Source organism: Clostridium perfringens (genome assembly GCF_016027375.1).
Classification (GTDB): domain Bacteria; phylum Bacillota; class Clostridia; order Clostridiales; family Clostridiaceae; genus Sarcina; species Sarcina perfringens.
Genome location: NZ_CP065681.1, coordinates 2219975 through 2277645, shown reverse-complemented (window position 1 = coordinate 2277645; position 57671 = coordinate 2219975). Strand labels below are relative to the sequence as shown.

The window sequence follows — 57671 nt, the reverse complement described above, 5'->3', positions numbered from 1 at the left end:
GGAAATAGCTCAGGATGGATAGTTATAACTACTGGATGGGCTTTAGCAGTTGCTATACCAGCAGCTATTTTTACTAGTGTAAGTGGAGCATTATTTAATCCAGCATTAACAATAGCATTAGCTATAGTTGGCCAATTTACATGGTCTCAAGTTATTCCTTATATAATTGCACAACTTTTAGGAGCTTTTTTAGGAGCAGTTGTTGTTTATATAACTTACTATAATCATTTTGAAGAAACAGAAGATCAAAATTCAAAATTAGGAGTATTTTGTACTATTCCAGAAATAGAAGATCATAAAATAAACTTCTTAACAGAGTTTATAGGAACTTTTGTTTTAACTTTTGCTGTATTAGGAATAGGAGCACAAAATATAGATTATGGTGTTAAAGTAATTATAATAGGATGCTTAATATGGGCTATAGGATTAAGCTTAGGTGGTCCAACAGGATATGCAATAAATCCAGCTAGAGATTTTGGTCCAAGATTAGCACACTTCTTACTTCCGATTCCTAGAAAAGGAAGTTCTAAATGGGAATATGCTTGGATTCCTATAGTTGCACCAATAATAGGAGCAATATGTGGAGCCTTAGTTTATGTAAATATATTTTAATAAACCAAGGTAAATAAGTTTAAAATTATTATCTATAGATCAATATAGATAATAATTTTTTTTAATTATAAATGATAAATTTCTTATAACTTTAAAAATACGTTATTTAATATTATGTTTTTAAGTATTATTTTTTTATAGTAAAATATAGTGTGTATATTATTAAAGCTCTTAAGAGGAGGAAATATGGCAAATTTATTAGATATTAGAGAGATTTTAGATGTTAATTCCTTTCAAAAAATACAAGATGATATAGCTAAAGCAACTGAGTTTGCTATGATTACAGTAGATTACAAAGGAATACCAGTTACTAAGCATAGTAGATGTAGTGAGTTTTGTAGATTAATAAGAGAACAAAAAGAGTTCTCGAAATTATGTGAAAAATGTGATTCAAGAGGTGGATTAGAAGCTGCTAGAGAGGGAAGTTTTTACATATATAAATGTCATAGAGGGCTTGTGGATGTGGCTGTTCCAATAATAATTGATGGACAATATCTAGGGGCAGTTATGGTAGGACAAGTTTTATTGATGGATGCAGATGACCATGAATTAGAAGCTGTTTTGACTAAGGAGTTAGAATATGATTCAGAAATAAAAGATAAAATTATTGATGCATATGAAAAAATACCAGTTCTTAGTTTTGATAAAATAAAAGCTGTTTCAGAGATGATGTCTCATGTAAGCAATTACATTGTTGAGGAAGCCTTACTTAAAAGAACTCAAAATGAGATTTATACAAAAAATATAGAAATTGCAAGAGCAGAGAGAAGTAAGTTAGAACTTGAAGAGGAATACAAAGCTTGCCAGCTAAAAGCTCTTCAATCTCAAATAAATCCACATTTTTTATTTAATGTATTAAATAGCATAGCATCTTTAGCAATTATAGAGGATGCCCCTAAAACTCAAGAAGTAATTTATAATTTGTCGTATATTTTAAGGTACACTTTAAAGAAAGCTAATAAAATTGTAAGACTTAGTGAAGAAATAAATCATGTTAAGGCATATTTAGAAATTCAAAAGGTTCGTTTTGGTGAAAGAATACAATATAATATAGATTTTGATGAAGAGGATTCAAATGTACAAATTCCATTTATGGCACTTCAAGTTTTTGTTGAGAATGCAGTTTTGCATGGAATTGAGGAAAAAGAACAGGGAGGAGTCATAAACCTATCAATTAAGAGTAGAGGAGAGGATATGATTATTACTATTTCTGATGATGGTGTTGGAATACCAGTTGAAAAACTCTGTGAAATTAGAAATGAAATAAAAAGTAGAGATAAACTAGACTTAGATAAAGTTGGAATAAATAATGTAAATAAGAGAATGTTTCATTATTATGGTGAAGAATATAGTATAAATATAGATAGTAAAGTTAAAAAAGGTACTAAAGTAGAAATTATAATACCTAGAAAACTTTAAATAAAGGAAGTGTATTTTTGTGTTTAGCATAATGGTTGCTGATGATGAACAATTAGAAAGAAGAGTTTTAACCTCTATATTAAAAAAGAATGTAAGAGTTAAAGAAATTATTGAAGCAAAAAATGGAAAAGAAGCTTTAGAATTAAATAGAGAATTTAATCCAGATATAATAATAATGGATATAAAGATGCCAGGAATAAATGGTATTAAAGCCTTGGAGCTTATAAAAAACGAAAATCCTAATAAGGAAATAATAATGCTTACGGCATATGATGATTTTGAGTTTATACACAAAGTTTTAGTGTTAGGAGGATCAGACTACATAATAAAACCAATAAAACCAGATAAATTAATGGAAATTGTTGATAATATTATGGATAAGATTGAAAATAAGAATATAGAATTAGGAGTAAAAAATCATAGTGATGAAAAGACTCTAGATAGAAACTTAACAAATGAAGAGAAAATAGTAGATAAGGTTTCTAAGTATATTGATGATAATATGGATAAAATGCTGAAGTTAGAAGAATTAGCTTCAATCTGTAATTTAAGCCCAGGGTATTTTAGTAGGGTTTTTAAAAAGGAAACTGGCAAAACTGTAATAACATATATAAATGAGAAAAAGGTAGAAAGAGCAAAGAAACTTTTAAAAGAAAGTAAAGACCCTATAATCAATATATCCTTAGACTTAGGTTTTGATGATTGTGGGTATTTTATAAGGGTATTCAAAAAGATAACAGGCTTAACTCCTAAGGCTTTTAGAGAAGAATAATTAATTATTAAATTAACAAACATGATATTTTTGTGAGAAATGTTACAGAAGAAAAAAATAATATAAGATAATATATTGTTATAAATAAAGCAACTTTTATAGGAAAATATAGTTATAAATCAATAAATATATTAAAAAAATGACATACAAATAGGATTATTTTAATTTTTACGTAAGTGAAGATAAAATAATCCTATTTTTTTATTTAAAATACGACAAAAATTTAACATAACACATGAAGATTTTCCAATGGAATTTGATTAAAATTATATTAAAATCTAGACATAGACAAAAAATTAACAAACGAATTTGAATTTGAAAGTGAGGAGACGTTAAAGTGAAATCTAAAAGATTCCAAGTATTATCAGAACGTCCTGTAAACCAAGATGGACTTATAGGAGAGTGGGCTGATGAAGGCTTAATAGCTTTAGATAGTCCAAATGATCCAAAATCATCAATAAAAATAGAAAATGGAATAATTACTGAATTAGACGGCAGATCAAGAGATGAGTTTGATATGATAGATAAATTTATAGCAGAGTACGCTATAAATATAGAAGACGCAGAAGCATCTATGAAACTTTCATCTAAAGAAATAGCAAGAAGATTAGTTGATATAAATGTTAGTAGAGATGAAATAGTAAAAATCACTACTTCAATAACACCAATGAAGGCTGTAGAAGTTATTCAAGAAATGAACGTTGTTGAAATGATGATGGCTCTTCAAAAAATGAGAGCAAGAAGAACACCTGCTAACCAATGTCACGTTACTAACGTAAAAGACAACCCAGTTCAAATAGCAGCAGATGCTGCAGAGGCTGCTTTAAGAGGATTTGCAGAGCAAGAAACTACAGTAGGTATAGTTAGATATGCACCTTTTAATGCATTAGCTATCTTAGTAGGTTCACAAGTAGGTAGAGGAGGAGTTTTAACTCAATGTGCAGTTGAGGAAGCTACTGAACTTGACCTAGGAATGAGAGGACTTACAAGTTATGCAGAAACAGTTTCAGTTTATGGAACAGAATCAGTATTTACAGATGGAGATGATACTCCATGGTCAAAAGCATTCTTAGCATCAGCTTATGCTTCAAGAGGACTTAAGATGAGATTTACATCAGGTTCAGGTTCAGAAGCATTAATGGGATACTCAGAAGGTAGATCAATGCTTTACTTAGAATCAAGATGTATATATATAACTAAGGGAGCTGGAGTTCAAGGCTTACAAAATGGTGCAGTTAGTTGTATAGGTATGACAGGAGCAGTTCCATCAGGAATAAGAGCAGTTCTTGGAGAAAACTTAATAGCTGCAATGCTTGATATAGAGGTTGCATCAGCAAATGACCAAACATTCTCACATTCAGACATAAGAAGAACAGCAAGAATGTTAATGCAAATGCTTCCAGGAACAGACTTCATATTCTCAGGATATAGTGCAGTTCCAAACTACGATAACATGTTTGCTGGATCAAACTTTGATGCAGAAGACTTTGATGATTACAACATACTTCAAAGAGACTTAAAAGTTGACGGTGGATTAAGACCAGTTACAGAAGAAGAAACTATAAAGGTTAGAAATAAAGCAGCTAAATGCATACAAATAATCTTTAGAGAATTAGGATTCCCAGAAGTTACTGATGAAGAAGTAGAAGCTGCAACTTACTGTCATGGAAGTAAGGAAATGCCAAACAGAAATGTAGTTGAAGACTTAAAAGCTGCAGAAGAAATGTTAGAAAGAAGAATAACAGGATTAGATATAATAAAAGCTTTAAGCAAAAATGGTATGGAAGATATAGCAAACAACTTATTAAACATGCTTAAGCAAAGAGTTACTGGAGATTATCTTCAAACTTCAGCAATTTTAGATAAAGATTTCAATGTTATAAGTGCTGTTAATGATGTAAATGACTATATGGGACCTGGAACAGGATATAGACTAGATGGTCAAAGATGGGAAGAAATCAAAAAAGTTCCTACAGTAATGAGACCAGAGGATATAGAGTAGGGGGAGAATGACAATGGAAGAAAGAACTTTTATACCAGAAATAACAGTTGAAGAAGTTGGAGAAGCTAAGGTTGGTTTAAGATCAGATGAAGTTGTTATAGGATTAGCACCTGCATTTTTAAAATATCAAAATAAAACAATAGTAGATGTTCCTCATACTGAAACTTTACTTGAAATCATAGCAGGTATCGAAGAAGAAGGATTACATGCAAGAGTAGTTAGAATTTTAAGAACATCTGATGTATCTTTTATAGCTCATGATGCAGCTTGTTTAAGTGGATCAGGAATAGGTATAGGAATACAATCAAAAGGTACTACAGTAATACATCAAAAAGATTTATTACCATTAAATAACTTAGAATTATTCTCACAAGCTCCGCTTTTAACTCCAGAAACATATAGATTAATCGGAAAAAATGCTGCTAAATATGCTAAAGGTGAGTCACCAACACCAGTACCAGTAAAAAATGACCAAATGGTTAGACCTAAATTCATGGCAAAGGCAGCTTTACTACACATAAAAGAAACTAAACACGTTGAACCAGGTAAAAAGCCAGTTCAATTAGAAGTTAAGTTTTAATTTAGAAAGGATTGAAATCATGGAAAATAAGAGAATGACTGCTGCAGATTATCCTTTAACTTCTAAGAGAAAAGGAGATATAAAAACTCCTACAGGAAAAGCTTTAGAAGATATAACTTTAGAAAAAGTTTTAAGTGGAGAAATCAATGCAGATGATATAAGAATTTCACCAGAAACTTTAGAAATGCAAGCTCAAATAGCTGAAAGCATGAACAGAGATGCTATAGCTAGAAACTTTAGAAGAGCTGCGGAGCTTATAAGAGTTCCAGACGATAGAATATTAGAGATGTACAATGCTTTAAGACCATATCGTTCAACAAAAGAAGATTTATTCAAAATAGCTGATGAACTTGAAACAAAATATGATGCTAAAGTTAATGCTGATTTTGTTAGAGAAGCAGCTGAAGTATATGAAACTAGAAATAAATTAAGAATAGAAGAGTAAAATCAGAGGTGAAAAGATGAAAATCATAGCAGGAATTGATATAGGAAACTCTTCTACAGAAACTGCTTTAGGTAAGGTTTATGAAAATAATGTTGAATTTCTGTCTAGTGGGATAATTCCCACTACAGGAATCAAAGGAACGGAAGAAAATATAAGTGGGGTAATAGCTTCTTTAAACCAAGCTTTAAAGAAAGCTAACTTAACTTTAGAAGATTTAGATTTAGTTAGAATTAACGAAGCAGCACCTGTTATAGGGGATGTTGCTATGGAAACAATAACTGAAACAATAATAACTGAATCAACAATGATAGGACATAACCCGTCTACTCCAGGAGGATTAGGTGTAGGAATAGGTAAAACTATAAGATTAGAAACTTTAGAAACTTTAAATATTAATGAAATCAAAGAGGAAGATAATGCTTTTATTCCATTGGTTTTAGGAAATATAAGTTTTTTAGAGGCTGTATTTAGAATAAATCAAGCAACTAGAAGAGGTATTAATATAACTGCTGCCATTGTTCAAAAGGATGATGGAGTATTAATCAATAACAGATTAGATAAAAAAATACCTATAGTTGATGAAGTTTCTCTTTTAGAAAAGGTTCCTGTAGATATGAAAGCAGCTGTTGAAGTAGCACCACAAGGTTCAGTAATAAGACAGCTATCAAATCCATATGGAATAGCTACTGTTTTTGACTTAAGTCCAGAAGAGACAAAAATGATTGTTCCTGTATCAAGAGCCTTAATAGGAAATAGATCAGCTGTTGTAATAAAAACTCCTCAAGGGGATGTTAAGGAAAAGAAAATACCAGCTGGTAAGATTAATATAACAGGAATGAGAAGAAAAGAGTCTGTGGATGTTGAAGAGGGAGCAGATAAAATAATGGAGGCTGTTAGCCTTTGTTCTCCAATAGAAGATTTAAGAGGAGATGCTGGTTCTAATGTTGGAGGAATGCTTGAAAAAGTTAGACAAGTTATGGCTGATTTAACTAATCAAAGCATTTCAGATATAAAGATTCAGGATTTATTAGCAGTAGATACTTTTATCCCTCAAAAGGTTAAGGGTGGACTTGCAAAAGAGTTTTCAATGGAGAATGCTGTTGGAATAGCAGCAATGGTTAAAGCTCATAAACTTCAAATGCAAATAATAGCTAATAAACTTGAAGAAAAGTTAGGTGTTCCAGTAGAAGTTGGTGGAGTAGAAGCTGACATGGCAATAAGAGGAGCCTTAACAACTCCAGGTACAAATACTCCTTTAGCTATTTTAGATATGGGAGCTGGATCTACAGATGCTTCTATTATAAATAAAGAAGGTAAAATAACATCAATACATTTAGCTGGTGCAGGAAACATGGTAACTATGCTTATTAAATCAGAATTAGGTATAGAAGACTTTGGACTTGCAGAGGATATAAAGAAATATCCTTTAGCTAAGGTTGAGAGTTTGTTCCATATAAGACATGAAGATGGAACTGTAGAGTTCTTTGAAAAACCTTTAGATTCTTCAGTTTTTGCTAAGATTGTAATTATTAAAGAGGGAATGCTTATTCCGGTAGATGGACAGAATTCTTTAGAAAAGATTAAAAATATTAGAAAAACTGCTAAGGAAAGAGTTTTTGTAATTAACTGTTTAAGAGCATTAAAAAGTGTTTCACCTACAGGAAATATAAGAGATATAGAATTCGTTGTTTTAGTTGGAGGATCATCATTAGACTTTGAGGTTCCTGAATTAGTAACAGATGCTTTATCTCATTATGGAGTAGTTGCAGGAAGAGGAAATATAAGAGGATGTGAAGGTCCAAGAAATGCAGTTGCAACTGGATTAGTATTAGCCTTTGACAGAAAGGGTGTCAAGGAAAATGATTAAGGATTATAATCATCCAAGCATATTTGTATATTGTTCTTTAGGAATAAATGAAGTGGATATAGAAGAAATTCTATGGGGAATAGAAGAAGAAGGAATCCCTTTCATATTAAAAAATAAAGATTTAAATGATGCTAAGGAACTTGCTAATTTAGCTGCCAATGATTCCAAACTTTCAGTTGGAATAGGAGTTAATAGTAAAGGTGATGTAAGTTTAACTATTAATAAGTTAAAGGAAGAAGAACCTTTATTCTTTATAAACTTAGAAAAAGGAAATACCTGTTTAAGAAGTTTAGGAGCTAATGGAGCAAGATTAGTTAAGGGGATGCCTTTAAAAAATATTTAAATTGAAGAGGTGTTTAACATGAATATTTACACTAAAACTGGTGATAAAGGAACAACTTCTCTTTTCGGAGGAAGTAGAGTAGATAAATGTGATTTAAGAGTAGATGCTTATGGAACAATAGATGAATTAATATCTTTCATAGGTCTTGCTTATGCTGAATTAACTGATGAAGAAGAGAAGGAAATACTTAATAAAATACAAAAGGAATTGTTCATGTTAGGAGCCGAGCTTGCTAGTGATGAAAAAGGACTTGAGCTTTTAAAAGATAAAATCCAATTAGAGCATATAGAGTATTTAGAAAAATTAATAGATAAATACATGGGCATAGCAGGGCCTTTAACTGCCTTTGTTATACCAGGTAAAAATAAACCTTCAGCAACTCTTCATGTAGCTAGAACTGTAGCTAGAAGAGGAGAAAGAATAATGACTGCTTTAAACGAAGTACAGCCATTAAGAGAAGAAATTAAAAAATATATAAATAGATTATCAGATACTTTATTTGCATTAGCAAGATATTATGAAGAAAAATAATTAACCTAAAGGAGGAGAAAAATATGAAAAAATTAAATGATGTAAAAGAATTAAGCTTAGAAATAGTTAAAGAAATGGCTAAAGCTGCTGAAGCTAAAGCTTGTGAAATGAATGTTCCAGTTATATTTGCAGCAGTTGATGCTGGTGCTAATTTAATGCTTATGCACAGAATGGAAGATGCATTTTTAACAAGTATTGATATAGCTATAAACAAAGCTTATACAGCTGCATGTTTAAAGCAAGGAAGTCATGAAATTGCAGAATGCGTTCAACCAGGACAAAGCCTTTATGGTCTTCAATTAACAAACAATTGTAGAATAGTACCATTTGGTGGTGGATTCCCAATTATAGTTGATGGAAAAGTTGTAGGAGCTGTTGGTGTAAGTGGTGGAACAGTTGAAGAAGATATGGCTATAGCACAAGCAGCAGTAGATTGCTTTAACAATAAGTAATAAAAAGCTAATAGTATTTAACCTATATAATAGATTAAATATTTAAAATATATTTTAATAGATATAAAATGTTTGAAAATGGAGGAAAATGAAATGAGAATGTACGATTATTTAGTACCAAGTGTAAACTTTATGGGAGCTAACTCAATATCAGTAGTTGGTGAAAGATGTAAAATATTAGGTGGAAAGAAAGCTTTAATAGTTACAGATAAATTCTTAAGAGGATTAAAAGGTGGAGCAGTTGAATTAACTGAAAAATACCTAAAAGAAGCAGGAATCGAAGTTGCTTATTATGATGGAGTTGAACCAAACCCAAAAGATACAAACGTTAAAGATGGTTTAAAAATATTCCAAGACGAAAACTGTGATATGATCGTTACAGTTGGTGGAGGAAGCTCACATGATTGTGGTAAAGGAATAGGTATAGCTGCAACTCACGAAGGAGATCTTTATGACTATGCTGGAATAGAAACTTTAACAAATCCACTTCCTCCAATAGTAGCAGTAAATACTACAGCTGGAACTGCAAGTGAAGTAACTAGACACTGTGTTATAACAAACACTAAAACTAAAGTTAAATTCGTTATAGTAAGCTGGAGAAACTTACCTTTAGTTTCAATCAATGACCCAATGTTAATGGTTGGAAAACCAGCAGGATTAACAGCTGCAACAGGAATGGACGCTTTAACTCATGCTGTAGAAGCATACGTATCAAAAGATGCTAACCCTGTAACAGATGCTGCTGCAATACAAGCTATAAAATTAATATCAAGCAACTTAAGACAAGCTGTTGCTTTAGGAGAAAACTTAGTAGCTAGAGAAAACATGGCTTATGGATCATTATTAGCTGGTATGGCATTCAACAATGCTAACTTAGGATATGTACATGCTATGGCTCACCAATTAGGTGGATTATATGACATGCCTCACGGAGTAGCTAACGCTATGTTATTACCACACGTATGTAAATACAACTTAATATCTAACCCACAAAAATTCGCTGATATAGCTGAATTCATGGGAGAAAACATAGAAGGATTATCAGTAATGGACGCTGCTCAAAAAGCTATAGATGCAATGTTCAGATTATCAACTGATATCGGAATACCAGCAAAATTAAGAGACATGGGAGTAAAAGAAGAAGACTTCGGATACATGGCTGAAATGGCTCTTAAAGATGGTAATGCATTCAGTAACCCAAGAAAAGGTAACGAAAGAGACATCGTTGAAATATTCAAAGCTGCATTCTAATAAAAGATTAGCTTTATAGTAAAAAAATAATTAAAAATATAATAAGTGCTAGCTCTAATAATTAGAGCTAGCAAATAATAAAAGGCATAAATACAATAGACTTTTTATATAAACTTAATAAACAAACAACAGTAAAAATTAATATATGTAAATCGGATAAATGAAATAATTAAGTTATAAATACCCAATAACTTAAATTAAAAGATTAGTTTAAAATAATTTTTTATATACCCAATTAAATTATTTTAAAAAGGAATTTTTCATAATATATTTAAAAGACTCTTTCAATATTGAAAGAGTCTTTTAAATATATTTATTATTATTTTCCACTTTAAAATTATGCAGTATTTTGTATAAATTGTGCATGAAGAAAAATCTATTATATATGAAAATCCTTAATATACTAAGTATTCGAATCTAAAATAACGATTTCATAAATAAATATGCATAGTTTATGCATTTTTATTCAAAAAATATATTGTATATTTATTATGTTAGTAGTATAATTTTAACATATTAAATATGAATAATAAATTAACAAATATTAAATTAAATTTAAAAATGTAAGCTAAGGAGAGTTTAAAATGGGAAAGGATAAAAAAATAAAGTTATGGGCATTGGTAATGCTTATTTTCGTACCAACATTTGGGTTTGGTAATATAGCAAGTAATGCTGTGTATTTAGGGCAAGCAGCTATTCCATCGTGGGTAATAGTATCTATTCTTTATTTCTTACCTTTATGTGGAATAATAGCAGAAATGGCTTCAGCAAATAGAGATAAAGAGGGTGGAATATATTCATGGATAAATAAATCTTTAGGAGAGAAATGGGCTTTTGTAGGGACTTGGACTTATTTCATAGGAATATTATTTTACTTACAAATGGTTTTTTCAAGAATACCAGTAGCTGCATCATGGGCAATACTTGGAAGAAATGTATTTACTGATTCTAATGCATATTTATTACCTATTTTATCAATTGTAATATGTATAGCAATGACATATATAGCCACCATAGGGGTAAGTAAGTTTTCAAAACTTGCTGACTTTGGAGGACAATTTACTTTAGGGGCAACTGTTATCTTTATATTAATGGCAATAGTGGGATATTTCATGGGAACACCTTCTGCAACAGAATTTACAGTTCAAAATGTAATTCCTGATTTTAATGTGAGTTATTTTTCTACATTCTCATGGTTATTATTTGCAGTGTCAGGATCAGAAGTTGCAGGTACTTATATAATGCAAACTGAAAATCCTAAAAAGACATTTCCAAAGGCTATGATAATTGCAACAGCTTTAATAGCATTCTCATACATTTTAGGTTCTGTAGCTATACAGTTTATAGCATCACCAGAAGTTTTACAAAAGGCAGGAATTCAAGATGCCGGTTACGTTGTATATTATATATTAGCTAATAATTTTGGAATAAATGGTAAGGTTATAGTACAAGTATATGCAGCTATTAACTTAATAACATCAATAGCAGCCTATATAATTTGGATGGAATCACCAATAAGAGCCATGTTTGGAGAAGTTCCAAAGGGAACATTTCCAAGTTTCTTAACTAATAAGAGAAAAGATGGAACTTTAGTAAATGCTTTATGGACACAATGTGCAATTTTAGTAGTATTAATATCAATACCTTTATTAGGAATAGGATCAATTAATGATTTCTTTAAATTATTAACAGATTTATCATCTCTAGCAGTTGTGGTTCCATATGTAGTATTAATATGTGCATTTATATCCTTTAGAAAACACAATAAAGATTTAGACTTTAAATTTTTTAAAAGTGATGCCTTAGCATACACAGTCGCAGGAATAGCTTTAGTGCTTTCTTGTGCTGGATTCTTTGGTGCTGGCCTTCAAGACATTGTTGGAAGCTCAGGGAAAGAGGCAACCATTTTAATAATAAAAACTTATGGTGGACCTGTTATTCTTATGGCTTTAGGTCTTGTTTTAAGAGCTTTATCTGAAAAGTCATATAAAAATAAGAGTTTAGGCAAAGAGGATATTGAAGTTGAAATTGTTGAAGAGAGTATATGTGAATAGATTAAACAATAGTTTTAAAAAAATAAGGTAGAGTGTGTGATATTTTCATATAACTTCATAGCTTAGATTAAGAAATAGTTTTTTATAAATTAAATATGGTAATTTTATTTATGTAGAAAAAAGGTGGATTAAAGAACTTATCCATCTTTTTTTATATTTTATGATAATTAAATTAAAAATAATAAATATTTATTAATAATATTTCTAAATTTTTAATTGACTTTTAATGAATTGTATAGTATTATTCTAAATGAAAATGATTGTCAGTAACATATGGAAGGAGAAATCAATGGAATATCTAATTTATTCATTAATAGCAGTAATAATTTTAACAGTAGGTCTAAACAACATTTTTAAAAAGCAATCTAAATATTTTTATATGTTGGCTACTTTAATATCAGTAGTAGTTACATCATATGAGATTTTTAAAATATGGACAGGCTTTAAATTAGAAGGAATTATATTTGTTTTAGAAAGAAGCTTTATGAAAGGCTTTGTATCAACAGCATTATTTATTTTAGTAATGTTTGCAGGAGCTTTAAGTAAGAAATGGGGAATTACTAAAAAACTTTTAAGAGTTAGAGCAGAAATGGCAATTTTAGCATCTATACTTATATTACCTCATTTTATAATCTATACTTATAAGTTCTTAGTAAGATTATTTAGTGGAAAGCCATTAAGCATTTTATACATATCTTTTATAATAGTAGGATTAATAGCATTTATAATAATGATACCTCTATTTATAACATCATTTAAGAAAGTAAGAGTTACTATGTCACCAAGTAAATGGAAAATGGTTCAAAGATGGGCATATCCTTTTTATTTTCTAGTGTATGTACATATAATATTAATCTTATTTAATAAGAAAGTTTTTAATTTAAATGCTGTAATAATATATACAGTTATATTCTTAGGATATTTTATTTTAAGAATATGTAATAATAAAAAAGCTATTAAATAATATAAAAGTTAGTATTCTTACAAACTCCCTTTGTAGTAATAATTAAATTTTTACTATAAAGGGAGTATTTTATTATATAGTTAAAAGATAAAATAGTATAAGAGACAAAAATAAGTTATTTTTATATTATAGTAAGAGTTGATTTTTACATTCTTAAGATTAAGTTTGATTTTTAATATTTAAGAGTTTGTTTTTATAATTATATATTATTAAGATTAATTTAATTTTTGAGATTTAATAGTTGATTTTTTATAATTAAGATAAATTTGATTTTTATTTTAAGGTAGACAAAATAGAAGTTTTAATATAAAATTTCATTTAAACTTTAGAAATTAGGGGGAGTAAATTTGGAATTTAGACAAGCAAAGATTTCTGATTTAGATCAGATTGTGGAAATAATAGAATTATCTAAAAAATATCTTAAAGAAACTAAGGTTGATCAATGGCAAGATGGATATCCATCAAAGGAAGATTTAAGAAGAGATATAGAAAGTGGAAATAGTTATGTATTAACCAATAAAGATGAAATTGTTGCTACCACTGTAATATCCTTAGATGGTGAAAGTACCTATAATTCAATATTTAATGGGGAATGGATTACCAATGATGAATATATTGTTATGCATAGGGTTGCTGTTCATGACAAATACAAGGGAAAAGGAATTTTCAAAGAATTAATAAAAGAGGCAGAGAGTTTGGCTTTAAATAAAGGGATTTTTAGCATAAAAATAGATACTCATAGAGATAATATTTCTATGCAGGGGGCAGTAGTAAAAAATGATTTTAAAAGATGTGGAATAATATATTTAGGGGATGGAAGTGAAAGAATAGCCTTTGAAAAAGTGTTGAAGTCTTTTTAGACAAAATAAAAGTACTGGAATTTTTATGCCAGTACTTTTGTTTTATAAATTAATTAAATTTTAGAGTCTATTCAACTTCATCAGCTAAAGCAGCAGGAATACCAGGAACTGTTACTGTAACAGGTCTAAGTTGGAATATAGAAATTACTAAGTTAAGATTTAATTTTTCTACTACTGTATCAAATAAATCTTCGTTAGTAAGTGAACAATTTGTTTTGCTTATAACAGCTTCATTAATAGTATATCTATCTAATTCACAAGAGAATGGTTCTTGTAATACAACTGCTTGAGAGAATAATCTTTCACAATCAGATTCACTCATAGTACCATTATCACATGGTTTCATACAGTCTTTTAATAATGCTCTTTCTGTTTCAGTTACAGGAGTAACTACATTAGCATTAGTTAAAGTTATTGGAACTGAAAAATTAAAGTTAATTTTTGCTGTTAAATCTCTATAGTCATTTCTCATAACAACACAATCTTCACATGGGTCAGCAGCATTTTGATCAGCGCTTGGAGTAGCGTATTGAACATTTTTTAAAATATATCCTTCAACAAAAAGTTGACCACTTGTTACTGGAGTTGCTGAAATTGGAACGATATAACATTGAGTTAAAACTAATCTTCTAGATATTCCTTTTATACTATAAAATCCTTCAGGAATTACAATTGAATCAGTTAAAGGATGATTTATATTTACAGCAGCAACCCTAACTAGAGCTTTAGCATTTCCAACAGTTACAGGAGCTGTACCTAGTGTTGTATCAAAATTATCAACATTTACATCTATATCATCAGCACAAACAGGAAATCTTCTTTCGCAACATGAACTCATTTAATTTCACCTCATAATATAAAATTTTAATTAATGACCTTATGTTATATAGTATTCTATTTTATCCTAAAAGGTTCTGTTTTTATTGTTGAAACTTTAAAAATTTTATAAAAAATCGTAGAGTTCAATAGAATAATTAGCTATTATGGAGAATTTAAAGGTTTTGTGCAATTGAATACAGTCTTCTATAACTTTTATGTTGCTAGATTTTATGTCAGTAGTAAATTTTGTTTCTTTTAAAGATATGTTAGTTTCATTAAAATACACCTTATTCCCCATTAATGGATAAATAAAATTAATGTGAATAGAACTATTAAAAGGAATTCTAATTACATAGTTATTTAGTTTAGATATAAGAGGAATTTTGTTGTTTTCTGGTGTTGAATATGTTAAATCTATTTCTAAGTACCCATCTAAATATAAAAATCCAGACTTTCTACTAGATGCATCTAAAATTAAGGAACTTGAACATAAGTTTAGAGTATTTTTTATCGAATCTATATAGGTAATATGTTTAGGAAATTCTACACCTCCCTTAAAGACATCAATTATGGAGAGGTGGCTTAAAAAAATAGGTAGTTTATATTCTTGAAGTTTATCTTCTAATATTTTAAAATTAGCTTTATTTTCTAAAATATTGTTATTTATATTTTGTAGATAAGTAGAGTTTTTTAGGTGAATAATTGATACCTTTATTTTATTAGAAGGAGTATTATCTTTATTTTTTATTTTTGATAGATTATATATATGTGAAAAATTTTTTATATTAATTTTATTTTTGTGTTTAGTAGTATGCTTATTTGGAGTAGTTATTAAAAGAATAATTTGACAGTATAAAAAGCTAAATAATACTTTGGTAAATTTTATTGATAATAAATCTTTGCAATACAAAATAAATATGGAAAAAATATAATTTAAATTCATTTAATTTAACCTCAATAATTGCTTATTTAATACATATTGCTACTTTTTAAGAAATAGTATAATTATGAATAAATTTTAATATAAACCTATTAAATAAAAAAGAAAACTCCTTAAGAGTTTTCTTCTTTTAAATTAGAATTTCCATTGCTTGATTTAAGTTCTTTTTTTAGAAAGTAAGAGATTACAGTTCTTAGTGTAACTGTTGATCCTAAAAGCAAAATATCATATAATGTAGGTTTTAAAATGGATAATATAATACCTGAACATACTAATATTTCTAAACCTAATAATATATAACTACCAAGAAAGTTTTTAGCCTTATTTAATGCCTTAACCTTTAATATTCTATTTTCCTTTGAAAATTCAATTTTGAAGAATTTAAATATAGTTAGTAGGACTCCATAAATAATTACTGTAACAGATATTCCTTGCAAAATAAGAATCAACCATTCTAAAGTTTTGTGTACCAAAGAAATCACTTCCTTCATAATAATCTAGAATTTAATTTTCAAGGTGCTCCTTATTAGATTCTATTTCTTTATTAAGAAAGTAAGAAATTACAGTTCTTATTACTACGATGGATGCTAAAACTATAATATCGTGGAAAGTAGGATTTAATATAGATTCAATTATATCAGCACATATTAGAATTTCTAATCCAAGTAATATATAAGTTCCTAAGCAATTTTTGACAATAGTAATCTTTTTTACAGCTTCAATTCTATCTTTAGATTTTATTTCAGATATAACAAAATTCTTTACGGTTAAGAGAACTCCCCATAAAAGAACCATTATTGATACTGCATTTATTATCCATATAGCACCTTCTAAGATATGTCTAAACATATTAAATTCACCCCTTATATTTAGATTGTAGAAAAATTATTTTTTTATTCAATTTTATATAGATAGTATAGCATAAAGTCTTTAATTGATTTTAACCTTTTATAAATATTTGTTTTTAATAAGTAGTATAATTATCTTAGGAAAAATATATAATCTATGAACATATAAAAAAGGGGGAACTTTATGTGTAAAACTTTAAATAGAAAATATATTTATAAATATGGGGAGAAAAAAGAGGATGTAGAAATAGTTGAAAATATGCTAAATAGGATGAGAAATAGTGGAACTTTTAAAGGAGAGAATTTTGCTAATATATATTATGAAAAATACATAGTGGAAGAATCGAATAAAGCAATAGTTATATGTCATGGGTTTTCGGAATGTATAGAGAAGTATCATGAAATAATATACTATTTTCTAAATGAAGGTTTTTCAGTTTATATAATGGAACATAGAGGTCATGGGAGATCAGGATGTTTAAGTAAATCTTGTAATACACAGGTGGAAGTAGAATCCTTTGATTACTATGTTAAAGATCTAAAGACATTTTTAAATGAGGTTGTATTAAAAGATAAGAGGTTTAATAATAATTTATATTTATTTGCACATTCTATGGGGGGAGCTATAGGTACTATATTTTTAGAAAATAATCATGGGTATTTTAAGAAGGTAATTTTAAATTCTCCAATGTTTAGAATAAATACAAGAGAATACTCTCATATAAAATGCAAATTAATAGCTAAATTTTTAATTCTTATGGGAAAAGGAGAGAATTTTATTTTTGGACAAAAACCCTTTGAGGAAGAGGAGAATTTAGAGGTATCAGGAACATCAGATAAACTTAGACATGGTTTATATCATAAATTTCTCCTAGAAAATCCTATTTTGAGAAGAGGTGGAGGCTCTATTCATTGGTATAAAGAAGCTGCAAGGGCAACTGATTATTTAATGAAAAAGAGAAATATAGAGAGAATTGACACACCTATTTTATTATTTAAAAGTGAGTTTGATTCCTATGTTGACACTAAATTTCATGATGATTTTAAAAAGGTAGCTAAGGATTGTGAGCTTATTGAAGTTAAGGGAAGTAAACATGAGGGGTTTTTTGAAAAGGATGAAATTCTTTATGATTATTTAAATAAGATATTTAAATTTTTATCTATATGAAGATTAAGTTTGAAAATTTAAAATAAGGTATAATTGTATATTATCAGAGAGAGTTTATGTCTCTCTGATAATATCCTAACTATTCATAAATTCCTATAATAAACCTTCATTTTTAAGCTTAGTAATAGCTTTATCTATGTAGCTTAAAGTACAGAAATCTCTATCTATTTTTTCAGCAGAAAGTTTAAGACCTTCTATAAGCATATTTTCTTTATGATTCTCAAGAAGTCTAATTAAACTTAAGGTATTTAAGTCACCTTCTTTTGTATCTAAAACCCTAGATTTTTTTATGTATTTATTTTCTAAAGCCTTTAAAGCAGCTTCCTTAAGAGAATCACTAATTTCAAAAGATGGCATATCTTCATAAATTTTAACTTCATCTTCTTTAAATTTCATGCCAGATGTTTTACTTATATCACTATTTATAAATATTACATTTTCAAAGGTAGCACCTGAAAAATCAACTCCATCTAAGTTAACCCCTTCGAAGATTACATTTTTAAATTTAGATTTTTTAAATTTACTTTTCTTAAGGTTACTACCTATAAATTCTGTAGAGTCAAATTTGCATTCAAAGAAATCACAAGATTTAAAATGTGCACCTCTAAAGCTTGCATAACTAAAATTAGAACAAGAGAAATCACAGTTATAGCAGTTTCCTCTTCTAAAATCCATATACATAAAATTTTTATTTCTTTTTTCTGCCTTATTGTATTTGAAAATTTGAGTGTTTTTTTGAGTTTGTGTCATAATAATCGTTACTAAGTATTAGTTATATATTATAAACTTAACTAATATAGTAACGTATCCACCACCTTTCTAATAAAAATACCTTTAATTTATTTAAAATAACTTTATAAAGATAAATTATATAATTACTAATTTAAAAGTCATATTTTTTTATTCTATCACATAATATTACTCTTAGAGAAGAGATTATAAGCTTTTAATATAAATATTCTTATAAAAAGGCAACTTAAATAAAATTTTAGTTGCCTTTTTACTTAAAGTTTAAGATCTTCTTCTATTTTTTTTCTAACCTCTTCATCAAAATCATATATTCTAATATAGGATTCACTTATAGAATTCATAAATTTTTTATATTCCTCTATACTCATAAAAGAGTTTTTAGATAGATTAAGAGGAATAACCTTACTTTCTGAAATGTATTCTTTTACGTTTACAATTAAGATTATAACTGTAAGTATATCAGTTGCATTTGCATAATCTAATAATCTTAATGGGATATCTTCAAAATATAAGGATTCAGATGAAATTAATACTAATAAATTTCTTATTTCATCTTTAAACTCTAGAGGTTTTAATTCTAATTTTTCAAGAAAATTTTTTATATCAATAGATTTTTCATAGACTTTATCTATATGGTTTTCTAAAATTGCTTTAACAAAGGCTTCTTCATAGTTTGCTTTTTTCTTTATGCAGCAATTATAAGAAGAAAGAAAAATAAGAGATGATATGAAATTAAGCAAGTTTAAATTATACTTAGAGGTTAGCTCATTGTATGAAGATTTAAAATCTTTATAGTAATCTTTTTCTAATGTTGAGTTTTTGAATATAGAACAGTGTTTAAAATAAGCATAAGGATTGTTATTAAACCAATTTCTAAATTCATCTTTATTTTCAAGCAAAAATTCTAAAATTAATTCTCCTTCATTTAGTAATCTTTTAAAAAGAGTTAATTGTTGAAGTTGAAAAGAGCAGCCAGTTAAGGTTGTAGAAGCTACTCCAGAAAAATCAGAATTTAGCCCGCCCATTATCATGTTTCGTTCACCAATTTTTTCATAGAAAAAATCTGAAAGAGTACTTTTTGATAACCTAAAAATAATATCATCTAAGGCTTCATTATTAAACAGATCTTTTTCCATAAAATCTTCAATAAGAGTATAAAATCATTAGATAATATTCACCTATTGATTAGGCCTCCCTTCCTATAGTAATGTAGACATCGCTATAGTATATGCATAGGAATTCTAATTTGTTTATATAGGAACTTCCTTTAAGAATTAATATTTATAATAATTATTCACAATTAAAATCTTTAAATTAAATTTTGGATAAAAAAGTAGAGCTTGGCATCCGGCGAAGGACTAAACCAAGCTCTACAAAAGAATTAGCACTATACGTACCAACTGCTTAATAATAATACCATTTAAAATATGAAACTGTCAAGAAATAATTTAAGTTAAAAAAATATGTTGACTTTAAAAAATAAATAATATATTATTTAAAACAAGAAAAATATTTATTTAAATGCGTTGAAGAGGGAAAGTAAATATTATAAGTTACTACAGAGAGAGGTTAGTTTGCTGAGATAACCTGTAATGAGTATTATTGAAGTGCCCCTTGGAGCTTAAGTGCCGAATTAAGTAGGTGTTTATGGGAACTCCCATTATAGAGTTAGGGTATGAATGTACCTAAATAGAGATGGATATTATATATCTAATCAGAGTGGAACCGTGGAAGTATAGTCTTCTGCCTCTGTAATTTACAGAGGCAGAGGGCTTTTTTTATTATATATTTGCTGGCCAGCATATAACAATAAAATTATACTTTTTAAGCTTGGCTTTTAATATAAAAGCTTAGCAATATTAAATTAAAAGTAATTTTATAGGAGGAAATTTTTTATGATTAATATTAAATTAATATTAGCAATTGTGCTTTCAATATTAGCAACATATGCTATATATAAAATAAGAAAAATTACAAATAAATTTTCATTTGCTACGTTGACAGCATTAACTTTAGGGGTAGTACTTGGAATTATATTTAAGGAGAATATACTATTTTTAGATACAGTAGGAAAGGCTTATATGTCTTTAATTAAGATGATAGTAGTTCCTTTAGTAGTAACATCCTTAATAACTAGTATTGTTAGATTAGAAAATTTAGATACATTAAAATCAATAGGATTAAAAACATTTACTGTTTTATTAGGAACTACAGGAGCTGCAGCTTTTATAGGAATTATTGTAGCTAGTTCTTTAAATCTTGGACAAGGTTTAAGATTTATAGGGGCTGAAAATTTTAAGGCAAGAGAAATACCAGGGTTTTCTAAGGTACTTATAGATATGCTACCATCAAATCCTTTAGCAGCTATTGTAGAAAATAAAATAATACCAATAGTTATCTTTTCAATGTTTATAGCAATTGCGTTAGTTATTGAAGATAATACTAATAAAGAAAAAGCAAAGCCATTTAAAGATTTTATTTTATCAGCTTATGATATAGTTTTAAGAATAACTAAAATGGTATTAAGAATAATACCATATGGAGTATTTGCCTTAATAGCTACAGCGGCAGCTAAAAATGGAATGGATACTTTGATGTCATTAATATGGGTTATACTAGCTGTTTATATAGCTGCCTTTCTTCAATTTTTATTTGTATATACTCCATTAATAAGCTTTGTTGCAAGGATGAATCCATTAAAATTCTTTAAAGGAATTTTCCCAGCGCAGGTTGTAGCTTTTACAAGCCAAAGTAGTTATGGTACTTTACCTGTTACAATAAAATCTTTAGTAGAAGGTGTAGGAGTATCAGAAAATATAGCAAGCTTTGTAGCACCACTTGGATCAACAATTGGATTAAATGGATGTGGAGGTTTTTATCCAGCAATAGTTGCAATATTTGCAGCCAATGTTTTTAATGTAGAACTTACTATTTATTCATATATACTTATAGTTTTAACTGCTATAATATCTTCTATAGGAATAGCAGGGGTACCTGGATCAGCAACAATGTCAACAACTGTAATGTTAGCAGCCTTAGGGTTACCAATAGAAGCACTAGCAATGGTGATTGCAGTGGATTCTATAATTGATATGATAAGAACTGCTACAAATGTAACAGGGGCCTCAGTTGCTGCATTAATAGTTGATCAAACAGAAAAAAGAAAAGAATATAAAGTTGAAGAATCAGTACAAAGAGCATAAAATTAAAAATTTATTTTAAAATATAATACATAAATATCTAATATAAGGAGTTGAATTAAAGACTTAATAAAGCTTGTTTATTAATAAGTTTTAAACTAAAGTTTTGTTCAGCTCCTTTAAGTTTTATTTGATATAAGTGTATAGAAAATTTATTGTTTTTTATATGGAATACATTCTTTCCAATCTTTAATTTGATATTAATATATAAATTTTATTTTTATATTAAGGGTTAAATTAAATTTAAGATTATTTTAAATAAATCTAACTATAGTATTATGGTATTATTTTGGTATAGAAAGTTTTAAAAATACAATTATAAATTAATTTTTAGGGGAGTTAAAATTATGATTAATTCAGAAAGTATTTTAATAGTTGAAGATGATATAGATATAAATAATTTATTGAGTAAAATTTTAGAGAAGGAAGGGTTTAAAGTTAGACAAGCATTTTCAGGATCTGAAGGTAAGATGTGTTTAGAATTTTTTGATTTTGATATGGTACTTTTAGATCTTATGCTACCAGGTATAACTGGTGAAATATTTATAGAGGAGATTAGAAAGATAAAGAACACTCCAATAATAGTTATATCAGCAAAAACTGCAATGGAGGATAAGATAAATGTTTTAAAATTAGGTGCTGATGATTTTATAAGTAAACCTTTTGATGTTAATGAAGTTTTAGCTAGGGTTGAAGCGCTTTTAAGAAGAAGTAAAATAACAAATTCAAGTGAAGGTGTAGAGACAATAAAATATAAGAACCTTATATTAGAACCTAGAAGTAGAGAAGTTAAGGTTAAGGGAGAGGAAATACAACTTACTTCTAAAGAGTTTAAAATATTAGAACTTTTAGTTTGTAATCCAAAGAAAGTTTTTACTAAGGCAAACTTATTTGAAACAGTATGGGAAGAGGAGTTTTTAGGTGATGATAATACTATAAATGTTCACATAAGCAATCTTAGAAATAAGATAAATCTTTTAGATAATGAAAATGATTATATAAAAACTATTTGGGGAGTAGGCTTTAAAATGGATTAGCTACATTGATGATTCATAATTTCCTTAATAAGTTGATTTGAATAAATATCAAAATATAGAGGAGTTTATATTTTAAATATACATTTAATTAAGAGTTAATAGAAAAATTAAGACTTTCTTAAGGTTTTCTTTAAGGTATTTTGAGACTTAAGGTTTATTATATAAACATAGAGAAAGATAAAGAGAAAACTTGTTAGGAGGTAAATATTTTGGGAAATATAATTTCTATAAGAAATTTAAACAAAAATTATGGTAAGAAAAATATTATTGATAATTTAAGTATGAATCTAAAAAAAGGCGATATATATGGTTTAGTTGGGAAAAATGGTGCTGGTAAAACAACTTTAATAAGAATTATTTTATCCTTAGCTAACTATGACTCAGGAGAAATAGAACTTTTTGGTGAAATTGATGAAAAGAAAAAGCTTTATGAGCATAAGAAAATAGGCAATATAATAGAAACTCCATCATTTTATTCTTTTCTTACAGCAAAGCAAAATCTTGAATATTATAGAATTCAAAGAGGAATAGTAGGAGAAAAATCTATTGATGAAATCTTAGAAATGGTTGGACTTGGAGATGTGGGAAATAAAAAGTTCAAAAAGTTTTCACTAGGTATGAAGCAAAGATTAGGATTAGCCTTGGCACTTTTAGGAGAACCAGAATTACTTATTTTAGATGAGCCTACTAATGGAATGGATCCTATGGGAATTAAAGAAGTAAGAGAAGTATTAATTAATTTAAATAAGAAAAATGGAGTTACAATATTAGTATCAAGTCATATTTTAGGAGAGTTATCACAACTTGCAAATTGTTATGGCTTTTTAAAGGATGGGAAAATAATAGAAGAGATTTCATCAGAGGAACTTAATGAGAAATGTAGGAATCATTTGCTTATTAAAGTTGACGATTGTAAAAAGGCTGCAGTAATATTGGAAAAGGTTTTAGATAATAACTCATATGAAGTTTTACCTGATAGATTTATTAAGATTTATAATAAGTTAGATGAACCTCAATTAATAAACAGAGCGTTAGTAGAAAGTGGAGTTGAAGTTTATTCTTTAGAAAGAGTAGGAGTTAATTTAGAAGATTACTTTGTAGATTTAATTGGAGGTGAATATAATGCTTAATTTAATAAAAGCAGAACTTTATAAGATAGCAAGAAGACCTTTATATATTACAATTTGTATAATATTTAATTTACTTATAATTTTAGCCGGAATAGCTATGCATTATGCTTTCTTAGAAAATTCTAGAATACCTGATTTCTCAGCATTAGTTTTTATAACAATTAACTTTATGGGAGCTATTCCATGGATAATGCTTATGTTTATAGATATAGTTTTAGAAGAATATAAAGAAAATACTCTTAAAAATTTAATTTCTTCAAGTATATCAAGGGAAAAAGTGTATTTAAGTAAATATATAGTTCAGGTAATTATATTTTTAGTTATTGAAATAACAGCAGTATTAACTATGATAGGAACTTCTTATGCCTTAGGATTAGTTGGTCCTAATGGATTTTCAGATTTTATGGAAGTAATATTAAGATTACTAATAGCTTTCCCAATATATATTAGTGCATTAGCTATATATGATTTTATTACCATAATAACTAAAAAGGAAGGGTTAGCAGTTGTAGTTATCTTAGGTATTGTTTCTGGAGTACCAATGATATTTTCTATATTATCAAGTATATATGAAGGAATTTTCACTTTAATTTATCCTTATTTATTATTTAATCCTTTAAAGAGTTTAGTCAGTGAAGTTTTAACTACAAAAATAATAGGAACTAATATTATAGTAGGAATAATAAATACAGTAGTATTTTTAATTTTAGGAATTTTAGTAATAAGAAAACAAGAAGTTAAATAAAGGAGGAGGTATATTGGAAGGATTTATAATAGGATTGTCTTTGACAATCCTTATTGTGCTTTTAATAATATTTATTTTAAAAACTAAAGAAATAAATAGATTAACCTTGGAGTTAAAAAAGTTAAATAGTGAGGGGAAAATAGAAAAATTAAGATTATCACTTCCAAATAAAAATATTGAAAATTTAATAGTAGAGATAAATACATTAATAGATGATAAAAGAAAAATGGAGAATATTTATAAGGAAAAGGATATGGAGTTAAGAGAAGCCATTGCAAATATGTCTCATGATTTAAGAACTCCTTTAACTTCTATAATGGGATATGTTTATTTATTAAATGATGATAAATTAGATAAAGAGGAAAGAAAAGAATATTTAAAAATAATAGAAAAAAGATCTTTAGTTTTAAATGATTTAATAACTAATTTTTATGGACTATCTAGAATACAAGCAGATCAGTATGAAATTAAACTTGAACCTGTTAATTTAGAATTAGTCTTGGGTGAAATTATTGCGGCTTTTTATGAAACCTTAGATTATAAATTTGGAGAACCAGAAATTAATATTGAAGAGGGCTTAGGACCTGTATTAGGTGATAAACAGGCTTTAAATAGAATATTTACTAATTTAATTGAAAATATCATAAAGCATGGTGAAGGGGAAGTAAAAATATCCTTAAAGAAGAAAAATAAATACATAGTAATGGAGTTTTCTAATAAAGCAGAAGAATTAGAACCTAAGGATGTAAATAGAATCTTTGAAAAGTTCTTTACTAAGGATAGAATGAGAACAGGGCAAAATACTGGCTTAGGGCTAGCCATAGTTAAACTATTAGTAGAAAAGCAAGGACAAAAGATAGAGGCTAAAAAGGTTGGAAATAGGCTTGTTATAAATATAATATGGAGTTTAGAAAGTTAAAAGGATTTAGACTTTTGAAAGAATAGAAAAATTAATTTTTAGAAGTATAAAATAAGCAATTTGAAATTAAATTGCTTATTTTTTTATTTTAATAAATATAATTCTAAAGTTTTTCGTAAACTTTTAGTCCTTCTCTTATTTCATTAAGTGCTTTAATTCTTAGATCAACTTTTTTATTTATATGCTTTAAAAATGCGGATTCTAAGGTTCTCTTTTCTGTATATGATAGCTTATCCCAAATTATTTTAGGAAAAAGATCTTTTATTATGAATGTTTCTCCAGAATTTATATAACTTAATAGATTAACTGCTTGTGGTAATATTGAATTCATAAGAAAACCTCCTTAAAACGTAAATTAAACTACTAAGTATAATATATGCTTAAAATTTTTTATTAAGAACTTTAGAAGTGATTTTAAGTTAAATAAAAGATTATAAAGCAATTGACCTTAAGTAAAAAATATTAAGGTGAGTTAAATTATTATGTAGTTTTGCTCACCTTTTTTAGTGTATAATACTTATATATTTTTTAAAATTAAATTATTAAAAGTAGAATTTAATTTCAGTTAATCATAAAGAATAAGATATAAATTTTTGGAGATATTTTCAAAATAAAATTTGGAGGCAACAAATGAGTAATAAAAAGGTAATAGTAGTTGGGGGAGGCCCAGCAGGAATAATGGCATCTTTAACAGCATCAGCTAATAATGAGGTTGTGCTTATAGAGAGAAATAATGAGATCGGTAAAAAGCTTAGACTTACTGGTGGCGGAAGATGTAATATAACTAACAATAGAGAAATAGAAGAGTTTTTTGATAAGATAGTTACAAATAACAAGTTTATGTATAGTGCATTATATACATTTTCAAACTATCAACTTTTAGACTTTTTAAGTAAAAAGGGCTTAGAGTATAAGGTTGAATTAGATCAAAAAGTATATACTAAAAGCGATACAGCAGAAGAAGTAATAAGCATATTTAAAAATGAATTAAATGATTGTAGAGTAAAAGTTTTATACAATACTAAGGTATGTGATTTTATAGTTGAGGAAGATGAAATAAAAGGAATAATAACAGAGCAAGGTAAAAAGATTTTAGGTGATAAAATAATAATAACTACAGGTGGAAAGAGTTTTCCTAATACAGGGTCAGATGGAGAAATGTACGGTATATTAGAGAAATATGGACATACAATAACTCCTATTCATGCAGCCTTAATTCCTCTTGTTACTAAAGAAGACTTCGTTAAAAATCTTCAAGGAGTAGCTATGAAAGATGTGGTTGTTTCAGCTAAAATAAAAAAGAAAAAGTATGAGAAATTTGGAGATATGATATTTACTCACTTTGGAGTATCTGGTCCTGCAATACTAAAATTATCTTCTTATATAACTAAGGCTTTAGATCAAGGAGAGGTTGAGCTAAGCTTAGACTTTTTAAGTGATAAATCCAAGGAGGAATTATCACAGATAATAAGAAGCAATCCTAATAAAACTGTATTAAATAATTTAAAAGGAACATTACCACAAAACTTTTTAAAACAGATATTTGAAATGCTAGGATTAACAGAGATTAAGGCTAGTGATTTGAAAAAAGAAGATGAAAATAAAATAATTTCATATATTAAAGAGATGAAACTTACTGTAAGAGAAACTTTAACTATAAAGGCAGCTCAGGTAACTTCTGGTGGCGTTAAGGTTAAAGAAATAAATGCCTCTACTATGGAATCAAAGATTATAAAAAATCTTTATTTTGCAGGAGAAGTTATAGATATAGATGCAGAAACTGGTGGATATAATCTTCAAATGGCATTTTCAACAGGATACTTAGCAGGAAGTGATTTTTAAATTCTTTAATTAAAATTGTCAAAGTAAAAACTTACAAAGGATATGAGGATTCATCTACTAATTCTCAAAATCTCTTTGTAAGTTTTTTATATTTTAAAGGTGGAATTAGTTAATTTTTATATAATTTTAAAAAATTTTCAGTATTTTTGTATTAAAAAAATTTTTATAGGATAAATTAAAAAGGTATTAAAATACATTAAAAGGAGAGATTTAATTATGCTATATGATTTTAAAGTTAAGGATATTGAAGGAAATGAGGTTTCTTTAGGGGAGTATAAAGGAAAGGTTCTTTTAATAGTTAATACTGCAACAGGATGTGGATTTACTCCTCAATATGAAGGATTAGAAGTGCTTTATAAAAAATACCATGATAAAGGGTTTGAAATATTAGATTTTCCATGTAACCAGTTCTTTGAGCAAGCACCAGGAAGTAATGAAGAAATAGTTGGATTTTGTAAGTTAAATTATGGAACTACATTTAAGACCTTTGCAAAAGTAGAGGTTAATGGAGAGAATGCTTGTGAATTATACAAATTTTTAAAGAAAGAAGCTCCAATGGCAAAGGAAGATGAAACATCTTTAGGATTTTATGATAAATTAAAAGGCTTAGGATTTACTACAGAAGGAGAAGAAATAAAGTGGAATTTCACTAAGTTTTTAATAGATAAAAATGGTGAAGTTGTTGCTAGATTTGCACCTACATTTGAACCTGAAAAGTTAGATGAATTAATAGAAGAATTATTAGAAGAATAATATATTTTTTAAGAAATAGGCTTATGATTAGATTGTTAATACTAATCATAAGCCTTTTAATATTTTATTTAATATTTATTAACTTAATATTCATCATAGAGTAATTAATTTGTTATTAAGTCGAATTCTAATAAAGATATACTTAATTGTGATAATTTGTAAAATTTCATAGTAGAAAAGTAAATATGAAATGTTAAAGTAGGGGGAAGAATGATAATTCAATGCAAAGATATAAAGAAAACATTTAAGGTTGGAGATACTTCTGTTGAAATTCTAAAGGGAATAAGTTTAGAAATTAATAAGGGGGAATTTACTGCAGTTATAGGAGAGTCAGGATCAGGAAAATCTACATTTTTAAATATTTTAGGAGGTATAATGCCTTGTGATGAAGGAGAAATAGTAATAAATGAACATCATATTGAAGGCTTAAATGAAAATGAATTAGCTTTATTTAGAAGAAAAAATATGGGGTTTATATTTCAAAGTTATAATTTAATGCCTCAACTTACAGCTTTAGAAAATGTAGAGATGCCACTAATTTTTTCAGGAGTTTCTAAAAAGGAAAGAATAGAAAGAGCAAAATTAATGCTAGAAAAGGTTGGATTAGCTGATAGGATGAATCATAAACCATCAGAATTATCAGGGGGACAACAACAAAGAGTATCTATAGCAAGAGCTTTAATAAATAATCCAAGTGTAATACTAGCTGATGAGCCTACGGGGAATTTAGATAGTAAGACTACCATAGAAATTTTAGATTTATTAAAGGATTTAAATAAAAATTTTAATACAACTTTTGTTGTGGTAACTCATTCACAAGTGGTTTATGAATACGCAGATAGAGTTATAAAAATGGAAGATGGTCTTCTTTGCTAATAAAATAATTAAAATTAATATTTATATAAATTAGGTGAATTTAGGGGGAGAAATTATGAAAAAAAGAAATTTGGGTTTAGTTTTAGCTTTAACTACAATATTGACGACTGTATCAGTTCCACAAAAAGCATTAGGTTTTACAGATAAGGTTTCTAATGCACTATCTGAAATTCAAAATCAAAGTGATAACAGTGAAAATAATAATTCAAGTGGGGGAGAGCAATTAAATACTCAAATAAGCAATATTCAATCAAAGGATTTAATAATAAGTTCAGTATCAATAGATGAAGAAGTTATAGAGCCAGGAATACCATTTACATTAACCTTTAAAGTTGAAAATATAAGTGGAAGTAGTCTATATGGAGTTTCTCTTAAAATTGTAAATGTTGAGGGAAAAGGAACACTAGATGGATTCATGCCAGTTGGGACAACAAATGAAATATATGTAGGAAGCATTGCACGTAATGATATTAAATATGTTAGCGTGACTTTAGCAAGTGATCCTAATATAAAAGCTGGTGTACACAATTTTGTTACTAGCCTTATGTTTAATGAAAAAGGAAAAGAGCAAGAAGAAATAACAAAAGTTATAGGGGTAATGATTCAGAACACTCCAAGTTTAAGTATAAGTGGAGTTACTCCAACTGAAAGTACTATTAGTGCTGCCTTAAGGAATGATAGTAAAACAAAAATAAAAAATGTAAATGCTAAGGTTACTATAGGCACTGAGGTCATGGAACAAAATATAGGAACTATTGATGTAGAAGGGGAGGAATATATGGATGTAGCAATAACTCCTTCTGAAGAAGAAAGAAATGCTTCCATTGAAGTTACTTATGAAGATGCTACAGGTAAGAAATATAATTCAACAAGTTCATGTATTATACCAGCTATGATGCCTGTGGAAGAGACAGTACCAAAAAAGAATAAATTAGGGTTAATATCATTAATAAAGAGTTTATTCGGATTTTAGGTGAGAATTTATGAAGTTTAATGATTTGTTATCCATAATATGGAGAAATATGTGGAAAAGAAAAACAAGAACAATTTTTACTATGATGGGAGTAATAATTGGGTGTCTTGCAATTTTTATAATAATTTCAATAACAAATGGTTTTGAAAGATACTTAACCTATGAAATGGAAAGTTTAATGGATACTTCAGTAATAAGTATTTATCCTAATTGGAAATCAGAAACTGAAGATAATAAAGATAGTACCACCAAAACTAAGTTAACAGATAAAAATGTTGAAGAGTTGAATAAATTAGGATATTTCTCAGAAGTTATTCCTAAGAGGTATGCTCATACTCAAATAAAATATGGGAAAAATCAGACTTATGCAAGAATATTAGCTAATGATAAGGCTAATTTAATTTCTGAAAGTTCTCTTTTAGCTGGAAAAGTACCTAAAAATAGAAGCAAAGAATTATTACTTGGTTATGATGTAGCTAAGGAACTTTTAGGATACTCTTGGGAAGATAAGGTTAAAGATGATTCTGAATTTCAAAAACTTATTGGAAAAAGAGTAAAGTTAGGAGGAGAAGATTTTGGTTCTGATGACAAAGGAAATCCTCTTAAAAGCAAACAAATAACTTGTAATATTGTTGGGATTTTATCAAGTGGAAATGGTCAGAAAAATTATGAAATACAAGGTTCGCGTAAACTTGTTGAAGATATAATAAAGGGAGCGCCATTAGTAGATGAAGAGTTTTTAAAAGAACAACTTACTACATATGAAGGAATAGATGTTAGGGTAGATGATAAAGAAATGTTAGAATCTTATGAGGGAACATTAAGAAATATGGGATACCAAACAAGTTCTTTTAAAGAGTTTGAAAAACAAACAAGGTCAATGTTACTAGGTGTCAATATAATCCTTGGTTCCTTAGCAGGAATTTCACTTTTAGTAGCTGCTTTAGGAATAACTAATACTATGGATATGGCTATTTATGAGAGAAATAGGGAGATTGGAGTAATTAAAGTAATTGGTGGAAGTGTAAGGGATGTCATAAAAATATTTGTTGGTGAAGCTTGTGCAATTTCTATTACAGGTGGATTTATTTCAATAATACTTGGAGTACTAGCAACTTTAGGAATAAATTCTGTTGCAAAATCAATTACTGAAAATATGATGGGACAACCTATAGAGAAAATATCAGTTCCGAGTTTTTCATTGATTTTAGGAATTCTTGTTTTTTGTTTAGTTATAGGTTTTATTGCAGGGATATTTCCTGCTAGAAAGGCGGCTAAAACTGATGTAATAACTGCAATAAGATAAAGAAAATAATTTTTTATAAAATAACCGCACATCTTTAATATTTTGATGTGCGGTTTATAATTTAAAGTTAACTAATTATTTAGTCAATTTTTTATTAATCAGATACTCTAACTATTTGAACCCAAGATCCTATTCCTGAATTTATTCCTGTAGATTCTCCTAAGATAGCTGGAGTTACAGAAATTGGTGAAGATATTATTTGTGATAAAACGTTTCTTGTAGAATTATTAACTAAAGCAAATACATCACCAGCATTAGCATTTACGGCAATACTTCCATTTACTACGCCTATTTCACCAGGAGCTACTCTAGGAGTTCCAGATAAAAATACTCTAGAACCATTTCTAAATAAAGATACTATAGCGCTAGCTGTGGTATTATTTGTGTTATCTAAATTAAATGACCACATAAATAAATATCTTCCAGGTTCATTTATTGTAAATGTTCCGTTTGCTATATTGGCAGTTATTGCTGTAAAAGTTGAGCCATTAGGATTTTGGATATTATAAGTGAATATACCATTAGCATTAACATTTTGAGAAGTTAATGAGGAATAACTAACTAATAAGGTATCATCAAAATCCACTCCAGGTTCACCTTGAGGACCTTGAGGACCAACAGGGCCTTGAGGACCAGCAGGACCTTGATTACCTTGAGGACCCTGTGGGCCAGTAGGACCGGTAGCACCTTGAGGACCTTGAGGGCCTTGTGGACCTTGAGCTCCTTGAGGACCAACAGGACCTTGATCTCCTTGAGCACCAGTAGGACCTTCAGGACCTTGAGGGCCAGTAGCACCTTGAGGACCGGTAGGACCTTCAGGGCCTTGAGAACCAGCAGGACCTTGAGGACCAGTAAGACCTTGCTCACCCTGAGGACCTTGAGGGCCTATAGGACCAACAGGACCTTGATCACCTTGTGGACCTTGTTCGCCTTGAGGACCAGCAGGGCCTTGAGGGCCAGTAAGACCTTGTTCACCTTGTGGACCTTGAGGTCCAATAGGTCCCATAGGGCCCATAGGACCTATTGGACCACGCTCACCTTGACATCCCATAGGACCTCTTGGTCCTTGAGGACCCCTAGGACCTTGAGGTCCTCTTGGACCCCTTGGTCCAGGTTTACAACAATCGCAACAATTGCAATTTATCTCTAAATAGCAATCATCTTTACAATAACAGTCTTCCTTGCAATAATAATCATCTTGACAATACTCATCATCATAGCAATTATATCTATCGTAACAATTATATCTATTGTAATCATCATAATATCTATTAGGATTATAAATTTTTCTTATCATAACAAAACTCCTTGTATACTATTAAAATCAATTTTATAATATCAGTTTATGAAATTTTTATTATGTTGTTCCAAAATATTTTATATAAAAAGTAAAAGCACTCAAAATAGAGTGCTTTTACTTATAAAACTTAATATATTTATTCCTAAAATATCAGATAAAATTAAGACTATGTTATATATAATGAGAAGGAAATTAAATATTTTTAGTATTTTATTTATTATCTTTTCAGTTTTTGATCCAGTTTTAATTTTGGCTATTTTAAAGTTAGTTTTCCAAGGATAGAAAAGTTCTATTCCTTCTGAAGTTAAAAAATCTAAAGTTAAGTGGGATATATATCCAGCTATAAATCCTATTGAAATTATTAATAATATTATGTTGAAGTTACTAACATTTAAAATAATATATAAGGTTAATACTATTAAAGATAGACATAGTAAACTATGAGTAAAGCCACGATGTCTACATTTACTACCTATATGCTTTGAAAGAAAAGGATACATTTGACTAATTGAAGATTTTCTTTGATCTATATCAGGAAATAGAGATCCTATATAAGAAAAATGAAAAAATAATGCTATTAATAAAATTTTATAAGCTATATCATATGGAAATAAGAACAGGCTTAAAATTGTATTTAGCATTATTAAAGAAATGCATACGCCTCCAGTTGAATGAGTTTCTTTTGTCATAAAATCTCCTTTAAAAATAATTATCATTAGTTTATATTAAAAATATTATCATAATATTCATTTTACATAAAGAAGAAAAAAATAAAAATCCTAAAAATAGAGTGGACAGTTCTATTTCTAGGATCAATAGTTATGGTGGTAATTTTATGTAAGGTTTTTTACTAAATTAAAGTAAAATCATTAATAAGTAATTATTTATTTTTAATTACAATTATGGAATATGCAATTGAAAATATTGATATTAAAGCAAGTATGGGACTTATAATACTTGAAACAACTTCTAAAGATGTAAAATAAGATACTCTTTGTTCAATATATAAAGCTATGCTATTTTTAAGTATTAAGGGAGAAAAAAGAGTTATTAATGTAATTAAAATTGCACTTGTTAAAATCCTTTTTGTATGTTTCAAAAAAATCACCCCTTGCTTAATAAAAATAAATATTTACTTAAGAAATATTACAAGTGTATTCTAACAATAATTTAAAGATGATGGAATAGTTTGTGCGTAACTGGTCAAAAAACAGGTAAAAGTGGGCAAAGTATGTAAAATGTAATCTTTAATTTTGAAAAATTTATTATAATTAACTTGCGAGAATTTTAATTTGAATTGGAGGTTTTATTGTGAATAAATTATTAAAATGGGCTACTGAGATAGATTCTATTGCTCAAGCAGGATTAACTTACTCTAAAGATGTGTATGATATAGATAGATTTAATCAATTAAAGAATATTGCAGCTGATATTATTAGTGAAAGTACTAATTTAGAATTACATAAAGTTAAGGAAGTTTTATTTGAAGAAAGAGGATATTTAACCCCTAAGGTTGATGTAAGGGCTGCTATAATAAAAGAAAATAAAATTTTATTGGTAAAAGAAAAATTAGATGGCACTTGGAGTTTGCCAGGAGGATGGGCTGATATAAACTTATCAGTATCTGAAAACATAAAAAAAGAAGCATATGAGGAAGCGGGGGCAAAGGTTAAACCTAAAAGTATAATTGCAATTTTAGATAGAAATAAACATAATAAACCTTTAATGGTTCAAAGTATTTATAAAATTTTTATTCTTTGTGATCTTTTAGATGTTAATTTTAATGATAATATTGAGACTGAGACATGTGGATTTTTTGAACTAAATAATCTTCCAAAGTTATCTTTGACTAGAAATACAAAAGAACAAATACAGATGTGTTTTGAAGCATATAATAACCCAAGCTTTAAGCCTAAATTTGATTAAATTTTATTATATTAAAAGCCATAATATTTAAGTTCAAAATTAAAAATTTAAATATTATGGCTTTTAGATTTTAGTTAAATAAGAAAGAAGATATTTAGAAGCCGCGTTTTTTTGCTTCTATTCCACTTTCATTTATTCCTGGCTCTTCTATACTTGTGTTAATATGATTTTTAGCCCATTGATTTTGAGTTTTATGGCCATTAGCTAAGTAATTTTCTTTAGAATATTCTTTTTTGTTTTTACTTTTCATAAAATCAACTCCCTATATGTTTATATTATTAGTATGTAAAAAATTTTAAAAATTATATTGTAAATTAGAGCCATATTTGTATGATATAATTCATATTAAATATAATTTTTGTTTTAGGAGATACAAGTATGAAAGTTTGGGAAATAGAGTTACCTAAAATTCCTTTAGAATTAAATAATGTAGATGATGTAGCAGAAGAAATTTTGAAAGAAGAAAAACTAGAGGAAGTTATAATAGAAAATGTAATTATAGAAAATTTAGAAGAGAGTTCAATAAAGCTTGATTCATGTATATTTAAAAATGTTATATTTATAAACTGCAATTTTAATAGAATAGATATGACAGATGTAAAATTTGAAAAGTGTGATTTATCTAATTGCGAATTTTTTGATGGTGGGTTTTATAGAGTAGAGTTTAAAGGCTGTAAAATCATAGGAAGTAGATTTGATGAATCATCATTAAACAATATTTCTTTTAAAGATTGTTTAGGAAAATATATTAATTTATCTTTTAGTAATTTAAAAGAGGTGGAATTTAAAGATTGTGATTTAACAGGAGCTGTTATTCAAGAAGCTAACTTAAAAAAAGTGAATTTTCAAAATGTGAATTTAAAAGAGTCTATATTTAGAGGAACAAATATTAAGGATATTGATTTTAGAACTTGTAATATAGAAGATATAGATTTAAACATGGAAAACTTAAAAGGTGGAATTTTTACAGCTTATCAAGCTTTAGAATTAAGTAAATTTTTAGATATAATAATAAAATAGATAGAGCTAGACAGATAAAATGTAATTATCTACTTACCTTTATCGGAGAGTATTTGCCTATATACTTATATCATTAAATCATTACTAAAAACTGATATTATAAATCGAATTTATATTGACAATATAATAAAAAAGTAATATCTTAATTTTATAATTAATTGTATAAAATTTAATGTAGCATATTTAAAGGATTAAAGGGAGCTATTATGGATAAATATAATATTTTAAAGTTAGAAAACCAACTTTGTTTTAGATTATATGCTTCTTCAAGAGAAGTTATAAAGAAATATAAACCTATTTTAGATCAATATAATTTAACTTATACACAATATTTAACAATGCTTGTTTTGTGGGAAAATGAAAGAATAACAGTTAAAGGGATTGGTGAAAAATTGCATCTTGATTCTGGAACTTTAACACCTCTTATAAAAAAGTTAGAAAAGATGAATCTTGTAACAAAATATAGATCAAAAGAGGATGACAGAGTTGTAATAGTTGAATTAACAGATGAGGGAAGAAATTTAAAAGATGATATGATAGATGTGCCAAGAAAGGCTTTTTGTTCTTTAGGAATAGAAAAAGAGCAAATATTAGAACTTAAGAAAAATTTAGACTCATTACTAGAAATATTAAAATAAAAAGCATGTATATAAGCATATATATATGCTTTTTTTATATTAAATATGGATAAATTTACGTGTTATATAGTAAATTTTATTTTTTAGTTAAGACAAGAGCAAAAAATAAATAGAAGTATACATAAAGTCTTTAAGATTAATTCTTAAAGACTTTTTTTATAAAATTTTAAGAAGAAAATCTTTATACAATCTTAATACTAACAAATAAACTCTAACGCCATCTTAATACGCTTTTAAATATAATAATTTAAGAAAGGGGAGAGAAATATGGATTTAATTTTAATCATCACTGGATTAACATTTTTAATACTATTTATTTACCTTTGGTATATATTGCTTAGGGGGGAGAGAAATGAGTAATGCAATTTTACAGTATTCTTTATACTTAATAATTTTAGTTCTATTAGCAATTCCGTTAGGAAAATATATCGGAAAAGTTATGAATGAAGAAAAGGTATTTTTATCAAAATTAATATTACCTTGTGAAAATTTTATATATAAGGTTCTAGGAATCAATGAAGAGGATATGGATTGGAAAAAATATTCATTTTCAGTTTTAGCATTTAGTGCTGTAGGATTTATATTTTTATTTGCTTTGAATTTGTTACAAGGAGTATTACCATTGAATCCTGAAGGAATAAGTGGAAGTTCATGGGATTTGAGTTTTAATACAACAGCAAGTTTTATTACAAATACAAATTGGCAGGCTTATTCTGGTGAAAGTCAATTAAGTTATTTAACTCAGATGCTTGGATTAACAGTTCAAAACTTTTTATCAGCAGGAGTTGGTATTGCTGTTTTGTTTGCTTTAATAAGAGGATTTACAAGGGTAAACAAAAGTGGATTAGGAAACTTTTGGAGGGATTTAACAAGGATTGTTCTTTATTTATTAGTTCCTCTTTCAATAGTTCTTTCAATACTATTAGTTTCGCAGGGAACAGTACAAAATTTTAAACCTTATGAAGAGGTAGCTTTACTAGAGGAAATTGTTTTAGATGATGGAAATAGAGTTACTAGTCAAATAGTACCTCAAGGACCAGCAGCAAGCCAGGTAGCTATAAAACAATTAGGAACTAATGGAGGAGGTTTCTTCGGGGTAAACTCAGCTCATCCTTTAGAAAATCCAACAGCTTTTTCAAATTTATTAGAAATGTTATCTATACTTTTGATTCCAGCGGCTCTTTGTTTTACCTTTGGTAGAAATATAAAGGATAAAAGACAAGGGAGAGCTATATTTATAGCTATGTTTACTTTGCTTATTATTGCATTATGCATAATCGGAGTAAGTGAAGCTAATGGAACACCACAATTAGCTCAAAATGGAGATGTAAACTTAGGATATATAGATCAGAGTGGTGGAAATATGGAAGGTAAGGAAAGTAGATTTGGAGTAGTTGGTTCTAGTACCTGGGCAGCTTTTACTACAGCAGCATCAAATGGTTCTGTAAACTCTATGCATGATAGTTTTACTCCAATAGGTGGAATGGTTACAATGCTTTTAATGCAGCTTGGAGAAGTTGTGTTTGGAGGTGTTGGGTGTGGTCTTTACGGAATGATAGCATTTGCAATAATAACTGTGTTCATAGCAGGGCTTATGGTTGGAAGAACTCCAGAATATTTAGGTAAAAAAATAGAGCCTTATGAGATGAAAATGGCAATGCTTATATGTTTAGCAACTCCTATTTCTATTCTTATAGGAAGCGCTTTAGCATCTATTAATCCAGAAATACTAAATAGTTTAACTAATTCAGGAGCTCATGGCTTTTCAGAAATTTTATATGCTTATTCTTCAGCAGGAGGAAATAATGGATCAGCCTTTGCAGGCTTAGGAGCTAATACTGTATTCATAAATGTAAGTATAGGATTAATCATGTTATTTGTTAGATTTGTACCTATGATTGCAACACTTGCCATTGCAGGTTCCTTAGTGAAAAAGAAAAAAGTTGCAACTAGTGTAGGAACATTGCCAACACATAATTTATTATTCATAGGATTACTAATTTTTGTAGTTTTATTAGTAGGTGCTTTAAGCTTTTTCCCAGCACTTGCTTTAGGTCCTATCGCTGAGTTTTTACAGATGATTGCTTAAGGAGGAGAAAAGTATGAAGGAGAAAGAAAATTCTTTATTTAATAGTAAAATGATTAAAAGAGCTATGAAAGATTCTTTTATAAAATTGAATCCAAAGATTCAATTACAGAATCCAGTAATGTTTATAGTATATATAGCTTCTATATTAACCACAGTTTTATATGTTTTTTCACTATTTGGAATAAAAGATAACTCACCATCTTTTATATTATTTATTTCAATTTTACTTTGGTTTACTGTTTTATTTGCTAATTTTGCTGAAGCTATTGCAGAAGGTAGAGGAAAAGCACAAGCTGATGCTTTGCGCTCTGCTAAGAAAGATATTTTGGCTAACAGAATAGAGTCCATAGAGACAAAGGAAAAGGTTAGTAAGGTTAATTCAACAGAGCTAAGAAAAGGAGATTTAATAATAGTTAAGGCCGGTGAACAAATACCTGCTGATGGTGATGTGGTCTATGGAGCTGCATCAGTAGATGAGAGTGCAATAACAGGAGAATCAGCTCCTGTTATAAGAGAAAGTGGAGGGGATAGAAGTGCCGTAACTGGAGGAACTCAAGTTATATCAGACTATATAGTAGTTAAGGTAAGTAATAACCCTGGAGAAAGTTTTATGGATAAAATGATAGCTATGGTAGAAGGAGCCTCTAGAAAGAAAACTCCAAATGAAATAGCTCTTCAAATACTATTAGTTTCTCTTACAATAATATTTTTAGTTGTTACAGCCTCATTATATGCTTATTCAGAATTTGCTTCTAATCAGAATGGAGTTATAAATAGCACTTCAGTGACATCATTATTAGCTTTATTAGTTTGTCTTGCACCTACAACAATAGGAGCCTTATTATCTGCCATTGGTATAGCAGGAATGAGTAGATTAAACCAAGCTAATGTTCTAGCTATGAGTGGAAGAGCCATAGAAGCTGCAGGAGATGTTGATATTTTAATGTTAGACAAAACTGGAACAATTACCTTAGGAAATAGACAGGCTAGTGAATTTTTACCTGTTGATGGGGCTAATATAGAAGAACTTGCAGATGCTGCCCAATTATCATCTTTAGCAGATGAAACTCCAGAAGGAAGAAGTATAGTTATTTTAGCAAAAGAACAGTTTGGAATTAGAGGAAGAGATTTAAGTTCTTCAAATGCTAAGTTTATTGAATTTACTGCTAAAACAAGAATGAGTGGTGTTGATTTTAATGGAGATGAAATAAGAAAAGGATCAGCAGAATCTATTAAAAAATATATAACTGAACATGGTGGGGATTTTTCTGATGAATGTGAGAAAAAAGTTGAAGAAATTGCTAGGAAAGGAGGAACTCCCTTAGTAGTAGCTAAAAATTATAAAGTTTTAGGAATAATATATTTAAAAGATATAGTAAAAAGAGGTGTTAAAGAAAAATTTTCTGATTTAAGAAAAATGGGAATAAAGACAATAATGATAACTGGAGATAATCCACTTACTGCAGCAGCAATTGCAGCAGAGGCTGGGGTTGATGACTTTTTAGCGGAAGCAACTCCAGAAGGTAAATTAAACATGATAAAAGACTTTCAAAAGAAGGGGCATTTAGTAGCCATGACTGGAGATGGAACTAATGATGCGCCAGCCCTAGCACAGGCAGACGTAGCTGTAGCAATGAACACAGGAACACAAGCGGCTAAAGAGGCTGGAAATATGGTAGATTTAGATTCATCGCCAACTAAATTAATAGAGATAGTAAAAATAGGGAAACAACTTCTTATGACTAGAGGTGCACTTACAACTTTTAGCATAGCTAATGATATAGCAAAATATTTTGCCATAATTCCTCCACTTTTTATAGGGTTATTTCCTGAATTATCAAGGTTAAATATAATGAATCTTCAAAGTCCAGAAAGTGCAATATTATCTGCAGTTATATATAATGCCTTTATAATAATATTTTTAATTCCTTTAGCTCTTAAGGGCGTTAAATACAGAGAGGTCTCAGCAAATAAGTTATTATCAAGAAACTTATTTGTATATGGATTAGGAGGTATTATAGCTCCATTTATAGCTATAAAAGGTATAGATATTTTAATAACAATGTTAGGAATAGTTTAGAGAGGAAGATTAATATGAAAATTATCAGGAAGTCTATTTTAGCTGTTTTGGTTTTTACAATATTATGTGGAATAATTTATCCAGTATCAACGACTGTGTTAGCACAAGTTTTATTTAAAGAAGAGGCAAATGGAAGCATTATAGAAGTAGATGGTAAAAAATATGGAAGTGAGTTATTAGGTCAACAATTTACAGATAATAAATATTTGTGGGGAAGGATTATGAATATAAATGTAGAAATGTTTAAGGATAGCAATGGAAAACCATTAATGTATTCATCTCCATCAAATTTAAGTCCAGCAAGTGAAGAATATGAAAAGTTAGTAAAAGAGAGGGTAGAGAGAATAAGAAGTTACAATAAAGGTAAGGAAGAAGAACCTATTCCTGTAGATTTGGTAACTTCATCAGGTAGTGGATTAGATCCACATATATCTGTTGCAGCAGCAAAATATCAAGTAGATAGAATTGCTAAGGAGAGAAATTTAAGTGTAGATTATGTTAATGAAATAATAGATAAATATACTACGGGAAGATTTTTAGGTATTTTTGGAGAAAAAACAGTTAATGTTTTAAAAGTTAATCTTGCTTTAGATGGTATATTACGAGAATAGGAGGATTATAAATGAGGGAAACTCGTCCTAATCCACAGGAAATATTAAAAGAAATAAATAAGAATGAAAAAGATAGTAAAAGAGGAAAACTTAAAATTTTCTTTGGATATGCTGCTGGGGTTGGGAAAACATATGCAATGTTAGAAGCGGCACATTCAGCAATTGCTATGGGACTAGATGTTGTAGTTGGATATATTGAGCCTCATACAAGACCAGAAACCCTAGCACTTTTAGAAGGATTAGAATTATTACCTAATTTAGAAGTAGCATATAGAGGATTGGTATTAAGGGAATTTAATTTAGATTTAGCTTTAAGTAGAAAACCAGATTTAATCATTGTGGACGAGTTAGCTCATACCAATGTTAAGGGACTTAGACATGAAAAGAGATATAGTGATATAGAGGAATTATTAGATGCTGGCATAGATGTTTATACTACTCTTAATGTTCAACACATAGAGAGTTTAAATGATGTAGTGGCATCTATAACTAATATAGTTGTTAAAGAGAGAATACCTGATAGAATATTTAAAAATGCTTTTCAAATTGAATTAATAGATGTAGATCCATCTGTCTTGATTGAAAGATTAAATAGTGGAAAAATATATGTTAAAAATCAAGCAAAAAAGGCATTAAAAAACTTTTTTATAAGAGAAAACTTAGTTGCTTTGAGAGAGTTAGCCTTAAGAGAGACTGCTAATAGTGTAAATAAAGAGGTTATGATAAATAAAAATGAAAATTTTTATCATACTAATGAGCATATATTGGTATGTTTAAGTTCTTCCCCTTCAAATAGTAAAGTAATTAGAACATCAGCAAGAATGGCAGAAGCCTTTCATGGAAAGTTTACTGCTTTATTTGTTGAAACAACTTCATCAAGAGAATTAAAAGAAGGAAATATTGAAAGGTTAAGAGAACATGTTAAATTAGCAAAAGATTTAGGGGCTAAAATAGAAACAGTTTATGGAGATGATGTTGCATATCAAGTTTCAGAGTTTTCTAAGATTAGTTCAGTTTCAAAAGTTATAATAGGGAGAACAAAGAAGAAAAGACATCTATGGTCAAGATTTGGTATTGTAGACAGATTAATAGAATTAGCTCCAGAGCTAGACGTTTATATAATACCAGATGAAGAAGAAAATGTAGAAGATATAAATAAAATTTGCTTAAATAAAGAAAAAATAACAATTAAAGATTCTTTAAAAACTTTGGGGATTTTAATTATTACAATTATTATAAGCTTATTCTTTGAAAATTTAGGTTTTAGTGAAGCTAATATAATAATAGTATTTATTTTAGGTGTTTTAATTATAGCAAAGGAGACTTATGGAAGAATATATGGAGTTATATCTTCCTTATTTAGTGTTTTACTTTTCAACTTTTTCTTCACGGAACCTAAATTTACTTTTAATGCTTATGATTCAAGCTATATATTTACGTTTTTTATAATGCTTGTATCAGCTTTAATAACTAGTACTCTTACAAATAAAGTTAAAGTACAGGCTAATAAATCAGCAATAACAGCATATAGAACAAATATTTTATTAGAATCTAGTAGTGAGCTTGGAAGATGTTCAGATTTAGAAGAAATTATTTTAAAGTCTCAAGAGCAAGTTAGTAGATTAGTAAAAAAACCTGTAGTAGTTTATAAGGCGAAGAATAGTCAAATTGAAAATATATATAATTATAAATTCAAAGATGGAAGTGAATTAAGTGATAAATATATTAACTTAGACGAACAGGGAGTAGTACTTTGGGTTATCAATAATAGAAAATATGCTGGAAAGGGTACAGAAACATTGCCTGGAGCTAAAGCTATGTATATTCCTGTATTAGGACAAGAGGATATAGGCATAGTAATAGGGATAATTTTAGAAGAAGGAGAGGAATTAGAGGAAGGAGAAAAATCCTTACTAATTGCAATGATAAATCAAGTATCTTTTGTCATAGATAATTATATTTTAGAAGAAGCAAAGAAGCAGGCTTTAATGCAAGCTGAGAATGAAAAATTTAAAGCAAATTTATTAAGGGCTGTTTCTCATGATTTAAGAACACCCTTAACAAGTATATCTGGAAGTGCAAGTTTGCTTTTAAATAATAATTTTGACGAAGAAACTAAAAGAAAGTTAACATTAGATATATATGATGATTCAATTTGGTTAATAAACTTAGTTGAAAATTTACTTTCTGTTTCAAGAATAGATAATGGAAATATAAATTTAAATAGAGAAGCTCAATTAGTAGAAGAAATTATTTTAGAGGCTTTGCAACATGTTAATAGAAATGCCTGTGACTATAATATAGAAATTGATTTGAAAGATGAATTGTTAATGGTTAATGCTGATGTAAGACTTATAATACAAGTAATAATAAATATTGTTGATAATGCAATAAAGTATACAGAAAAAGGATCAAATATAAAAATAAGTGCCTTTTCAAAAGGAGATAATGTAATAATTGAGATAGCAGATAATGGTGTAGGAATTAGTAAAGAAGATAAGGAACATATATTTGATATGTTTTTTACATCTAAGAAAAATATTAGTGATAGTAGAAGAGGATTAGGGTTAGGATTAGCATTGTGCAAATCAATTATAAATGTACATGAAGGAGAAATATATGTTAGAGATAATAAACCTAGGGGAACTATAATTGGCTTTAGTTTGCAGAGATTTGAGGTGAATAATAATGAAACCAGCAATTTTAGTTATTGAAGATGAAAAAGCCATAAGAAATTTTGTAACAGCTACATTAGAAATAAATTCATACAAGTGTCATACGGCTTTTAATGGTTCACAAGGAATGATTTTAGCAATATCAAAAAGACCAGATATTATAATACTAGATTTGGGACTACCTGATATGGATGGCATAGAAATAATTAAAAAAGTAAGAGAATGGTCAAATTGTCCAATAATTGTAGTTAGTGCAAGAAGTGAAGATAGAGATAAAATTGAAGCTTTAGATTTAGGAGCTGATGATTATTTGACTAAACCATTTAGTGTAGATGAGTTAATGGCTAGAATAAGAGTTGCTATAAGAAAAATGAACTATGATAGAAATAATACACAGGAAATACAAGAGTTTGTAAATGGAGACTTAAAAATTGATTATACTTCAGGATGTGTATTTTTAAATGAAGAAGAGATACATTTAACTCCAATTGAATATAAATTACTATGTTTACTTTCTAAAAATGTTGGAAGAGTTCTTACTCACAATTATATATTAAAAGAAATTTGGTCTAGCACTTGTGAAAGTGATATTCCTTCATTACGAGTTTTTATGGCAACTTTAAGAAAAAAATTAAGCAAAAAGGCTATGGATACAAATTATATACAAACCCATATAGGGGTTGGATATAGGCTACTTAGAATTCAAGATAAGGATAGTGAACTTTAATATGAGTATTATAATTTCAAAGTGTTTAATAGATGATTTAATAGAACAAATTGAGTTTATAATGAAAAAGGTAGAGGGATTAAAAGAGAGTACCTATATAAAAGAATCTCTAAAGAAAGCAAGAAAGTATATTTGCTCTAGAGAATATGATAAGGCTGAATTATTATTAAAAAATGCTTTAATAATTAATAGTAGTTCAGCAGAAATAGAAAACTTACTTGGAGTAATTGAAGAAAAAAGAGGAAATGTTTTGTTAGCACAAAGATATTATAGGGCAGCATTAGCCTTTGAACCTTGTTATTTACCTGCTGATAACAATTTAAAGAGAACTGTTTTTTATAATAGTGGTATATCAAAATTTGATTTGGGATAAATGAGTTAAGAGAGATCTCCTATATATTAAATTAGTTATTTAATATATAGGAGATTAATTATTGGAAGTTTGTTAATAAAACTAATTTTAAGTATTATAATAATTTTTATATAGCATATTTATTGATAGATTAAAAAATGAAAATGTTTAAAAATAGTATAGAGATAGTTGTTTTATTTTTAACAAAATACTTTTGGTATGATAAAATTAATCTGAAATTTTTAAACAAAGGATGTCATAATATGAAATATAAAAGATATTTTATATCACTTGTACTTATTTTAGCTATGGTAAGTATTGCAGAAATTACAGGGGAAAGAGAGATAATATTTCCAGAGGTGGCCGCTTTAGTTGTGGGATCTTGGGTTTTAGAAAAGCAACCTTGGAAGGTTAGCAAAGTAGGATTAGTAGGTCTTATGACACTATGTTCTATAGTAGGGGTATTTATTGTAAGATATGTTAACTTAGGGTTAACTATGGAAGTTTTAATAGGATTAGTTTTTACTGGGCTTATATTAAAGCTATCAAAAACAACTCTTGTGCCAATTATTTCAGCTTGTATTTTACCTATTGTACTTAGAACTGAGACTTGGGTTTATCCAATATCAGTATTTATACTTACTATACTTATAGTTTCAATTAAGTATTTTATAGAAGATTATGGAGTAAGTGAAGAGGTAAGAGAAGAATTTAAAGAAGAAATTGCTAAACTTGAAAGAAATACTTCACTTAGAAAAAAAGAATTTATTAGATTATTTAAGATATTTATTACTGTGGGTATTTTAACATATTTTTCTGTTAAATTTAATATTACTTTATTAATAGCACCACCTTTAATAGTTGCTTTTATAGAACTTACAAATGAGCATTGTAAATTTAGGCAGCGTTCAAAAAGTTTATTATTCTTGTTTATTGTTGTAGCTATTTTAGGATTTATATTTAGAATTGGATTTAACGAATATTTAGGACTGCCTTTATGGCTTTGTACTATTTTCCTATTAATTAGTTTATTTATATGTCTTGAAATATTTAATATGTACTTTCCACCAGTTGCAGCAATTGCTGTTTTGCCAATGCTATTAACTAGTAAACAAGTAATGTTTTATCCATTTCAAATTGCTATAGGATGCTTTATATTTATAACTATTGCTATGATTTTTTTTAGAGAAGAAAAATGTATTGTTGACACTTTTAAGAATTAAAATAAATTTATTAAAAAAATAATTGGTCATAGAAATTTATGACCAATTACTTTTTTAGAGATTTTTATTATTATAGTTAACTATAAAGTATAGTCCTTCTAGCTTATTTAGAATCATCATCATGAACTTCTATATCTATTACTCCTATTGTTTCACTTGTAACTTCTTCTTCAGCTTTTTCTATTTTTTCAAGTTCTGTATCAATTTTATTATCAATATTTGAAATTTGTTTTTTTAGTACATTGTTTTCATATCTTCTATATATTAACCATGCTAAGAATCCAAATATAATAGGACCAGAAATTTGGAAGATTACAGCAACATAATCTTTATTTTCTGAAGTAAGAGGTTGTATTATTGTAAATATATTAGCAAAACCAACTGTTAATGTTACTATGATAGACCAAACTAAAGCGCTCTTATAATTTTTATATACTTCAAAAGGTTTTACAATTTCTTTTTTCTTCTTGAAGAATGAAAAAGCAAAGGATAAAAACATATAAGGTAATGTCATGGCTACATTCCCCATAAGTATTAAATAGTTAAAGAATTTAGATGAATCTTCGCCACCCATTGAGCAACATAAAACAAATATAATTACTGTTATACATTGAATCCACATAGCTGTAGCTGGCATATTTTCTTTGTTTAATCTTGTCCATTTTTCAGGCCAAATATCCTTAGGAGTACCTTCTATTAATTGTTTTAAAGGAGAGTAGCTTAAAGCGAAGAATGCACCTATAAGTGCTAAAAACATTGAAAGTCCTATAAATCTAGCAAAGAAGTTACCTAACATTGTACAAGCATTAGCACTTAAGCCAATTGCTTCTCCTATGTAATAACCAAGATAATTTACTACAATATATGCTATATTTGCCATATTTACATCAGGACCAGTTAAGTCTCTATTCCAATTAACAAAGAAACCAATACATAAAATTCCTATTGCATAACCAATAACAATTACAAAGGCAGAAATTTTTATTCCTTTAGGGAAATTCTTTTTAGGATTTTCAGTTTGGTCAACTAATCCACCAACTACTTCTATTCCACCATAAGCAAATATTGCAAATACAACGAAGCCAAGTACGCCTAAAGGGGATTGATATGCAGGGTTTGGAGAATGTATGAACTGTTCAATATTAAAACCTTGAGCTGATTCAAAACCATTGCTTGCTAGTACGAAAAAACCACCAAGAATTAAAACTACATTAGCTAAGGCAACAACTGTTCCTCCTATGGATGTAATTTTTGAAATTTTATTTAATCCTTTAGAAGAAATAAATGTTATTGTTATTAGTAATATTATAGCTAGCACAGCCATTGCACGAGGGCCTGTTAAACCAAATATATTCCAAGTGGAAGTTGTGTCTTTACCAAAAAATACATTAGATAAAGGAATCCATATAGATGATGATACAGATACCATCCATATTAGATTTGAAGAAAACCACATAAAGGTTACTATAAAAGCAAACTTAGGGTTTACTGATTTAGCCATCCAAGAATATATTCCTCCCTTTTCTTTTCTAAAGGCAGCACCATATTCAGCCATCATAAAAGCATAAGGAATAAAAAATAAAATAGCTGACATTATATACCATATGATTCCGCTATAACCCATTAAATAAAAGGTTCTTGGCATATTAGTAAAGCCATAAACAGATGTAAAGATCATAAGGATTAAGGCTGTTAGGGTTAATTTACTTTTTTCTTTTGATTCCATATAAAATCACCTCTCATATATACTTTTAAAGCCTTATTTTTCTTAAGTATACAAATAATACACATTAAATTAAAGTAAAGTATGTTAATAAATTAATGGTTTGTTAATAAAAAGAAGGAGAAAATATCTGTAAAAGAATATATTTTTATAAAATAAGTAAATTTTAAATGGTTTTCATATAAAAGTAATAAATTTACCAAAATTTATAAAATTAATTAAAGTGTATAATTTTGAGTTTAATTTATATTATTTACTATTAAAGTAGGGGTTAATGTAATAGATATTAAATAATATATAAAAATTATTTTAAATAAATAGAAATTTGAGATTTAATTATAATAAACTGACAATTTAAGATTTGTAATCATATAATTTATATATATGTAATTTTTAGGTGATTTAATGTCATTAAAAAATCAAAGATATTTATGGATTTTAGGAGTAGTATATTTTTTTATAGTAACTATAGTTTTTCTTATAGAAGGTTCATATTTGGGGTGGCTTAGTATAATAAATTCTTTTCTATTAGGTATTACTGTTTTTAAGGTGAAGAAAAATTTAAAAGATACATAGGTATTTTTTAGAGTAAACTATCTTATTAGAAAATATAATTTCATAAATAGTTAATATATGCTAGGAATAAAGAGAAGGGAAGTACACAAACTATTTTTGAGGTGATATTAATGAGTAAAAAAAATAACAACAAAAAACACATAAATCATAATCCTCAAAGTGAAAGTGTAAAAGCTGTTTTTGGAGAACCAAAAGCAAAGGGAGATGAATTCACTCCAAAAACTTTTAAGTAGACTAAGAGTTCTCTCCAAAAAAATTAATAGTAATCCTTAATCATATAAGAAAAGGTAACTTATAGTAAGTTACCTTTCCTTATATTAAAGTTAATTAGAAGAATCAGAAGAGTTATCTTCTAGATAAGTATAGGTATTTCTTCCTCTTGTTTTAGATATATATAGTGCTTTATCAGAAAATTTAATTGCATTTTTCAGATCATTTTTAGTATATGTAGTATATATTCCAATACTAAAGGTTACATGGTCTGAAGTCTTTGAATATTTATGTTTTATATTTAAATTATCTAAATTTTCTTTGATTCTTTTAGCGTAGTTAATAGAAGAATACTTAGAAGCACCTTTTAGTAAAACACAAAATTCTTCCCCTCCATAACGTGCAACTATATCTTCTTTACGAGAGTTTTTTTCAAGTACAGAGGCTATACTTTTTAGTATAAAATCACCAGCTTGATGACCATAATTATCATTATAAAGTTTAAAATAATCTACATCTATCATTAGAAAAGAAATAGGCAAATCTTTTTCTTTTAAATTATTTATGTAAGAGTCTAAAAAACGCCTGTTATAAATATTGCAAAGCCCATCTTTTAAAGAATCTAATTTTGAATCCCTAGCTTTTTTTAAGTAAAAAAGCACTAATAGAATAGAGGTTAAAAATAGAATTATCAAAATAATAATGGTCTCTTTTAAAAATGGTAATTCGTGATTGTTTATAATTTTATTATCTATATAATATTTAAATTCATAGTTATTTATATCATTTATTGAAGTTTGTTTTTCATAATATTTATTTATTAAAGAATCTACCTGCTTATTATCATTTAGTTTTCTATAAATTGATATTCTTTCGCTGATAGAAAAAAGTGAAACATAAGAAGCACCTTCATTATCAGCTAATTTTTCTAGTTTTGAAAAGTAGTCTAATGCTAGATCAAAATCTCCAATACTTTTATAGTACATACCATAAGAACGAGTTTTAATCATTTCTAATTCAGAATATATAACATCTTTATTTTTAATCTCTAATTCTTCTATTTCAGAAATATAGTTTGGTACTAAATCAAGATTATTTTCTGATATTGCTTTTATTATTAAATAGGAATCTAAAAGGATTTTTAAGTCTTCTAAATCATTTTCAGGGCCATAATAATAAGAGTTAGATGCCTTTGCTATTGTAGAGTTAAAATCAGTCATATCATTTACAGCAAAATAAGTTTCAGCTAAGTTTAATAAAGTATATTCTTTAAGGTAAGAATCTTCATTCCTAAATAATAATGATGAATCTAGCATTTTATCTAAAATATTAGTAGCAGTAACATAGGCCCCCATATATCTATAAGCAGATGTCATGTTTAGTTTAATAATTATCTTTGACTCTTTATCAGCATATTTAAAGGCTTCTTCATAATAAGATAAAGCATTTAAAAATTTTTCTTGTTGAAGATTTATTATAGCTAAATAATTATAAATTTCGAACTTTAAATTATCAGGTAAACTATAAAACATATCTTTATTATCTATAATTGAATAAAGTTTATTTTCAGAATCTTTAAAATTTCTTTTTTTCATCTCTAATTTAGATTCATATAAAATTACATTAGTTTTTTTTATATATTTTTCATTTTTTTTATTTACTTTAAATTTATAAAAAGAAAATATAAATAAATTAATAACTATTAAAAAAATTAATAAAATTAAAAAATATTTCTTTTTTCTATTTTTCATAAATGCTCCTAAATTTCGTAAAAGTTAGAATTTATGTTTTTCATTAACATATAACAAAAAAAAGTATACCATAAATATTAAATAAATGTATATAAGATGAATAAATCATTAAATATAAAAACATTAAACTCACTTTTGATATTGTTTACATTATTACCAATAAATGGTAAAATAATGAAGGAGTTAAGCTAAGGGGGGAATTTTATGTTTAGCAAAAAGACTATTGCTAATATATTAAGTATTGCTTTATTTTCAAATATTGTAATTAATAATTTTAGCATTAACGAAGTTTTAGCAAATGTAAAAAAAGTAAAAATTGAAGATGGTGTTTTTTGGGCAAATAATCCTGAAAAATTTGAAGACAATCGGGAAAAAGCACATGCTACTTTAATGCCTTTTAATAGTATTGAAGAAGCATTAAATAATCCTAACTACTCTGATTATTCTAATTCAGAGAATTATATGTCTTTAAATGGAGAATGGAAATTTAATTTAGTAGAAACTTATGATAAAGATATAAAAGATTTTTATAAAACCGATTTTGATTCTAGTTCATGGAATACTATACCTGTTCCATCTAGTTGGCAATTGCATGGATATGATCAGCCAAGGTATAATGATACAGCTTATCCTTGGGAATATCAAGATAATATACCAGAACCGCCTGATGTACCAACAGACTATAATCCAATTGGATATTATAAGAAAAAATTTACTATTCCTGAAGGATGGGATAATAAAGAAGTTTTTGTATCATTTCAAGGAGTTGAATCTGCATATTACTTATATATAAATGGAGAATATGTGGGTTATAGTGAGGATTCATTTACTGGACACGATTTTAATATAGGAAAGTTTTTAAAAGAGGGAGAAAATGAAATATCTGTAAAAGTTCACAGATGGAGTGATGGAAGTTGGTTAGAATCACAAGATATGATAAAGCTTAGTGGGATATTTAGAGATGTGTTCTTATATTCTACACCTAAAGCTCATATAAGAGATTATACTTTAGTTACAGATTTAGATGATAAATATAGAGATTCTAATTTGAATGTTGAAATTGATATTTCTAATTATGGTATTAAAGCTGGAAAATATAAAATAAAAGGTATTTTATATGATGAAAATAAAAAAATAGTAAATGAAGATATTAGTGAATTTGAATTAAATGATGAAGAAAATGTATTACTTTCTATTAATACTAGAGTTGAAAATCCTAAAAAATGGACAGCGGAAACTCCTAATTTATATACTTATGTAATTGCTTTAGAAAATGAAAATGGTGAAGTGGTAGAAACTATAAGTAACAAGTTTGGATTTAGAAAAATAGAAATTAAAAATAATCAAGTATGTATAAATGGACAGCCTATATCATTTAAAGGAGTGAATAGGCATGAATTTTTACCTGATACTGGTAGAACACTTACGGAAGAAAGTATGATAGAAGATATAAAGCTTATGAAAAAAAATAATATAAATGCAGTAAGGTCATCTCATTATCCTAATGATCCAAGATGGTACGATTTATGTAATGAGTATGGACTATATGTTATGGATGAAGCTAATTTGGAAACTCATGGAAGATTAGATGATATTCCTCAGAGTAGACCAGAATGGACCGAGGCGGTTATAGATAGACAGAGATCGATGTTAGAGAGATCAAAAAATGAAACAAGTATAATAATGTGGTCATTAGGAAATGAGTCAAGTGGAGGGGAAAATTTTGAAATAGCTGCAAAGTGGATAAAGGAAAATGATCCTACTAGATTAGTTCATTATGAAGCGGAGAGGACTGTAGGAGACGTATATAGTAGAATGTATAGAACTATAGAAGAAATGGAAGCCTATGCAAATGATCCTGATAATAAAAAGCCATATATACAATGTGAATATGCTCATGGAATGGGAAATAGTATAGGTAATTTACAAAAATATTGGGATGTCTTTGATAAATACGATATAATGCAAGGTGGATTTATATGGGATTGGGCTGATCAAGCTATAAGAATGAAAGATAAAAACACAGGTGAAGAATTTCTAAGTTATGGTGGCGATTGGGGAGATAGTGAATTTACGGATGGGAATTTCTGTGCTAATGGCTTAGTTTCAGCTGATAGAACAGTTCAACCTGAACTTCAAGAAGTAAAAAAGGTTTATCAAGAAATAGAGATAGAGGATATTGATATTTTAAATGGTAAAGTAAAGATAGTAAATGAACATTTATTTACTAATTTAAATAAATACAAAGGAAAATGGGAGTTAAGAGCCGATGATAATATATTACAAAATGGGGAGTTAGATATTTCTGTTGATCCATTAAGTAGCAAGGAATTTACGATTCCATTTAAAAAGCCAGAACTTAGTCCAGGGGTTGAGTATTGGTTAAATATAAGTTTTGAATTAAAGGATGATGAGCCTTGGGCTGAAAAAGGATATGTAATATCAAAAGAACAATTTAAACTTCCTTTTGATAATGAAATGGAAAAAGGAATTGATTTAAATTCAATGAATTCAATAGAACTTAAAAATGATGAAAATAATGTGCAAATTATAGGTGATGGATTTAAGGTTTCTTTTGATAAGAAACTTGGTGCTTTAGAATCATATAAAATAGATAAAGAAGGGAATGAAATTGAGCTTATAGAAGAACCTATAAGACCTAATTATTGGAGAGCACCTAATGATAATGACAAAGGATTTGGTGCTGAAGAAAGATTTGATACTTGGAGATATGCAGGTGCAAATGCTAAAGTAGAAAATCTAGAAGTTATAGAAGTAGGAGATAAGGCTGTAAAAGTAAATGTAGACTTTATATTACCAACTAATATAGAATCTAAACTTAATGTTGAATATATTGTTTATGGAAATGGAGAAGTTTCTGTAAATAATACACTTAATGCTTCTAAAGGTCTTTCAGAAATACCAGAAATAGGAATGATGCTTAAACTTCCTAAAGAATTTGATAGTATTACTTGGTATGGAAGAGGACCAGAAGAAAATTATATAGATAGAAATACTGGGTATGATATTGGTGTTTATAACAAGAATGTTAAAGATTTCTTCTTCCCATACTTAGAACCATCCGAAACAGGAAATAGAACAGATACAAGATGGGTAACATTAACTAATAATAATGGAGTAGGATTAATGGCATCTGGAATACCTAGTATAGAATTTAATGCATTACAGTATACTCCAGAAGAACTTTCATCCGGTAAACGTCATCCACATGAGTTAGCAAAAGAAGATAGTATAGTTTTAAGAATTAATCATAGACAAATGGGTGTTGGAGGAGATAACAGCTGGGGAGCAACTCCACATAGAGAATTTATGAATGAATCTGGTAAAATATATAATTATTCTTTTAAAATTAAAGGTATCGACAAAAGTTCTTCTCCAATGGAAATAAGTAAAAAGAATTTAAAGGAAGATTTAATTAAGGATATTAAAATTGATGGTGTTAGTTTAAGGGGCTTTAATGAAAATATTACAGAGTATAACATAGATTACTTAGAGAAAACATTGGAAAAACCTCCAGTAATAGAAGTTGTAAAAGCTAATGATAATATAGATGTAGAGGTAGAAAATGTATATACAATACCAGGAAAAGCAACCATTAAGGTTAATCATAAGGATGAGCTTTTAAATAAAATTTATACTAAAGAATATGTTATAAATTTTGGAACACATAATGTGGAATATCTTTCAGATATAAGTTGGAAAAGCGCAACTTCTGGCATGTATGAACCTGTAAAAGATAGGTCTGTAGTTAATAATCCATTAGTGTTAAAAATTGATGGAGAAATAAAAACTTTTGATAAAGGTGTGGGAGTAAACTCAAACTCAGAAATAGTAGTTGATTTAAAAGGAAAAGGTTATGAAAAATTTGAAGCTTATGTTGGCATGGATAGAGGAGTAAGTGGATATGGATCTTCTATAGTAGCTAGAGTTGAGGTTGATGGCAAGGAGGTATTCAATAGTGAGAAAATATATAGTACTTCTAATTGTCATAAGGTTGAAGTAGATTTAAAAGGTGCTGAAAAATTAGCATTATATATTGATGACTATGACAATAATATTAAGTATGATCATGGAAATTGGGCTGATGCTAAATTTATAAAAGCTGAGGCAAATAAAGATACTTCCTTAAAAGCTTTAAAAGTAAATGGAGAAAATTTAAAAGGGTTTAACACAAATACTTTTGAATATGATGTGAACCTTTCAAAGGATTCTCATATACCTAAGATTGAAGCTATTGCAATGAATGAAAATTCAAAAGTGTTTATTGAAGATGCATTAAGTATTCCTGGCACAAGTTATATTAAGGTTATTTCAGAGGCAAGCACTATGAAAACTTATAAAATAAACTTTGAATTAAATGGAAATTCTACAGAAGATGATGAGAAGCCTGGAGATGTAGAAAAACCAAATGATAATGACTTAGATGAAAATAATAAGCCAGAAGATTCTGAGGGATTACCAAATACAGGACAAAGTGTTATTAACTTTGCTATTATTGGAATTATTTCATCTTTAGCAGGAGTAAAACTATTAAGAAGAAAAAATAAATAATTAAAATTTTAGTTTTTAATAAGCCTTTCTAAATTTTAGAAAGGCTTTTTTATATAATCTAAATTAATAAAAAGTCATAAAAGTGATAAAAAGTTAACATTAAAGTTACTAAAATAAAATTGATGAATGGTTAACTTTTTTGTATTTTGATAATATTTTTTTGATAATTTATATAAAAATTTAAGTTTAATAATGAAATTAAAGGAAAATTTTAGAATTTAAATTATGGTATATTTTAAATGAAATTAATGGATACTAAAGATGAAAATGTTTTTATCTTAGGATAATTGGGAATTAAGCTAATTGACTTAGTATATTCAGGTTTATATAATCAAATACGTCATTGAGAAAAAATATATAGGTAAGGTGATAAAATGTCGAAAAAAGTAAAAGTGATATTTACCATATTATTAGCATTATTAGTAGTTGGAGGATTAAGCAAAATATTCTTAAGTAAACATAGCAGTGAATATGCTTATAATATAGGTGATACAGTAAAAATTAAGGATCAAAGTTTAGTAGTAAATAGTGTTAAAACAAGTATGGGTGAAGGAAATGATAAACCAAAAGAGGGAAATGAGTTTCTTATTTTAAATTTAACTCTTAAAAATAATGGAGATTCAGAATTAAATTATAATCCATATAGTTTCCAAATTGAAAATGCCAAAGGCGAAATAAAAGATAGAACATTTACTGCGATTGATGGTAAGGAAGCTTTAGATAAGGGAACACTAGCACCAGGAGAAGAGGTTACAGGAACTATAGTAGTTCAAGAACCTATAGGAGCTAAGGATTTAAAGTTAAATTATGTTCCAAATATATTTAAAAAAGATGTAGCAACAGTTAAACTATAATATTCGACATTTATATACAGCAAAATTTATACTAATAGATTATATTTAAAATACAACAAAATATTTAGCATTTAAAAAGGTAATATTTATTAATATATTACCTTTTTATTTACATTTTTTTAAAAATTATGTTGACTAAGTGCAGAGTTTAAAATATAATAAAGTTAATTCATATAAGAATACTAAGAATTAACTTTCATAATATGAAAAGCTGTGATTAGAAAAGTAGAATTAATTTCTTTATTCAGAGAGAGTCTTCTAGGCTGAAAAAGACTTTAAAGAATTTTTTCATGAGTGCATCTATGAGCTTGTTTCCAGAAATAATCTTAGGTTAGAGTAGGGGAATGCGGGTATGCCCGTTATAGCAGAGTGGTATATTTGTACCTAAAGAGATTTTGTAGTTTAATTTAGCTTACTACTTAAAATCAGAGTGGAACCGTGGAATTTTACTTCTGCCTCTGTATAGGGGGTAGAAGTTTTTTTATTTATAAATAATTCTTTACATGAAAGTATTAAATAAAAAGGGGGGATAAATTGTGAAGAAATTATTTAATAATCTTATTTTTAAACTTGTTTTAGGTGTTATATTAGGAATAATAATAGGCACATACTCTTCAGAGGGGCTTATGTCAACAATTGTGACAATTAAGTATGTATTGGGACAAATTATATTTTTCTCTGTTCCACTTATTATTTTAGGATTTATAGCTCCATCTATTGCTAAATTAAAAGATAACGCAAGCAAACTATTAGGATATGCTGTTTTAATAGCTTATTTATCTTCAGTTTTTGCTGCTATTCTTTCAATGATTGCAGGATATGCATTAATACCTAAATTATCTATAGTATCTAATATAGCATCATTAAAGGAATTACCAGAACTTATATTTAAATTAGATATACCACCAGTTATGAGTGTAATGAGTGCGTTAGCTTTAGCATTACTTTTAGGATTAGCTGTTGGATGGACAAAGGCTGATTTAGTAGAAAAGCTTTTAGATCAATTTCAAGCTATAGTACTTAGTATTGTAAATAAAATAATAATACCAATATTACCATTTTTCATAGCAACTAACTTTGCAGCTTTAGCTTATGAAGGAGGATTAAGTAATCAACTTCCTGTATTCTTTAAAGTTATATTAATTGTATTATTTGGTCATTTTATATGGTTAACAATTTTATATTTAATAGGTGGAGCAATATCAAAAGAAAATCCATGGGAAGTTGTAAAGTATTATGGACCAGCATATCTTACTGCAGTAGGTACAATGTCAAGTGCAGCAACATTACCAGTAGCTTTAGAGTCTGCAAAGAAATCAAAGGCTTTAAGAGAAGATATAGTGGATTTTGCAATACCATTATGTTCAAACATACATTTATGTGGTTCAGTTCTTACAGAAGTATTCTTTGTAATGACAGTATCTCAAATTTTATATGGTAAGATTCCGAGTTTACCAACTATGATATTATTTATAGTATTATTAGGGGTGTTTGCAATCGGGGCACCAGGAGTCCCTGGGGGAACAGTAATGGCATCATTAGGTTTAATAATTAGTGTATTAGCCTTTGATGAGGCTGGGACAGCTCTTATGTTAACAATATTTGCTCTTCAAGATAGTTTTGGAACAGCATGTAATGTAACTGGTGATGGAGCAATAGCTCTTATGCTGACAGGTATAGCAAAGAAAAAGAACTTATAATACAAAAAGGTGTACTTTTATAGTACGCCTTTTTATTTTTAATTAAATAATAGGGATTATACATGAAATTAAGGGGGTAAAAATAATCACTTTAAATCAATAGATATATAATTTGTGTAATTTTAAAAACTAATAAATAATGTGTTTAAATTCACAAAAATACAAGATTTGACTAAAATAAATAGT

53 protein-coding genes and 1 other annotated feature (1 of these 54 cut by a window edge) are annotated in these 57671 nt (G+C 27.8%); of the genes, 40 read left to right on the top strand and 13 right to left on the bottom strand.

Annotated features, from left to right (window positions below; genetic code table 11):
• The 14 genes from I6G60_RS10815 to I6G60_RS10750 all read left to right on the top strand — a co-directional run.
• Positions 1-612, top strand: partial view of an MIP/aquaporin family protein gene (locus I6G60_RS10815; protein WP_003463638.1) — the 3' portion only. Its footprint begins 93 nt before the window's first position; only the last 612 of its 705 coding nucleotides appear in the window; its start codon lies beyond the left edge, outside the window; it ends in the stop codon at positions 610-612.
• A 186-nt stretch (positions 613-798) separates the two neighbouring features.
• Positions 799-2031: a sensor histidine kinase gene (locus I6G60_RS10810; protein WP_025649009.1), complete on the top strand. Its 1233-nt coding sequence runs from the start codon at positions 799-801 to the stop codon at positions 2029-2031.
• Between the two features lie 19 nt (positions 2032-2050).
• Positions 2051-2803, top strand: coding sequence for a response regulator transcription factor (locus I6G60_RS10805; protein ID WP_003474517.1), 753 nt, complete (start codon positions 2051-2053; stop codon positions 2801-2803).
• A gap of 337 nt (positions 2804-3140) precedes the next feature.
• Positions 3141-4805, top strand: coding sequence for a propanediol/glycerol family dehydratase large subunit (locus tag I6G60_RS10800; protein ID WP_003451947.1), 1665 nt, complete (start codon positions 3141-3143; stop codon positions 4803-4805).
• Between the two features lie 13 nt (positions 4806-4818).
• The gene (locus tag I6G60_RS10795; protein ID WP_003451972.1) at positions 4819-5385 is read left to right on the top strand and encodes a propanediol/glycerol family dehydratase medium subunit; all 567 of its coding nucleotides are present in this window, start codon (positions 4819-4821) and stop codon (positions 5383-5385) included.
• 19 nt (positions 5386-5404) lie between these two features.
• Entirely contained in the window at positions 5405-5830 is a 426-nt protein-coding gene (locus I6G60_RS10790; RefSeq protein ID WP_003451918.1) for a diol dehydratase small subunit, read from the top strand.
• A 16-nt stretch (positions 5831-5846) separates the two neighbouring features.
• Positions 5847-7697 (top strand): diol dehydratase reactivase subunit alpha, encoded by a 1851-nt coding sequence (locus I6G60_RS10785; RefSeq protein WP_197925308.1) that lies wholly within the window; start codon positions 5847-5849, stop codon positions 7695-7697.
• A complete protein-coding gene (locus tag I6G60_RS10780; RefSeq protein ID WP_003451934.1) occupies positions 7690-8040 on the top strand; it encodes a glycerol dehydratase reactivase beta/small subunit family protein in 351 nt (116 codons plus the stop codon). The genes I6G60_RS10785 and I6G60_RS10780 overlap by 8 nt, the downstream gene beginning before the upstream one ends.
• 18 nt (positions 8041-8058) lie before the next feature.
• A complete protein-coding gene (locus I6G60_RS10775) occupies positions 8059-8571 on the top strand; it encodes a cob(I)yrinic acid a,c-diamide adenosyltransferase (protein WP_003451906.1) in 513 nt (170 codons plus the stop codon).
• 23 nt (positions 8572-8594) lie between these two features.
• Positions 8595-9023 carry a GlcG/HbpS family heme-binding protein gene (locus I6G60_RS10770; protein ID WP_003451873.1) on the top strand — a complete coding sequence of 143 codons (429 nt, stop codon included), beginning with the start codon at positions 8595-8597 and terminating at the stop codon, positions 9021-9023.
• Positions 9024-9116: 93 nt separating this feature from the next.
• Positions 9117-10274, top strand: a complete 1158-nt coding sequence (gene dhaT, locus I6G60_RS10765) for a 1,3-propanediol dehydrogenase (protein ID WP_003451991.1) — start codon at positions 9117-9119, stop codon at positions 10272-10274.
• A 584-nt stretch (positions 10275-10858) separates the two neighbouring features.
• Entirely contained in the window at positions 10859-12328 is a 1470-nt protein-coding gene (locus I6G60_RS10760) for an amino acid permease (RefSeq protein WP_111744175.1), read from the top strand.
• Positions 12329-12617: 289 nt separating this feature from the next.
• A complete protein-coding gene (locus I6G60_RS10755; RefSeq protein WP_003456389.1) occupies positions 12618-13292 on the top strand; it encodes a ferric reductase-like transmembrane domain-containing protein in 675 nt (224 codons plus the stop codon).
• Positions 13293-13639: 347 nt separating this feature from the next.
• Complete coding sequence (locus I6G60_RS10750) at positions 13640-14152, top strand: GNAT family N-acetyltransferase (RefSeq protein ID WP_110083601.1); 513 nt, start codon at positions 13640-13642, stop codon at positions 14150-14152.
• 67 nt (positions 14153-14219) lie between these two features.
• Here I6G60_RS10750 and I6G60_RS10745 read toward each other — a convergent pair whose 3' ends face one another.
• From I6G60_RS10745 to I6G60_RS10730, 4 genes are all read right to left on the bottom strand, one after another.
• Positions 14220-14990 carry a DUF7852 domain-containing protein gene (locus I6G60_RS10745; RefSeq protein ID WP_003450389.1) on the bottom strand — a complete coding sequence of 257 codons (771 nt, stop codon included), beginning with the start codon at positions 14988-14990 and terminating at the stop codon, positions 14220-14222.
• Positions 14991-15095: 105 nt separating this feature from the next.
• Positions 15096-15914, bottom strand: coding sequence for a hypothetical protein (locus I6G60_RS10740; protein WP_060670183.1), 819 nt, complete (start codon positions 15912-15914; stop codon positions 15096-15098).
• A gap of 110 nt (positions 15915-16024) precedes the next feature.
• Positions 16025-16384 (bottom strand): DUF1622 domain-containing protein, encoded by a 360-nt coding sequence (locus tag I6G60_RS10735; RefSeq protein ID WP_025649013.1) that lies wholly within the window; start codon positions 16382-16384, stop codon positions 16025-16027.
• A gap of 31 nt (positions 16385-16415) precedes the next feature.
• Positions 16416-16760, bottom strand: coding sequence for a DUF1622 domain-containing protein (locus tag I6G60_RS10730; RefSeq protein WP_003450441.1), 345 nt, complete (start codon positions 16758-16760; stop codon positions 16416-16418).
• 183 nt (positions 16761-16943) lie between these two features.
• Between I6G60_RS10730 and I6G60_RS10725 the strand changes: the two genes are divergently transcribed.
• On the top strand, positions 16944-17927 hold the full coding sequence (locus I6G60_RS10725) for an alpha/beta fold hydrolase (protein WP_110083603.1): 984 nt from the start codon (positions 16944-16946) through the stop codon (positions 17925-17927).
• 93 nt (positions 17928-18020) lie between these two features.
• Here I6G60_RS10725 and I6G60_RS10720 read toward each other — a convergent pair whose 3' ends face one another.
• Entirely contained in the window at positions 18021-18608 is a 588-nt protein-coding gene (locus tag I6G60_RS10720; RefSeq protein WP_003456169.1) for a pentapeptide repeat-containing protein, read from the bottom strand.
• Positions 18609-18931: 323 nt separating this feature from the next.
• Complete coding sequence (locus I6G60_RS10715; protein WP_003464626.1) at positions 18932-19813, bottom strand: hypothetical protein; 882 nt, start codon at positions 19811-19813, stop codon at positions 18932-18934.
• A gap of 381 nt (positions 19814-20194) precedes the next feature.
• Positions 20195-20431 (top strand) — a binding site (T-box leader).
• A 141-nt stretch (positions 20432-20572) separates the two neighbouring features.
• Here I6G60_RS10715 and I6G60_RS10710 point away from each other — a divergent pair.
• The 5 genes from I6G60_RS10710 to I6G60_RS10690 all read left to right on the top strand — a co-directional run bounded on the left by I6G60_RS10710 (position 20573) and on the right by I6G60_RS10690 (position 25708).
• The gene (locus tag I6G60_RS10710; protein ID WP_011592054.1) at positions 20573-21880 is read left to right on the top strand and encodes a dicarboxylate/amino acid:cation symporter; all 1308 of its coding nucleotides are present in this window, start codon (positions 20573-20575) and stop codon (positions 21878-21880) included.
• A 344-nt stretch (positions 21881-22224) separates the two neighbouring features.
• Entirely contained in the window at positions 22225-22914 is a 690-nt protein-coding gene (locus I6G60_RS10705) for a response regulator transcription factor (RefSeq protein WP_003456183.1), read from the top strand.
• 209 nt (positions 22915-23123) lie between these two features.
• Complete coding sequence (locus I6G60_RS10700) at positions 23124-24044, top strand: ATP-binding cassette domain-containing protein (RefSeq protein ID WP_003456219.1); 921 nt, start codon at positions 23124-23126, stop codon at positions 24042-24044.
• The gene (locus I6G60_RS10695; RefSeq protein ID WP_011590607.1) at positions 24037-24789 is read left to right on the top strand and encodes an ABC transporter permease; all 753 of its coding nucleotides are present in this window, start codon (positions 24037-24039) and stop codon (positions 24787-24789) included. The genes I6G60_RS10700 and I6G60_RS10695 overlap by 8 nt, the downstream gene beginning before the upstream one ends.
• A 13-nt stretch (positions 24790-24802) precedes the next feature.
• A complete protein-coding gene (locus I6G60_RS10690) occupies positions 24803-25708 on the top strand; it encodes a sensor histidine kinase (RefSeq protein WP_003456262.1) in 906 nt (301 codons plus the stop codon).
• Positions 25709-25811: 103 nt separating this feature from the next.
• Here I6G60_RS10690 and I6G60_RS10685 read toward each other — a convergent pair whose 3' ends face one another.
• Entirely contained in the window at positions 25812-26039 is a 228-nt protein-coding gene (locus I6G60_RS10685) for a single-stranded DNA-binding protein (RefSeq protein WP_003450420.1), read from the bottom strand.
• 299 nt (positions 26040-26338) lie between these two features.
• Here I6G60_RS10685 and I6G60_RS10680 point away from each other — a divergent pair, with 299 nt between their 5' ends.
• The 5 genes from I6G60_RS10680 to I6G60_RS10660 all read left to right on the top strand — a co-directional run bounded on the left by I6G60_RS10680 (position 26339) and on the right by I6G60_RS10660 (position 31458).
• Entirely contained in the window at positions 26339-27550 is a 1212-nt protein-coding gene (locus I6G60_RS10680) for a BaiN/RdsA family NAD(P)/FAD-dependent oxidoreductase (protein ID WP_003456357.1), read from the top strand.
• 216 nt (positions 27551-27766) lie between these two features.
• The gene (locus I6G60_RS10675; protein WP_003456157.1) at positions 27767-28303 is read left to right on the top strand and encodes a glutathione peroxidase; all 537 of its coding nucleotides are present in this window, start codon (positions 27767-27769) and stop codon (positions 28301-28303) included.
• Between the two features lie 210 nt (positions 28304-28513).
• Positions 28514-29179 carry an ABC transporter ATP-binding protein gene (locus I6G60_RS10670; RefSeq protein WP_003456309.1) on the top strand — a complete coding sequence of 222 codons (666 nt, stop codon included), beginning with the start codon at positions 28514-28516 and terminating at the stop codon, positions 29177-29179.
• Positions 29180-29234: 55 nt separating this feature from the next.
• A complete protein-coding gene (locus I6G60_RS10665) occupies positions 29235-30152 on the top strand; it encodes a COG1361 family protein (protein WP_003456383.1) in 918 nt (305 codons plus the stop codon).
• Between the two features lie 10 nt (positions 30153-30162).
• Positions 30163-31458 (top strand): ABC transporter permease, encoded by a 1296-nt coding sequence (locus I6G60_RS10660; RefSeq protein ID WP_003468551.1) that lies wholly within the window; start codon positions 30163-30165, stop codon positions 31456-31458.
• A gap of 94 nt (positions 31459-31552) precedes the next feature.
• Here I6G60_RS10660 and I6G60_RS10655 read toward each other — a convergent pair whose 3' ends face one another.
• The 3 genes from I6G60_RS10655 to I6G60_RS10645 all read right to left on the bottom strand — a co-directional run bounded on the left by I6G60_RS10655 (position 31553) and on the right by I6G60_RS10645 (position 33866).
• A complete protein-coding gene (locus I6G60_RS10655) occupies positions 31553-32755 on the bottom strand; it encodes a collagen-like protein (protein WP_003477639.1) in 1203 nt (400 codons plus the stop codon).
• A 101-nt stretch (positions 32756-32856) separates the two neighbouring features.
• Positions 32857-33447 carry a metal-dependent hydrolase gene (locus I6G60_RS10650; RefSeq protein ID WP_003456331.1) on the bottom strand — a complete coding sequence of 197 codons (591 nt, stop codon included), beginning with the start codon at positions 33445-33447 and terminating at the stop codon, positions 32857-32859.
• A gap of 191 nt (positions 33448-33638) precedes the next feature.
• Complete coding sequence (locus tag I6G60_RS10645) at positions 33639-33866, bottom strand: hypothetical protein (protein WP_011590609.1); 228 nt, start codon at positions 33864-33866, stop codon at positions 33639-33641.
• 203 nt (positions 33867-34069) lie between these two features.
• Between I6G60_RS10645 and I6G60_RS10640 the strand changes: the two genes are divergently transcribed.
• Complete coding sequence (locus tag I6G60_RS10640) at positions 34070-34684, top strand: NUDIX hydrolase N-terminal domain-containing protein (protein ID WP_003456298.1); 615 nt, start codon at positions 34070-34072, stop codon at positions 34682-34684.
• 94 nt (positions 34685-34778) lie between these two features.
• Here the strand turns inward: I6G60_RS10640 and I6G60_RS10635 are convergent, their stop codons facing one another.
• Positions 34779-34934 carry a hypothetical protein gene (locus tag I6G60_RS10635; protein WP_003456266.1) on the bottom strand — a complete coding sequence of 52 codons (156 nt, stop codon included), beginning with the start codon at positions 34932-34934 and terminating at the stop codon, positions 34779-34781.
• A gap of 128 nt (positions 34935-35062) precedes the next feature.
• On the opposite strand from I6G60_RS10635, the gene I6G60_RS10630 reads away from it, so the two are divergent.
• The 9 genes from I6G60_RS10630 to I6G60_RS10590 all read left to right on the top strand — a co-directional run bounded on the left by I6G60_RS10630 (position 35063) and on the right by I6G60_RS10590 (position 46099).
• Complete coding sequence (locus I6G60_RS10630) at positions 35063-35704, top strand: pentapeptide repeat-containing protein (protein WP_003456145.1); 642 nt, start codon at positions 35063-35065, stop codon at positions 35702-35704.
• 206 nt (positions 35705-35910) lie between these two features.
• A complete protein-coding gene (locus I6G60_RS10625; protein WP_003456274.1) occupies positions 35911-36342 on the top strand; it encodes a MarR family winged helix-turn-helix transcriptional regulator in 432 nt (143 codons plus the stop codon).
• Positions 36343-36694: 352 nt separating this feature from the next.
• The gene (gene kdpA, locus I6G60_RS10620; protein ID WP_003456394.1) at positions 36695-38431 is read left to right on the top strand and encodes a potassium-transporting ATPase subunit KdpA; all 1737 of its coding nucleotides are present in this window, start codon (positions 36695-36697) and stop codon (positions 38429-38431) included.
• A 13-nt stretch (positions 38432-38444) separates the two neighbouring features.
• Complete coding sequence (gene kdpB / locus I6G60_RS10615; RefSeq protein ID WP_003456252.1) at positions 38445-40511, top strand: potassium-transporting ATPase subunit KdpB; 2067 nt, start codon at positions 38445-38447, stop codon at positions 40509-40511.
• Positions 40512-40525: 14 nt separating this feature from the next.
• Positions 40526-41122: a potassium-transporting ATPase subunit KdpC gene (kdpC, locus tag I6G60_RS10610; RefSeq protein WP_003456358.1), complete on the top strand. Its 597-nt coding sequence runs from the start codon at positions 40526-40528 to the stop codon at positions 41120-41122.
• An 11-nt stretch (positions 41123-41133) separates the two neighbouring features.
• Entirely contained in the window at positions 41134-43836 is a 2703-nt protein-coding gene (locus tag I6G60_RS10605; RefSeq protein ID WP_003456245.1) for a sensor histidine kinase, read from the top strand.
• Positions 43811-44524, top strand: coding sequence for a response regulator (locus I6G60_RS10600; RefSeq protein ID WP_003456175.1), 714 nt, complete (start codon positions 43811-43813; stop codon positions 44522-44524). Before I6G60_RS10605 ends, I6G60_RS10600 begins: the two co-directional genes overlap by 26 nt.
• Before the next feature lies 1 nt (position 44525).
• Positions 44526-44897 carry a hypothetical protein gene (locus I6G60_RS10595; protein WP_003456405.1) on the top strand — a complete coding sequence of 124 codons (372 nt, stop codon included), beginning with the start codon at positions 44526-44528 and terminating at the stop codon, positions 44895-44897.
• Positions 44898-45139: 242 nt separating this feature from the next.
• A complete protein-coding gene (locus I6G60_RS10590; RefSeq protein ID WP_003456130.1) occupies positions 45140-46099 on the top strand; it encodes a hypothetical protein in 960 nt (319 codons plus the stop codon).
• Positions 46100-46202: 103 nt separating this feature from the next.
• Here the strand turns inward: I6G60_RS10590 and yjeM are convergent, their stop codons facing one another.
• Positions 46203-47825, bottom strand: coding sequence for a glutamate/gamma-aminobutyrate family transporter YjeM (gene yjeM / locus I6G60_RS10585; protein WP_003456313.1), 1623 nt, complete (start codon positions 47823-47825; stop codon positions 46203-46205).
• A 402-nt stretch (positions 47826-48227) separates the two neighbouring features.
• On the opposite strand from yjeM, the gene I6G60_RS10580 reads away from it, so the two are divergent.
• A complete protein-coding gene (locus I6G60_RS10580) occupies positions 48228-48398 on the top strand; it encodes a hypothetical protein (protein WP_003450391.1) in 171 nt (56 codons plus the stop codon).
• A gap of 110 nt (positions 48399-48508) precedes the next feature.
• On the top strand, positions 48509-48631 hold the full coding sequence (locus tag I6G60_RS15400) for a CPC_1213 family protein (protein ID WP_003456254.1): 123 nt from the start codon (positions 48509-48511) through the stop codon (positions 48629-48631).
• A gap of 90 nt (positions 48632-48721) precedes the next feature.
• Here I6G60_RS15400 and I6G60_RS10575 read toward each other — a convergent pair whose 3' ends face one another.
• A complete protein-coding gene (locus tag I6G60_RS10575) occupies positions 48722-50359 on the bottom strand; it encodes a GGDEF domain-containing protein (protein WP_011590611.1) in 1638 nt (545 codons plus the stop codon).
• A gap of 204 nt (positions 50360-50563) precedes the next feature.
• Between I6G60_RS10575 and I6G60_RS10570 the strand changes: the two genes are divergently transcribed.
• From I6G60_RS10570 to I6G60_RS10560, 3 genes are all read left to right on the top strand, one after another.
• On the top strand, positions 50564-54931 hold the full coding sequence (locus tag I6G60_RS10570; RefSeq protein ID WP_111744176.1) for a glycoside hydrolase family 2 TIM barrel-domain containing protein: 4368 nt from the start codon (positions 50564-50566) through the stop codon (positions 54929-54931).
• 374 nt (positions 54932-55305) lie between these two features.
• Positions 55306-55785: a DUF4352 domain-containing protein gene (locus tag I6G60_RS10565; RefSeq protein WP_003456222.1), complete on the top strand. Its 480-nt coding sequence runs from the start codon at positions 55306-55308 to the stop codon at positions 55783-55785.
• 536 nt (positions 55786-56321) lie between these two features.
• Entirely contained in the window at positions 56322-57485 is a 1164-nt protein-coding gene (locus tag I6G60_RS10560) for a dicarboxylate/amino acid:cation symporter (protein ID WP_003464716.1), read from the top strand.
• Positions 57486-57671 lie beyond the last annotated feature (186 nt).

Coding starts and splice junctions, on each gene's coding strand:
- I6G60_RS10810 (WP_025649009.1), top strand. CDS start 799: ATGGCAAATTTATTAGATATTAGAGAGATTTTAGATGTTAATTCCTTT.
- I6G60_RS10795 (WP_003451972.1), top strand. CDS start 4,819: ATGGAAGAAAGAACTTTTATACCAGAAATAACAGTTGAAGAAGTTGGA.
- I6G60_RS10790 (WP_003451918.1), top strand. CDS start 5,405: ATGGAAAATAAGAGAATGACTGCTGCAGATTATCCTTTAACTTCTAAG.
- I6G60_RS10785 (WP_197925308.1), top strand. CDS start 5,847: ATGAAAATCATAGCAGGAATTGATATAGGAAACTCTTCTACAGAAACT.
- I6G60_RS10780 (WP_003451934.1), top strand. CDS start 7,690: ATGATTAAGGATTATAATCATCCAAGCATATTTGTATATTGTTCTTTA.
- I6G60_RS10775 (WP_003451906.1), top strand. CDS start 8,059: ATGAATATTTACACTAAAACTGGTGATAAAGGAACAACTTCTCTTTTC.
- I6G60_RS10770 (WP_003451873.1), top strand. CDS start 8,595: ATGAAAAAATTAAATGATGTAAAAGAATTAAGCTTAGAAATAGTTAAA.
- dhaT (WP_003451991.1), top strand. CDS start 9,117: ATGAGAATGTACGATTATTTAGTACCAAGTGTAAACTTTATGGGAGCT.
- I6G60_RS10760 (WP_111744175.1), top strand. CDS start 10,859: ATGGGAAAGGATAAAAAAATAAAGTTATGGGCATTGGTAATGCTTATT.
- I6G60_RS10755 (WP_003456389.1), top strand. CDS start 12,618: ATGGAATATCTAATTTATTCATTAATAGCAGTAATAATTTTAACAGTA.
- I6G60_RS10745 (WP_003450389.1), bottom strand. CDS start 14,990: ATGAGTTCATGTTGCGAAAGAAGATTTCCTGTTTGTGCTGATGATATA.
- I6G60_RS10740 (WP_060670183.1), bottom strand. CDS start 15,914: ATGAATTTAAATTATATTTTTTCCATATTTATTTTGTATTGCAAAGAT.
- I6G60_RS10730 (WP_003450441.1), bottom strand. CDS start 16,760: ATGTTTAGACATATCTTAGAAGGTGCTATATGGATAATAAATGCAGTA.
- I6G60_RS10725 (WP_110083603.1), top strand. CDS start 16,944: ATGTGTAAAACTTTAAATAGAAAATATATTTATAAATATGGGGAGAAA.
- I6G60_RS10720 (WP_003456169.1), bottom strand. CDS start 18,608: ATGTATATGGATTTTAGAAGAGGAAACTGCTATAACTGTGATTTCTCT.
- I6G60_RS10715 (WP_003464626.1), bottom strand. CDS start 19,813: ATGGAAAAAGATCTGTTTAATAATGAAGCCTTAGATGATATTATTTTT.
- I6G60_RS10710 (WP_011592054.1), top strand. CDS start 20,573: ATGATTAATATTAAATTAATATTAGCAATTGTGCTTTCAATATTAGCA.
- I6G60_RS10705 (WP_003456183.1), top strand. CDS start 22,225: ATGATTAATTCAGAAAGTATTTTAATAGTTGAAGATGATATAGATATA.
- I6G60_RS10695 (WP_011590607.1), top strand. CDS start 24,037: ATGCTTAATTTAATAAAAGCAGAACTTTATAAGATAGCAAGAAGACCT.
- I6G60_RS10685 (WP_003450420.1), bottom strand. CDS start 26,039: ATGAATTCAATATTACCACAAGCAGTTAATCTATTAAGTTATATAAAT.
- I6G60_RS10680 (WP_003456357.1), top strand. CDS start 26,339: ATGAGTAATAAAAAGGTAATAGTAGTTGGGGGAGGCCCAGCAGGAATA.
- I6G60_RS10675 (WP_003456157.1), top strand. CDS start 27,767: ATGCTATATGATTTTAAAGTTAAGGATATTGAAGGAAATGAGGTTTCT.
- I6G60_RS10670 (WP_003456309.1), top strand. CDS start 28,514: ATGATAATTCAATGCAAAGATATAAAGAAAACATTTAAGGTTGGAGAT.
- I6G60_RS10665 (WP_003456383.1), top strand. CDS start 29,235: ATGAAAAAAAGAAATTTGGGTTTAGTTTTAGCTTTAACTACAATATTG.
- I6G60_RS10660 (WP_003468551.1), top strand. CDS start 30,163: ATGAAGTTTAATGATTTGTTATCCATAATATGGAGAAATATGTGGAAA.
- I6G60_RS10655 (WP_003477639.1), bottom strand. CDS start 32,755: ATGATAAGAAAAATTTATAATCCTAATAGATATTATGATGATTACAAT.
- I6G60_RS10650 (WP_003456331.1), bottom strand. CDS start 33,447: ATGACAAAAGAAACTCATTCAACTGGAGGCGTATGCATTTCTTTAATA.
- I6G60_RS10635 (WP_003456266.1), bottom strand. CDS start 34,934: ATGAAAAGTAAAAACAAAAAAGAATATTCTAAAGAAAATTACTTAGCT.
- I6G60_RS10630 (WP_003456145.1), top strand. CDS start 35,063: ATGAAAGTTTGGGAAATAGAGTTACCTAAAATTCCTTTAGAATTAAAT.
- I6G60_RS10625 (WP_003456274.1), top strand. CDS start 35,911: ATGGATAAATATAATATTTTAAAGTTAGAAAACCAACTTTGTTTTAGA.
- kdpA (WP_003456394.1), top strand. CDS start 36,695: ATGAGTAATGCAATTTTACAGTATTCTTTATACTTAATAATTTTAGTT.
- kdpB (WP_003456252.1), top strand. CDS start 38,445: ATGAAGGAGAAAGAAAATTCTTTATTTAATAGTAAAATGATTAAAAGA.
- kdpC (WP_003456358.1), top strand. CDS start 40,526: ATGAAAATTATCAGGAAGTCTATTTTAGCTGTTTTGGTTTTTACAATA.
- I6G60_RS10605 (WP_003456245.1), top strand. CDS start 41,134: ATGAGGGAAACTCGTCCTAATCCACAGGAAATATTAAAAGAAATAAAT.
- I6G60_RS10600 (WP_003456175.1), top strand. CDS start 43,811: ATGAAACCAGCAATTTTAGTTATTGAAGATGAAAAAGCCATAAGAAAT.
- I6G60_RS10595 (WP_003456405.1), top strand. CDS start 44,526: ATGAGTATTATAATTTCAAAGTGTTTAATAGATGATTTAATAGAACAA.
- I6G60_RS10590 (WP_003456130.1), top strand. CDS start 45,140: ATGAAATATAAAAGATATTTTATATCACTTGTACTTATTTTAGCTATG.
- yjeM (WP_003456313.1), bottom strand. CDS start 47,825: ATGGAATCAAAAGAAAAAAGTAAATTAACCCTAACAGCCTTAATCCTT.
- I6G60_RS10580 (WP_003450391.1), top strand. CDS start 48,228: ATGTCATTAAAAAATCAAAGATATTTATGGATTTTAGGAGTAGTATAT.
- I6G60_RS15400 (WP_003456254.1), top strand. CDS start 48,509: ATGAGTAAAAAAAATAACAACAAAAAACACATAAATCATAATCCTCAA.
- I6G60_RS10575 (WP_011590611.1), bottom strand. CDS start 50,359: ATGAAAAATAGAAAAAAGAAATATTTTTTAATTTTATTAATTTTTTTA.
- I6G60_RS10570 (WP_111744176.1), top strand. CDS start 50,564: ATGTTTAGCAAAAAGACTATTGCTAATATATTAAGTATTGCTTTATTT.
- I6G60_RS10565 (WP_003456222.1), top strand. CDS start 55,306: ATGTCGAAAAAAGTAAAAGTGATATTTACCATATTATTAGCATTATTA.